We start from the raw sequence: 57671 nt of genomic DNA on the forward strand, positions 1-57671 counted from the left end.
ATTTACACTCGCTTTTTCAACTAAATTAAATGATTTTCTCTTAAAATATCACCAATATACGTATCCTCAAATTTCTTCACAAAGTGTTCAACCATTTTGCGTTCCACGAACGGCATATCCATTTCTGTTAATTTTTTCTTGTCAGATAAATAATAAACAGAGTTTGCTAAGACGCGCAAGTCGTATGCAGAAGCAAACACTTCTGGTACTCCGCGTTCAACCTCTAGCAATTGATATACAGCTTCCATCGCTGTCCGTACAGAATACTCTGTTGTAAACACCGTATCTCGTTCAGTATCTGCGAAGTTCCCAATGAAAGCAAGATTTTTAGAGCCGTTTGGTACAACTAATGGTCGATCGCCTGGTTCTCTTAACATAAAGTAAGAAGTGATAAACGGCATATACACCGGAATAGTGGTAGCCGATTCTTCTGAAATACGTTCAATTTCCCCTTCTGGGACCCCTAAATGATAAAGTAACTCTTGCGTAATTTCTTGGCCTGTACATTGTTCGATTGGTTTTTTAATATAATTTCCTGGTTTATTAGAAAGCAATCCATATACCCAAGTTATAGATTGTTGATCATTTTGTTCTTTGAAATGCGGTTGTCTATGCATAGCAAAACTCATCATCCAATTAGAGTCTTTGATAGTAATAATACCACCTGTGACAATTTTTCCTGTGCGTAATTTACGATGTGTTAACCGAGAAAGATACGGTTCAATATCGAAATTTTCCCACGTAATCGTTGCTGAGACAAACCAACTTTCATCTGGTAAATTTTCACAGAAAACTTCTGGGTGCCCAAATTCTGGGGATTGTTTTGCTAAGTTTTTCCAGAGATTCCAACTTCCCCCTAGTTCATGAGTAATTGGTGCTGGTGTATGATGATCTCCTTGCGTCGAACTTTCAGTAATTGAGCCATTCGTTACGAAGACTAAATCATTTTCAGTTAAAGGAATTTCTTTGGTTTTGCCCGCTTGTGTCAGCAATAATCGCCGAGCAACTTTAGTAGCTCCTTTGATGTCGACTTGGATATCATTGATCGTTGTTTCATATTGAAAGTCTACCCCTTGATTGGTTAAAAAGCTTAATAATGGTTTCACTAACGATTCGTATTGATTGTATTTGGTAAACTTCAAGGCTGTAAAGTCAGGCAAACCTTTGATGTGGTGGATAAAGCGCATGATGTAGCGGCGCATTTCAATGGCAGAGTGCCATTTTTCAAAAGCAAACATTGAACACCAATAGATCCAAAAGTTGGATTCAAAAAATTCTTCGCCGAAAACATCTTCAATTTTTTTGCCAATTAATTGATCTTCAGAAGTCATAAATAAATCAACGATTTCTTTTTGTGCTTTTTTGGATAAAGTAAATTGTCCATCATCTGAGACACGTTCGCCACGGTTATGAATAATGCGGCAATTTGAAGAATTCGGATCATCTAAATCTAAACGGTAAAACTCATCTAGGACAGAGGCATCTTCTACTTCTAATGATGGTACCGAACGAAATAGATCCCACAAACACTCGAAATGGTTTTCCATTTCGCGTCCGCCGCGAGTGACAAAGCCATCATGGGGAATAAATTTACCATCTAAAGAACCGCCAGACAGCGTGAGTTCTTCAAAAATGTGAATATTTTCGCCCTTCATTTGACCGTCACGAATTAAGAAAACAGCCGTTGCTAAACCTGCTAGGCCACCACCAACAATGTAGGCACTCTTGTCATCTACACCTTTTGGTTTTCTTGGTCGAGCAAATGCTTCATAATTTCCATTTGTGTATCTCATTCTCGTTTCCTCCTATCATTTGATACCCTCATCATACTGCTACCAAAAAAAATACCCAAAAGATAACCCTTTTTTTTAAGAAATTCTTTGACAAATAAAGAAAATTGTCTAATTTTTAAGCAAGTGAATAATCGTAGATGTTTCATGTGAAACAAAAAAGAACGAGAAGAAAAATGGCCACTTTTTCTTCTCGTTCTTTTTATGCTAATTCGTTTACCGTTTCTACTCCAAAAACAGCAACCCAATCTTCCTGAAAATCAGTTACTGCTTTTTGAATGGCGGGCATTGCCAAGCCTTGTGTCACGAGTTCTGGTGCGATAGTGACCGCTTGCGCCCCCATTTGACAGGCTTGGTTAATTTGTGCCACGTTTTTAAAACTAGCAGCTAAGATCTTACTCTTTGCGTTCGTCCGTTTAATTTCTGCAGCTAAATGCTCAATAACCTTTTGAGAATCAATTGTTAAATTCTCCATCCTATTATAATACGGCGCTAAATAATCTGCACCTGCCGCAATCGCTAGATAACCTTGAAATTCTGTATAAATAGCGGTTGCTGTTATCCGATAATTTGCCTGCTTTAGTTGTTTGATGGCTGCCAAGCCTGCTTCATTGACTGGGATTTTAATGAATGTTTCTTGGCCTAATTGTTGTACAATGGTTTGGGCATCTTCTAGCATCTCTTCTGTCGTTTGACCGACCACTTGGACGTGCAAACTCGCTTGTCCAATCGTTTTTTTTATTTCTTTCATCTGCGCAAAGAAGTCAATTTTTCCTGCTTGCTTAACAATACTAGGATTAGACGTTACGCCTGCCAGTGGTAAAATTTTCTGATACTTTCGAATAGCCTCAAGATTAATTGTATCTAGCATAAATTCCATCTTTTACGTTCCTCCCTTAAACGATAATTATAGAATAGTGATTGTTGTACCAACAGTTATTTCAGGAATAGCTTTTTCTTCAACATATAATGTACCTGGTAATTCAGGTGTTGTTGCGCCATCAAATTTAATAGTAATGTGACCCAATGTGTCTAAATTAGTTAATACTACCTCGCCTACAGCGGTAATCTGGTAAGTTTGTTCATCAATCACTAACGTTTGCTTGTCCGTAATCGCTTCTGTGACTGGCTGAACCTCAATGTTATAACAATAATCTGCTAAAGCATCTGGTGCATCTTTTCCAAATAAGATGACCATTTTTTCTTCTTTAAATAATTCGGCTTCTGATCCAATAGACTGAACCTTTGTTGTAAATACTGACATTTCCCATCCTCCAAAAAAATTTTTTAACTATACAATCCAAAACTTGCTAACCAAGCAACTAGTACTCGAGGGGCACCATTTAAGAAACGAGAATATAAAACAGAAGGAACCCCGACTTCAACGGTTTCAGCTTCAGCTTCTTCCAAGCCTAAGCCCACGGGAATAAAGTCGCACGCGTTTTGTGTATTAATAGCAAACAATGCTGGTAGAGCTAGTTGTGGCGGAATGTTGCCTTTTCCAATTTCCACACCAATTAACGTACCAATTACTTGGCTGATTACTGCTCCAGGACCTAATAAAGGAGAAAGAAACGGCAGAGAACAAATAAAACCAATAATTGTTAACCCCACAATGTTTCCTGCCAATGGCGCCATGATATTGGCAAAAAATTCACCAATTCCTGAACCTTGAATCACACCAATTAATAAAGAAACAAATGCCATAAACGGAATCACTGTGTTGATCATCGTTTGTACGCCTTCACGGGCTGATTGGTTGAATGTCGCTACAACTTTTCCTGCACCCATACCAATTTTCGCAACAAAACTTTGTTGTTCCGCTTTTTGTTCAGTAATTTTTTTACTTGTATCATATTTAAATTCTGTTTTTTTCGAGGTGGGCTTTTCTGTACCAGCAGCAGCTTCTTCTGATGTCAATGTAATCTGTTTCGGGCCTACAGCGGAAACATAAATTGTCTCATTAATGTATTGTGCTAAGGGACCACTTTTGCCAGTTGGAACAACGTTAATAGTAGGAATTCCTTTTTTAGGATAAATCCCGCAACGAAGAGTGCCTCCACAATCAATAATGGCTAATGCGATTTCATCATCTGGAATCGATGTCTTAAAACCATTGACCGCTTCCATTCCTGTCAATTCTACGATTTTATCAACGATTGCGGGTTTCTCGCCGCCACCTGTAATGTAAATAAATTTATGTTTTTCTTCTGTCGGTGTAATCACTAAGGGCCCACCATAACCGCCATTTCCTTTAACTACCTTAATACTATTGTACGTCATCTCACCTTGCTCCTTTCTAATCCACAGCAATCTCTACTGTTTTACTAAGGGTAATTCCTTGTTGTTTGCAAACATAAGCGGTAGTGAAATCGGTAACCCAACCGCCAATAAAATTCATTAATATCCCTACAAACATATAGCGAATCGCTAGGTCCATCGAATTTAGTCCTAACGTATCAATCCCTTGCGCAATCCCTAACCAAACGAACAATTCACCAGGATTAATATGAGGGAAAACCCCATTACTGGTATGACAAAATTGCGCTTGTGCAGCATAATAGCTAGGTTTATAGTATTCTGGTAAAAATCGAGCCATCGTAAAAGACATTGGATTGCCTAACATAAAAGCGGATAAAAAAGGCAGCACTAAATATCGCGTAACAGGATTTTTGGCAGAAAGTTTGGCTACTTTGGTTACTCTTTCTTCTCCTAGAAAAGCAATTAAAGTATTCATAGCTACCATTAACATCAAAACAACAGGTACGATGCCTGTCATCCAAGAAATAAATGTTTCTGCTCCTGTTTGGAAAAGGTGCATAAATCCTTCCGCAAATTTTGTAATATAAGACATTACTCGACACTTCCTTTCAATTTTGTTTGTACTTTATTTTTCCATAATTGCCATTGAATTTTGGCTCCATTAAGCGGCGTTAATGGTTGTGTTTCTTGATAATTGCCAAGCTCAACACGTAAGTAAATTTCTCGTGCATTTTCCATCGCTTGTTGGGTTAATTTATTTTCTTTTTGTACGAGTGGATGGTAATGATCCATATAATGAATATCCTCGTTCACGTACTGAGGTAAGGGATGAAATTTAGCTAGAACGGTGACACCTTGCATCTTTCTAGCGGCTAAGATTTTCCCTTGCGAATCCACAGCAAACAAGATAATCGTGCCTGCTTTTAACTTCCCTGCACGTCGACCAATCGCGACTTTCCCTAATTGTCGCAATTCTTGGTAGTTTTGATTAAAGTGTTTAATCTGTTTCATTCCCATAGCTATCTGAACGAAGTAAGCTGTTAAAAAAAGCGCTCCGAATACGTAGATAAAACTCATATGATAATCCCCTTCCTTTGCATCCACTCTTTAACCGCTAAAACATCTCGTTGCTTCCGTAACTCATTACGTAAACTTTCGTCTCCTGCGATTGTAAACAAGCGGTCATATAGTTGTAGTAACTCTGCTTCAACAGTGGCCGTCAGCTCTTCTGGAATACCCAACAGCAAAATAACATCAACTTTACCTTCTGGTGTAACCAGTGATTCTTCAAAAACCCCAATCGATAAAATAATCGTTGGTAAGGCTTGATTAATTGTATGGGGAAAGGCAATCCCCGATTCAAAAATAGTTGTTTGTTGATCTTCTCTAGTAAAAATTCGTTCGATAAATTGGGGATCTACTAATTTTTCTGCTTCTAAATCAGCAATCATTTTCTGGATATTCGCTCGGTAACCTTGAGTATTCTCTAATAATTGATAGGTCATATGAATATTTTGAGATTCCACGGAACGAATTTCTTTTGCTCTCTGCCACTCATTTCTGAGCCAAGTATCGTTAAATAAATTAGTTAAATGGATCATCGGTGTTTGTGGTCGAATATTTTTTAAGGGAATGGTTGTAAAAATAGCAAAATATTGATTCAATTCTCTTCTCTCTGCCTCTTCTTCAGAAAAATGGGCAATCTGGACATCTGGACCCAAAACTTTTTCCAATTGCCGCTGAATGATCAAGGCCGTTCCATGACCTGTACTGCAGATTACAGCGATTTCTTTTTTGGCTCCCGCTTCATAGTTCCCTCTCAATGCTAGTTCAAAATACAAAGCGAGATACCCAAATTCAACCGTCGGCACACAACGATTCAACAAACGGCCCAATTCTTGCAAGCCAATTTTGGCTAATTCATAGGCCAAAGGATATTGTCGTTCAATTTCTCCATAAAATAAATCGTGACATTCCACATGAAAAACGAGTCGATTCATCACGTTTCTTAAATGATCTTTCATTTCTGAAAACAAGAAGTCCTCATCAAATTCAACAACAACTGAATGATGAATTTTTTTCATCATTTTTTGAAAATAGTCAGCTAAGAGTCCTTCATCAGCCAATAAAGAATTACGAATATGGTTTGTGTTGATGTTAAAAGGAAAGCTGATAAAGGAACGTTCCCATTGGCTTAACGTTACATTATAGGTTATTTCCAAGTGATACATCAGTTCTTCAATCTGCTCGTTATGACGAACATAATCAACATATTCTGGTGGTAGTTCCGTAATGAGTTTTCCAGCTAAAACACGCTGCAAAACAATTGAAACCACTCTTCGTAAAAGAAAACTATCTTGTTTCGCTAGTCTTGTTTCTTTGATTATTTTTTGTATCATTTGTTTGGTAGTTTCATGAAGAAACTGTTCTTCAAAATATTCTTGGACGTAATTCACATGAAGTAAGCGTAAATCAAACTCTTTTCCTTCTAAATGAATGCCACGGTTTGGCGTGCCTACAACCGCAACCTGCCAAGGAGCAATCAGCTCTTTCATGCGCTTAATGTCTTTATTAACTGTGCCGCGACTAACGGCGAGTTCTTCGGATAAATCATAAGTTGAAATAAATTGATCTTCTTCTATTAATCGTTTGATAATGTAGGAAACACGCTTGCTTGAAGAATTAAAATCAGATTCCCTTTTTAGCCGTCCAGACAAAACCTCTTCAAAACCTTCAAAGTTATTGATTTCTAACTGAAAGAGATTTTCCTTCTGAATAATTTGGGCAATACCGATTAATTCATCATTCAATGTATCAATGTTTTTACGAACTGTTTGAGGACTTGCGGCTAATTTCTCTTGCAATTCCTGTAAGCTCATTCCTTTGTGATCAACTAGTAATTTTATTACTTGGTACCATCTATTTACTAGCGTCATTTAGTTTTCCCACCTCTATCCTCTTGTTTTACCTCCAGCTACGTTTGTGGTGATGCCTGTAATATAGCTTGAACGGTCTGATAAATAATAGCATACTAAGTCAGCGACTTCATGGAGTTTTCCGCTACGACCTAATGGAATCGTACTTGTTTTTGAATAACCTGCTCGCAATTGCTCAACAGAAATGTTTCGTGTATAAGCCAATGCTTCTTCGTATGCTAAAGTGCGCAAACCAGTTTCTTCCATAATGCCTGGCGCAATCCCCACGACACGGACGTTTGATTTTCCTAACTCTTTAGCCCATGAACGTGTATAACTGCTGACCGCTGCTTTCGTTGCAGCGTAGGCGCTTTGCCCTTCGGAGCCTTCTAATCCAGCTTCTGAAGACATATTAATAATGACACCTGCTTGTTTTTGTACAAGAATCCGGCCCACTGCTTGGCTCATTAGGTAGAGCCCTTTTTGATTGATGGCTACAATTTTATCGAATACCTCATCCGATAATTCATAAGGCCCATGAGGATGATTTTTATCCACCAATAGACGAGGAATATTGATGCCGGCATTGTTTACTAGGCCATCTACGGTTCCAAATTTTTCCACCACTTGAGCGACACCCGCTTCTACTTCTGCTCGAGAAGTTACATCGACTTTCACAAAGAGTAAATGCTCATGTTGCGTTTCTGATGCTGAAATATCAAAATTAGCGACATAGACCTCTTGTGCTAACAAGCTTTCAACAATGCTGCGACCAATACCAGATGAGCCTCCTGTAACAATCACTACTTTTCCTTTAATTCCTAACCAATCTGTCATTTGTTCCACTCCTATCATTTGTTTGCGCTTTCAGTATAGGTCAGTTTGTGAAATTATTTAAGACAGTCTTTTTTTGTAGTTTAGAAAAAAGAGTAGACTAATTCAAAACAAAAAAGCAGTTGCTTCTTCACAATCAATCATCCGTGAAGAAGCAACTGCTTCAAATTTTTATTATCCTTGCACTTTCGCGATTTTTCCTTGTTCGATGTAGACCATCAAAATGCTAATGTCAGCGGGGTTCACACCGCTGATACGGCTTGCTTGGGCAATCGTTTCTGGTTGGATTTTTTGTAGTTTTTGTTTTGCTTCTGTAGCCAAGCCATTAATCGCTTGGTAATCAATGTTTTCTGGAATGCGTTTTGCTTCCATGCGTTTTAGTTTCTCAACTTTTTCCATGGCTTTTTTAATGTAGCCTTCGTACTTGATTTGAATTTCTACTTGTTCAATCACTTTTGGATCAAGCGCCTCTTCAGGTGCGGGAATAAATTGAGCGACTTCTTGATAACTGATTTCTGGGCGTTTCAGAAAATCTCTAGCTAAAATACCGTCTTTTAAGCCAGCAGCGCCTTTGGTTTCCAAAAATGCTTGCACTTCTTTGGTTGGTTTAATCCGATGTTTGCCTAAGCGGGCAATTTCCGCTTCAACAGCCGCTTTTTTGACTAGATAGGCGGCATATTGTTCTTCTTTGACTAAGCCAATTTCATGACCCATTTCTGTTAAACGTAAGTCCGCATTGTCATGTCGTAAAATCAAACGATACTCCGCACGTGACGTTAATAAGCGATAAGGTTCGTTGGTACCTTTTGTAACTAAATCGTCAATCATGACGCCAATATAGCCGTCACTACGTTTTAAAACAAGAGGCTCTTTGCCTTGAATTTTCAATGCAGCATTAATTCCTGCCATCAAGCCTTGACCAGCAGCTTCTTCGTAGCCACTAGTTCCGTTCGTTTGACCTGCTGTATAAAGATTTTCAATGACCTTTGTTTCTAATGTTGGGCGTAATTGGTGAGGGACTACCACATCGTATTCAATGGCGTAACCTGTACGCATCATTTCTACTTTTTCTAATCCTTCAATAGAATGAAGCATTTCTGTTTGGACATCTTCTGGTAAAGAAGTAGATAAGCCTTGGACGTAAACTTCTTCGGTATTCAACCCTTCTGGTTCCAAGAACAATTGGTGTCTTGGTTTGTCTGCAAAACGAACAATTTTGTCCTCGATGGATGGGCAATACCGAGCGCCCACACCTTCAACAATCCCAGTAAACATTGGGGCGCGGTGTAGATTTTTTTGAATAATTTCATGCGTTGTTTCATTCGTATAAGTTAACCAACAAGGTTCTTGGTTTTGATTGTAGGCACTATCTGGCGTGCTGTAACTAAAGTGGTTGGGTTCTTTATCGCCTGGTTGTTCCTCTGTCACAGAATAATCAATCGTACTTGATTTTACTCGTGGCGGCGTTCCTGTTTTAAAGCGATCGATTTCTAAACCTAATTCTTTTAAATGATTGGCTAAACCAACGGAAGGTTGCGAATTGTTTGGTCCTGATGAATATTTTAATTCACCAATAATAATTTCGCCACGCAAGGCAGTACCGGCAGTAATCACCACTGCTTGACTACGGTATGCGGCACCTGTTGAAGTTACAACACCACGACAAACGCCATCTTCCACGATTAATTCTTCAACAATCCCTTGACGAAGGGTTAAATTTTCTTCTTTTTCAATGGTATGTTTCATTTCTGTCGCATAGGCATGTTTGTCGGCTTGCGCGCGCAACGCACGCACTGCTGGACCTTTACCAGTATTTAGCATCCGCATTTGGATGTAGGTTTTATCAATGTTTTTACCCATTTCGCCGCCTAATGCATCGATTTCTCGGACAACGACTCCTTTGGCAGGTCCACCAACAGAAGGGTTACATGGCATAAAAGCAACCATATCTAAATTAATCGTTAAAAGTAACGTTTTAACGCCCATTCGTGCGGCTGCTAAGGCTGCTTCAGAGCCAGCATGTCCAGCACCGACGACAATAACATCATATGATTCTGCTTGATATTGATTCATAAAAAATTCCTCTCTTGTCTTATTTTCCTAAACAAAATTGACTAAATAACTGTGTAATTAATTCATCTTGGACACTATCGCCGACGATTTCCCCTAAATAATCCCAACAACGGGTCATATCAATTTGAACTAAATCGACTGGCATACCTGCTTCGATGCCGTTAATCACTTCTTGTAACGAAAGCGCTGCTTGATCCAGCAAAGCAATATGACGTGTATTAGAAATATAGGTAGCATCTTTTTCGCCTGTTTGGCCGCCAAAGAAAAGATCAGCAATTTTCGCTTCTAACTGGTCTAAGCCTGTGTTTGACAACACCGAAACGGATAAAATTTCTTCTGCAGGGACTAATTCTTGTAATTCGTTAGGATCCAGTTTTGTCGGTAAGTCCATTTTATTTAAAAGAATAACGCGTTTTAAGCCTTTCGTTGCTTCCAACAGTTGACGATCTTCCTCTGTCAATTTTTCGCTTTGATTTAAGACTAACAAAATTAAATCCGAATCTGCTAACGCTTTGCGGCTACGTTCGACACCAATTCGTTCCACAATGTCTTCTGTTTCGCGAATCCCCGCTGTATCAATTAATTTTAAAGGAACGCCGCGAACGTTAACGTATTCTTCAATGACATCACGTGTCGTTCCAGCAATATCTGTAACGATAGCTTTTTCTTCTCGTAACAGATGGTTTAACAAACTGGATTTCCCGACATTTGGTCGGCCAATAATTGCTGTACTTAGACCTTCTCGCAAAATTTTTCCTTGTTTAGCGGTCGTTAATAATTGTTGAATCTGTGCTTTCACAAATTCGGCTTTTTCTAAAAGTAATTTCGTGGTTAATTCTTCGACATCATCATACTCTGGATAATCGATATTAACTTCTACTTGCGCTAAAGTATTTAAAATTTCTTGTCTTAATGAACGAATTAACGCCGACAAGTTACCATCCAATTGGTTCAATGCAACATTCATCGCTTTATCTGTTTTAGCACGGATTAAGTCCATCACTGCTTCTGCTTGTGAAAGATCCATTCGGCCATTTAGAAAAGCACGTTTTGTAAATTCCCCAGGTTCGGCCATTCGTGCGCCTTCACGTAACAGTAATTGCAGTAGTTGGTTCACCACGACAATGCCGCCATGACAGTTAATTTCTACCACGTCTTCTCGTGTAAATGTTTTCGGTGCCCGCATCACAGAAAGCATGACTTCATCAATCAATTGATCGTTTTGCGGATCAACAATATGACCATAATGAATCGTGTGCGTGGGGACTTTAGCTAAATCTTTAGTGCCTGACCGATAAACTTTGTTTGCAATAGCAACTGCTTGCTCGCCACTTAAACGAACAATACTAATCGCACCTTCACCTGGCGGCGTAGAAATCGCCGCAATTGTATCAAATTCCATTGTAGCTGATTGCATAATTAGCTTCCTTTCTTCATAACAACAAAAAAAGCGCCCACTCCTCCTGCATTAAAAAATTCAGGTTGGATTTAGCACTTTCACTGCTTGTTCCTTCGATTTTCTGAAAATAGAATAGCACAATTTATTCTATTTGGCAATTTTTCTTCATTAAATGGAACGAGAAAACGTATCATTGAGTGGGGAATTCTCAACAATACGTTTTCTCATCTATAGGAATTAAAGGAGAGAGCTAGTTTTTACGTTTGCGTTTGATGATGATTCCCATGCTCGCAAGGAATGCGACAAAGGCGCCAAACAAACTTGTTGTCACGGCTGAGGACTCTTTTTCACCTGTACTAGGTAAGTAGCCTGTTTTCCCGTGATTTCCAGTGCCATAACTGATGGTACTTAGTTTCGGATTGTAGCCACTACCATTTGTACTGAGGCCATTGCCTAGTGAACCTAAGCCAGAACCTGTTGTCCCTAAACCAGAACCTCCATTTGGATTTGAACCTGTGTTTGAACCATTCCCATTATTCCCACCAGCTGCGCCATTGTTTCCTGTGTTGCCGCCTGTATTGCCGTTATTTCCGCCAGTGTTACCATTGCCTCCTCCAGGATTCGTTGGATCGGCTGGTGTCATGAAGGTTGTAGCCTTACTGTAATGTCCTGCGCCATCTGTAGCTGTCGCAAGTAAACTTTGTTGAGCAGTCGCTTGTCCCGCTGTTAATTGGATAGCGAAGTTGCCTTCAGCATCGGTGGCACCTACAGCAATTACACTTCTTAATAGTCGGTTACTAATTTGAATGATTCGGTTTGGTTCAGCTGTTCCTTTGATAAGGTAGCCGGCTTTAGACGTTCCTAAAACTGAAGAAACAGTTGGTGCCGCAATTTTAATTTCTGGTTCTCCCGTAATATCGGCTGGCGTCATAAATGTGGTTTTAGGACTCACATTTCCTTGTGTATCTGTGGTTAGTGCGGTTAACGTTTCTTTTTCTGTTGCTAACCCTGCTGCAATATGAACGGAGAAGGTGCCTCCAGTAGTTGTACTGCCACTTGCCAATAATTTTTCACTGCTATTGTAAAATTGAACCGTGACATTTGGATCAGCAGTTCCAGTGACTGTATAGCCATTGGCTTTGTTTCCTTCAACCTTCGTAATAGTTGGCGCCGCTAAAACAACATCCGCTGGAATAACGGCTGTAGCTGGTTGACTTTCATTACCAGCGCCATCTTTGCTAATAATCGTAATCGTTTCTCCTGGTGTCACTACGCCAGCTGGTAGAGTCACCGTATATTGGCCGGTTTCGTTAGCAGTTGTAGCAGCAATGATGGTTCCGTCTGCGTCACGGACATCAATAGTGGTTTTGGGCTCCGCCGTTCCAGTGATTTCGTAACCTTTACTAGAATTTCCGGTAATAGAATCAATGGTTGGTGTGGCTAAGTCGGCTGGTGTAGTTGCTGTAGCTGGCTGACTTTCTTTTCCTGTTGCATTTTTCGCTACGACAGTTATTGTTTCGTTAGCTGAGGCCTTCCCTGGCTCTAAAGTCACTGTGTATTTGCCATCAGTTCCAGTAGTTGCCATGCCAAGGACTGTGCCATCGGCGTCACGCACCTCAACTGTTGTACCAACTTCTGCTGCTCCTACTACTTGATAGCCTTTTGTCGTGCTACCAGTAATTTTGTCAACAGTAGGTGTCGCGACTGGTGCATCTGGATCAGCAGGTGTTTTGAAAGCAGTCGGATTACTTTCTTTCCCAGCAGCATCTTTCGCAATGGCAGTTAAGGCTTCGTTAGCTGTTGCTGTGCCCGTCGGAAGAGTGATTGTAAAGGCGCCAGCACCATCAGTCGTTCCCGTAGCAATAACTAAACCTGCTTCATTGTGAATCTCAATGGTGATATTTGGCTCTGCCGTGCCGGTTACTTGATACCCAGTGGCAGTTGTTCCTGTAACAGTCGTCACAGTTGGCGCTGCCACGGTTGCATCTTCAGGAACCGTCACTTCCGTTGGTTGACTTTCATTGCCGTCACCGTCTTTTCCAACAACTGTTAATGTATCACCAGGATTAGCGGCTCCCGCTGGAAGGTCCACAGTAAAGTTTCCTTGATCATCCGTTGTCGTTGTACCAATAATTGTTCCATCTGGGTTCCGTACTTCAATGGTGGTATTAGGGTCCGCCGTCCCAGTGATTTCATAACCAGTTGTTGAATCTCCAGTAATGTCACCAATTGTTGGTGTGGTAACATCAGCGGGTGTCATAGCTGTAGTTGGTTGACTCTCAAGTCCAGTATCATTTTTAGCAACTACATTCACTGTTTGTTTAGCTGTTGCTTTTCCTGAAGCTAACGTCACAGTATATTGGCCAGTCGGTCCAGTTGTTGCGGTGCCTAAAACTGTTCCGTCTGTTGCACGAACTTCAATGGTGGTGCCAAGTTCAGCGGTACCTGTCACTTGATATCCTTGTGTTGTATTCCCAGTTACTTTGTCGACACTTGGCGGTGCCACTACTTCATCTGCTGGTGTTTGGAAGGTTGTCGGTGTACTTGTATTGCCAGCAGGATCTTTGGCTAACGCTGTCAATGTTTCATTCGCATTTGCCGTCCCAGCTGGAAGATTCACGGCAAAGGAACCAGTCCCATCGGCAGTCCCTGTTGCAATCACGTTCCCATCTGCATCACGAATTTCGATGGTAGCATTCGGATCAGCGGTGCCTGTCACCTGATAACCAGCAACTGAATTACCTGTTACTCCTGTTACAGTTGGTGCTGTAACCGTGGCATCAGCAGGAACAAGGACTTCAGTCGGTTGACTTTCATTTCCCGCGTTATCCTTTCCAATCACTGTTAACGTATCCCCAGGATTGGTCGTTCCCGTTGGTAGCGTGACAGTAAAATCACCATTCGCATCAGAGGTACCTGTACCAATGACTGCCCCAGCTGGATCACGAACTTCGATTGTTGTGTTAGGGTCTGCTGTTCCTGTAATTTCATAACCCGAACCAGAGTTGCCTGTGATGTTATCAACTGTTGGTGCAGTGACATCAGCTGGTGTTGTCGCCGTTGCTGGTTGACTTTCCGTGCCACTAGCGTTTTTCGCTACAACGCTCAGCGTTTGATTTGCTGTTGCTTTTCCTGGAGCTAAAGTCACTGTATATTTTCCATCAGTTCCAGTTGTTGCAGTACCAAGGACCGTGCCAGCTGCATCGCGAACCTCAACGGTGGTGCCAACTTCAGCAGTCCCTTTGACCTCATAGCCTTTTGTTGTACTACCTGTTACAGTCTCAACAATTGGCGTCGCCACGGGCGTATTAGGATCCGCTGGCGTTTGGAACGTTGTTGGCGTACTTTCTGTACCGCTAGCGTTTTTCGCTACAGCGGTTAACGTTTCATTGGCGCCTGCTTCACCTGCGGGAACAGTAACTGTAAATGCCCCTGTCCCATCGGCGCTCCCTGTGCCTATTACGGTGCCTCCTGCATTTCGAATTTCAACCGTGGCATTGGCATCGGCAGTTCCTTTAACCTCGTAACCTGCCGTTGAATTACCTGTCACTCCTGTAATTGTTGGTGCGGTTACGGTTGCTTCATCCGCTGGCGTTTGGAACGTTGTTGGCGTACTTTCTGTACCGCTGGCGTTTTTCGCTACGGCGGTTAATGTTTCATTGGCGCCTGCTTCACCTGCGGGAATGGTAACTGTAAACGCTCCTGTCCCATCAGCGGTACCTGTGCCTATTACGGTGCCTCCTGCATTTCGGATTTCAACCGTGGCATTGGCATCGGCAGTTCCTTTAACCTCGTAACCTGCCGTTGAATTACCTGTCACTCCTGTAATTGTTGGTGCGGTTACGGTTGTCTCATCCGCTGGCGTTTGGAACGTTGTTGGCGTACTTTCTGTACCGCTGGCGTTTTTCGCTACGGCGGTTAATGTTTCATTGGCGCCTGCTTCACCTGCGGGAATGGTAACTGTAAACGCTCCTGTCCCATCAGCGGTACCTGTGCCTATTACGGTGCCTCCTGCATTTCGGATTTCAACCGTGGCATTGGCATCGGCAGTTCCTTTAACTTCGTAACCTGCTGTTGAATTGCCTGTTACTCCTGTTACGGTAGGTGCGGTTACTTCACTAGTAGTACCTGCAGCAAAATAAATGTTGGATACACCGTCTGCTGTTGCTAATAAATTAACGTCTAAAAGATCTGTTTGAACGACTGTTCCTACAAAACGAGCATCTAAATTATTGGATAAATTTTGAGGTGTTGAAACGGTAGTTGGTAAAGTAACCGTAGTTGCGCCTAGTAAAGAAGCATCCACTAACTCATTCACACCTGAACCACCAACCGCTAATAAAGGCAAAGCACCTGAAACAGCCACGTTTACCGTGCCTTTGACAGGAAGCAAGGCTGCGTTTATGGCTGTAGCGACAAGATTACTTGGGATACTGGTTCCTTTTGCCTCCAAAGCTTGAACTGCCGCATTCAAATCTTGTAAGATGTTTGAAACATTTTGGGCTAAAACTAACCCTAAACCATCACTAATCGGTGCACTAATGTATGAGCCGTCAGCTGCTAACGTTTCCGGAGCTGTAAATGAAGCAGCACCTAAGTTTTCAATGTTATTAACTAATTCCAATTGACGATTCACTTCCGTCAAATCAATATCAACACCAGTTAAATTCCCTAACGCTCCACTGGTAATTTGAGTAATGACATTGGTTAAATCATTGGCTGCATTCAAAACGGCAGTCAAAAAAGTAACTTTTGAAAGATCAATCGTAACGTTGGTATTGATTGCTGCGCTGCCTGCTGCAGCTACATTTCCTCTTAACTCAGGAGGAACCACTAACACCGCTTGTTTTTGTCCACTAAACACAGCGGAAGCATCTGCTAAAGCGCCACCAGAAACCGTGAAATTAACTGGTTGATTTTGGTTTGCGGCTGTCCAACGATTACTCGTTGAAGTACCACTGTCATTATTTGACGTAACATTTGATAATAGTTCGATATCCAAGACCGCTGCTGATGCACTGATTGTGCCAGAGGTAACAGCTATACTTACAGGGATTGCTAATGAAGTAAATAATAAACCACTTGATATTGCTAAATTAAGCATCTTGCGTTTTGTCCATTTTTTATGCTGACTTTTCCGATTAAAATCCTCAACAATTTTCTTTTTCATCTGATCGTCCCTCTTTTCTTTAAAATAAACGATAAATACCAATATCATTAGCTTCCCCTAGTTGTTCATCTCCCCCTTTAGCGATTTAAATGGATTTAACACCTGCAGTTTAGTACATTTCCTCAGCTTTTCAAAATATAATGCTGTGAATTTTTATATAAAAATTCATTTGATAACAAGCATCCTGGATATGTTAAAAAACTCACTAATTCATTAGTGAGTTATTATACAATGAGAGGAAAATGAGGAAGTTTATACGTTTCTCCCCAATCATTAAAGATAAATAAATTATTTTATTATAACTTATCGTTTGATAAATCGATAATTAAATAACGGAAAATTTTTTTATTTTTTTGAGAAATTCCACTATTATTTTTTCTGCTTCTTTGACTGTTTTTATCAATTTTATGGCTGTAAGTCATAAAAACTTTACATCAAAAAAATGACTCTAATCTATAACAATTTTTTCTATTTTTAAGATTTTTTTTATGAATTTTTTTATATTAAAAAAATTTCATAAAAAAAGGCGACAGCCGTTTTTGAACGAATGCCGCCTTTTAGATAAACAAAAACCTGATTCTAAAAGAATCAGGTTTAGGAAAAGCAAATCAAGATTCGCTTCAACTGTTTATCATCGTATTTGTATACTCTGATAAGAATGATTTCGTAATAAAATATACTGTGTTTCGTGGTATTTGTCAATCGCTTTCTTGAATTCTCTTGAGACCTTTCCATAAGCATATAAGGTCAAAATAACTGACCAAATCAGCGTTGTAACTATCTTTTTAATTAAGGGGTCAGCCAATTTAATTTCATTAGTTTATCTAAAAACACCACCAAAATTAAAGCATCTGCACTGCCACCAATACTCCAATTTTTTTCTTTGAATAAGTGATTCAATCTTTCTAAACAAAGGGTTCCCCGTAACGTTTGTGTCCCCCCTAAAGCAAAATATTCCTGGATTAACGGTTGATATATTTCAAAAATTTGGACATTTTGACTTCGTTTAATCAAATTCGTATCCTCAACATAGAGCGATAAATAAAGGAGCGTATCAATGAGTTTTTGTTGTTGTGTGCCTTGATGTTTTTGATAATAAGGCACTCCCTGTTCAAAGACAGCGGGATAACCTTGTTGCGCCTCTCCACGGATTCCAGTCAAGCCATGCTGAACAAATAGTCGTTCACCCCAAGTTAGTTTTTCTAGCTCATTCGTAGCGAGGTTTTCAAAGTCAGCCAATAAGTCTTGCGTCATTGTTTGAAGCGTTTGTTGAAACAATTGTAAGGTGCAAGGGGTCTCCCAAATCATTAGACGACCACAGATAGCTAAAAAAATACCTAGAGAAAAAATTGCTCCTTTATGTGTATTGATACCTTCTGTTGCCTCAAACATCGCTCGTTCTGCTTCTAAACCAACTTGTCGAATCGTGCGAAATGTTGCCTCAATCGGCAAATGACGTAGCTCTGTCCCAGCTTGAACGAAGGTTTCAAAATAAGGAGTCAAAACCACACTACTTTCTAAAAAAGTGAAAACATCCATATCTTGATGGGCGCCTGCATCGACTGGATCCACCAAGCCTGGTTTATTTAAACAGGTCACTTCATAGAGTAGTGCCAATTGTGCTTGCTGCGCTAATTTACTCCTTGCTTGCTTTGTCATTGCCTTTTACGTCCCTTCTTCTGCCGTGGCCTTTTCTTGTTTTATATAGTCTAGTACAGCATTAAAAACCGTGTCAACTACGCCGCCATCAAATACATTAGGTATGAATTTTTCTGCTGTGGGTTCTGAAATCATAGCGGCCAAGCTTCGTGCTACTGTCATTTGCAAACCGACATCGACTTTTCTGCCTTTCGCTGCCAATAACCCTTTAAAAAGACCTGGAAAAGCTAAAATGTTGTTCACTTGATTCGGATATTTGGAAGAACCAGTTGCTAATAAACGGACACCATTGGCTTGGGCGAGGGCTGGTTCAATTTCTGGTTTAGGATTTGCTAAAGCAAAGATAATTGGGTCTTGGTTCATTGATTTAATCAGGGCTGGCGTTAGCACATCCGCTTCTGATAAGCCTAAAAAAACATCCTGATTGACGACAGCGGTGGCTAAATCTTTGTTTTCTACTGATGGTTTTATTACCTGTCGAAGCAAAGCACGTTGGTAAGGATTCAATGTCGGGTCTTCTTCTCTTAAAACACCTTGGCGATCTACTAAGGTGAGATGCGTAATCCCCGCTTGAATACATAACTTAGCGGTCGCTACACCAGAAGCACCAACTCCGTTAATCACCACACGTAATTCATTTAAAGGTTTTCCTTTAATTTTAGCTGCGTTAATTAGCCCAGCTAAAACGACGATGGCTGTTCCTTCTTGGTCATCATGATACACAGGAATGTTCAAACGTTGTTGAAGTTTTTCTTCAATTTCAAAACATTTTGGTGCAGAAATATCTTCTAAGTGGATTCCTGCAAAACTATTTTGTAAATTTTCAATTGTTTGAACCATCTCGTCCACTGATTTTTGTTCCAGTGCTAAAGGAATAGCATCGACCCCCGCCAAATTTTTATAAAGTAAAGCTTTGCCTTCAACAATTGGCAAGCCCGCTTGCGTGCCCATATTGCCGAGACCCAGAACAGCTGACCCATCTGTAATAACCGCAATTAACTTACCACTAATGGTCCACTCGCGCGCTAATTCATGATTTTGAGCAATCATTAAACTCAATTCTGCGACACCAGGTGTATACATTTTGGCTAAATCATGATGGTTTAATACCGCTTCTGTTGCTTCAAGACTTAGCACACCAATATTTTTTTGATGAATTGCTAGAACTTCTTCTAACACATTGTCACTTCCTTTCACGGGCTGCCTTTTTTCTATTTGATGAAGCAAGGGTTTGAACAACCGTTATCGTCGCTCAAACCCTTGCTTCTTTATACATTTGCGGAGCACTTGCCCGTTCTATTCTGGCAAGTCAAGTTTGACTGTCACTTTCTGTAACGGTACATCGTAAAAAGGATCTTCACGACGTCCTAAAAAGTCTTTTCCTTGTTGCGGGAACATCGCATATAATAGGACATCCTCTTCAGATTTTGCGTATTGTTGGATTTCCTTTTCTAAACTATGCAACTCTGGTTTCAATAAATCCGCTGGTCGACAAGTGATTACCTCTTCATCCCCAATGATTTTTTGCTTAATCTCTTCTGCGATAGGTGCTGGTGATTTGCCATATTCTCCGCGCACATAATCTTTGATTTCATTCGGTATTAAGGAATATCTTTCCCCAGAAATCACATTCATTAAGGCTTGTGTTCCGACCATTTGTGAAAGCGGCGTAACTAGTGGTGGATACCCTAGATCTGCTCTTACTTTAGGTACTTCAGCTAAAACTTCTTCATATTTGTCTTGTAAGCCTTGCTCCGTTAATTGACTTAATAAGTTTGATAACATACCACCAGGTACTTGATAAATCAAGGTTTTCGGTTCCGTATCTTTAACTTTAGGGTTTAAAATGCCTTCACTTCTAAAGCGATCACGAATCGGATTGAAATAGTCAGCAATCTCTGTTACTTTTTCCATATTTAAACCTGTTTCAAAGCCTAAATCTTCTAACGCAATGGCTACAGATTCTGTGGCTGGTTGACTCGTACCGCCAGCGAAAGAAGAGATAGCTGTATCGATGATATCCGCACCTGCTTCAGCAACTTTTAAATAGGTCATCTCAGAAATACCACTAGTCGCATGCGTATGCACCTCTAAAGGTAAATCAATGGCATCTTTCATTTTGCTCACTAATTCAAAACCAGTTTGTGGCGTCAAAACGCCTGCCATGTCCTTAATACAAATGGAATCCGCTCCTGTTTGACTTAATTCTTTGGCTAATTTTACAAAGTAATCGATGGTATGAATTTCACTCGTGGTATAAGAGATCGCTGCTTGACAGTGTCCGCCAGCTTCTTTTGTTGTTTGAATTGCTGTTTGTAAATTACGGACATCATTCAAGGCATCGAAAATACGAATAATATCAATCCCATTTTCAACTGATTTTTCGACAAAGGCCCGCACCACATCATCAGCGTAATGACGATATCCTAGTAAATTTTGTCCTCGTAATAACATTTGAAGTTTGGTATTTTTAACTTCTTTGCGAATTTGGCGAAGACGTTCCCAAGGATCCTCGTTTAAATAGCGGACACAGGAATCAAACGTTGCCCCGCCCCACATTTCTAATGCATGAAATCCTGCCTCGTCCATTGTTTTAATAATCGGCAGCATATCTGAGGTTGGCATCCGTGTTGCAATTAAACTTTGTTGTCCATCCCGTAGCACCGTTTCTGTAAAACGAATTTTTTTACTCACTTGGCTGCTCCTTTCGTGTCAAAATTATTTCTGTTATTTTTTCTTGCATTGCTTCAAGACTGTGACGTCGATTCCGTCCACAGACTTTCGCCTCTTCTTGGCAAACAAAACAGCGCCGTGGTGGCAAGCCTAAATCTCCTCGATGAAGGCTTTTTAGTTCCTCATTTCCCCATAAAACATCTAGGTCCACTAAACGACCATAAGGATGTGTTTCTTCAATTTTGACCATTCTTTGTTTTAATTCTTGTGGGGCTAACGAAACCGCCAAATAATATTCAGGACCTGTTTTTTCATTCCGGTAAAAATTAACAATCGGTACTTGATCCAGCAATTGTTGCTCGACTTCGTCAATTACTTCTAAAAAAACAGCCGTTAAGGTGGGCGAATTTTTTACTTCTCCAGGAATATTCATTGTGGCAGATAAGAGACTAGCTTCTGGTGCTGTTTCTAACAACTCCTTCTGTGTAGCAGCTCTTTGTTCGCGAGCATCCAACATCTCTAAAAGTGTTACTTTTTCCCCATTAAACATTGCGTACCACATCAATTAGACTACCATCTCGGTATTCAATTAACGCAACGACTTTGTCTCCATATTTAATTGGTTCCGGGGTGCCAACAATGTTGTAGGCTTTGTCTTTCAACTCTTCTAACGTAAACTGAGGAACATCTAAGGTTTTAAAACAATCAATTAAGTCTGTTCTTTTTGGATTGATTGCAATGCCGACTTCTGTTACTACGACATCGACACTCGTACCTGGTGTAACGACTGTATTTACTTGCTCAACGATTGTTGGAATCCGTCCACGCACAAGTGGTGCAATTACTAGACTCATTTTACAAGCCATACTTGTATCGGAATGTCCGCCAGAAGCACCACGGATGACACCATCTGAACCAGTAATGACATTTACATTAAAATCTGTGTCCACTTCTAGAGCAGATAAAATAGCTGTGTCTAATTGATTAATAACCGCCCCTTTGCTAAGCGGTGAAGCATACATATTGGCATCAATTTCATAATGATTGGCATTTTCCCCTAAAGAAATAGCTGATGGATGATCAAAGTCTTGGACGTCAATAATTTTTTCTACTAAGCCTTCTTCCAAAAGTTCCACCATTGCATTCGTAATTCCGCCTAAAGCGAAACTTGCTTTAATGCCATCTTTAAGCATTTGTTCTCTCATGAACCGCGTAACTGCTAGTGAAGAGCCACCTGTTCCTGTTTGGAATGAGAAGCCTTCTTTGTAGTAAGGAGAATGTGTAATTATTTTTGCGGCATATTCAGCAATCAATAATTCTTTAGGATTCTTTGTAAAACGTGTCGCGCCTTTGGCAATTCCATCTGGATCACCAATTGCATCAATTTCTACTACATAATCAACATCTGTTTGTGGAATACTAATAGGGGTATTAGGATATGGTACTAATGTGTCAGTAATGATGACCACTTGATCCGCATATTTTGCATCGACCATCGCATATCCAAGAGAACCACAGGTAGCTTTTCCTTTGGTTCCATTCGCATTTCCATAAGCGTCTGAGCTTGGTGCACCTAAGAAAGCTACATCAATATGGATATCGCCTGCTGCTACTGCCCGTGCCCGGCCACCATGTGAACGAATCACCACAGGATTTTCCATGATACCTGCTGAAATAGCGGCTCCTACTTTATCTCTCAAACCTGAAGAAGTAATGTTGGTGACTACTCCATTTTTAATGTGTTCGATCAAAGGTTCATGAACATTTGCAATTGAACTAGGTGCAATCGAAATGTTTTTCAACCCCATGGCGGCAATCTCGGCTAAAACTAAATTCATCACATAGTCTCCTTCACGGAAATGGTGATGGAAAGAGATGGTCATGCCATCTTTTAAACCTGTTTTTTCAATTGCTTCACGAATACTTCCTAAAAGCTTTGTCTCCCGAGGTTTCACTGGTTTAATTGCTCGGCTCGCTTCTTGATAAGCATCAATGTGTGCTAATTCTCCTTCATAAATGCCGTATTGCTCTGCATAAGATTGAGGAATGTCTTTGCCTACTTTATTTACTACCATGTCTATATTTCCTCCTCGGTAATTAATTTAGCCGCCAATGCTAACGCAATGACCCGTTCAGCTCGTTCAACAATTGGTTTATCAACCATTTTTCCATTTACGGAGATAACACCGGAACCTTTTGCTTCGGCTTCCCGAATGCCCCAGATTACTTCCTTAGCATTCTGGATTTCTTTTTCTGTTGGCGCATAAATAGTATTAACCAATGGGATTTGACGAGGGTTAATCACCGATTTCCCATCGAAACCTAGCTGTTTAATCAAACGAACTTCGGCTTCAAAGCCTTCCGTATTGTCTACATCTGAATAGACCGTATCAATAGCCGCAATCCCAGCTGCTCGAGCGGCATGTAAAATCATGCTACGAGCAAAGAATAGTTCTTGGCCATCTGGATGGCGGCGTGTTTTCATATTGGTAACATAGTCTTCGGCGCCTAACGCGATGCCAATCAAGCGAGTTGAACTTTTGGCAATCGCGGGCGCATTTAGAACACCTTCAGCCGATTCGATAGCAGCCATCATTTTCGTTGTTCCTACGGGAATGTCATTTTGCTGTTCTACTTCTGTAATGACTGCCTCGACATCAATGATATCTTGGGCTGTTTCTGTTTTTGGTAAACGAATCACATCGACACCAGCTAAGACCATTGCTTCAATATCTTCTGCACCACCGGCATCTAAAGCATTGATCCGAACAACAATTTCAATATTGCCATAATCGAAAGTTTTCAAAGCAGAATGGACTAAAACACGGGCAGAGTCTTTTTCTTTTAATGAAACTGCATCTTCTAAATCAAACATGATTGAATCTGCCCCATACAAAGGTGCATCTCTTAGCATTGCTGCGTTCGCTCCAGGGACAAACATCATTGTTCTTCTTAAACGTTCCATGAGTCCAACTCCTTCCAATCATATGTTTCTTTTTCAGCGCCTCGATGTAAAACTGTAATCATCCGAGCTTTGATCGTACAATCTAATGCCCCTTTATCAATCGCCTTGACCGCAACGCCTTGGACATCTAAATGTTCCAAAGTTGTCGTAATCACCTGACGAATTTGATTGCCAAATTGTTTTTCGACACTACTTTCTAATTCAATGGTATTTTCTGTTGATTCAATGGGTTGGACGGTAATCATAATATCACTTGATTCTACTGTTCCTGCAGTAGCATTTTTGATAATCTTCACTTTCTTCACCTCATTAGTTTCTTGTGTTCTACTAAGTATTGATAACTTGTTGCTGGTAAAAACTTCTTGAGTGTCTCTTTGTCGCCTTCAGCCATCGCTTTGCGAACTTTCGTCGCACTAATCAGCTCTCCATCACTCGCTAATCGCGGGACAATGGTTAGCGTTATCGTTTGTCCGAAAACTTGTTGCATTGCTTGATTGTAGACAGCGGTCACTTCTGAATAAGGCTCTTCTCCCACATAACGTTGTTGAATTTCAAGTATTGGCGCAATTCTTTCTTTAAATAACGTTGCATCAAGCGTTGCTTGAATTGCAGCTACCTCTAATGGCGCTTTTTCTTTCAAAAAATAGGTAGGAAAAGTCGCAGACGAAACTAAGTAATCTTCTGTAGATAGGACTGTCACATTGGGTAAATGGGCTACCCCTTTTTGCACCATTGCGAAACGTGCTTCTTTTGAAAACAGCGATTTATCTTCAGATAAAACAAACACATAAACGTGCGGACTTTCTTTGGCTGCTTTTTCGACTAAGTACTGATGGCCTTTCGTAAAAGGATTTGCATTCATGACAATGCTACTGGCTGGCCCTGCTTTTTTATGCTGTGTCAGGTAACCAAGATAATCGGCAAAATCTGGTTTGCCTTGCTCCATAAATAGCACCTCTTGATTCGCAACCACTTTTTGAAAGCCTAGCGACTGAAAAATTTGTTCATTTTTTGGTTTTGTATACAAAAAACTGTGTAATTGGTTTTCTTCTCTCAGTTTTTCAAGTAGATGAACCACCAATTGGGTTAACAAATTTTCAGATTGATATTTTTTACAAACGGCCACGCACTTAATCGTTTTGCCTGAAAGCGAGCCAGAGGCGATTAATGCTGTGTCATCATATATGCCAACGGTGTAATCAAGTGCTTCTGTCGTTTGCAATGCGGCTTTTTCCATTAATTCGCGCCAAGCTTGATAAGCTTTTTTATCTTTTTGCAACCAGATTCTTTTCATTGTATATACGCTGCTCACAGCAATAACCTCCTTTATTTTTTAATTGGAAATAATTTTGTTAGTAATTTAGACGCTAGATAAATGATAAATAAAACAACGAAAACGCCGCCCCAACCAAAACCTAACAGTTCAAAAGCAATTTTTAAATCTTCCATGTTAACAGACATGTATTCGTTCTCCTTTCCGTCCTATGTTAAAAAGGCTAATAGTAAGCCACCAGCAATTACAGAAGCGATTTGTCCTGAAACGTTGGCACCAGCAGCATGCATTAAAATAAAGTTTTGTGGGTCTTCATCCGTAGCCATTTTTTGAATAACCCGACTAGACATTGGGAAAGCGGAAATACCCGCAGCACCAATCATTGGATTGATTTTTTCTTTTCTAAATAAATTCAAGAATTTAGCAAAAAGCACGCCGCCGACTGAGTCCATAATAAAAGCGACTAACCCTAAGCCAATAACCATCAATGTATCGACTTTTAAGAACTCTGCATAGTTCATGCTAACGGAAATAGATAGTCCTAGCAAGATACTAATAATATTCACCAATTCATTTTGAGCTGTAATGGATAAACGATCCAAAACGCCACATTCTCTTAATAAGTTCCCAAACATTAAGAAACCAACTAATGGTAATGACACCGGCGCAATTAACCCTGCGACAATCGTAATAACAACCGGGAAAAGAATTTTCGCTGTTTGAGAAACTTCACCAGCCCGATAAGTCATACGGATCCGACGTTCGGCTTTCGTCGTCACTGCTTTAATCGCTACTGGTTGAATAATCGGAACTAACGCCATGTAGGAGTAAGCGGCAACCATTATGGCCCCCATGTATTTTGAATGTAAGGTATTTGCTACGAAAATAGACGTTGGACCATCAGCGGCACCAATAATCCCAATCGAAGCAGCATCGTTTAAATCAAAACCTAATAAAACAGCCATAATAACTGTAAAGAAAATCCCAAACTGTGCAGCGGCACCAAACATCAACATAAATGGATTTTGTAACAATGGACCGAAATCAATCATTGCCCCAATCCCAATAAATAATAATAACGGGAATAACTCTGTTTTTATTCCAAAATCAAAAAGAACATTAAACGGACCTGGCTCGCCGCCAGCGCTCAATACGCCGGAATTAGGAAAGTTCACTAAAATCGTTCCTAAACCCATCGGCACTAAAAGTGTTGGTTCATACTCTTTTTTTATTCCTAAATACATTAATAGTCCACCAATCAGCATCATCACAATGCGTCCTGGTTCTTGGCCCATTCCTATAACACCTTGAATCAGTGTCTCCACACAAATCACTTCCTCTTCTTAAATTAATTCTAGTTAATTGTTATTAATGGTTCCCCTGGGTTCACAATTTGGCCTTGGGTAACATGAATTCCTGTTACCGTACCTGCTTTTCCTGCAACGATTTCATTTTCCATCTTCATTGCTTCTAAAATTAACAATGGTTGGTTCTCGGACACCGTATCACCAACATTGACTAATACTTTTAACACAGTTCCTGGCATTGGCGCAGGCATTGCATCTGCTCCTGCTGGGGCGGCTGGCTGTGCTGCTGGCGCTGGGGCTGGGGCTGGGGCTTCTTCAACAGCAGGGGCTGGTGTTTCTGTCGTAGCAACTGGCGCTGTTGGTTGTGGCGCAACAGGTGCTGGTTGTGGGACGCCACCGATTTCTTCCATCTCGACTAAATATTCTTTCCCATCAATTGAAATTTTAAATTTGCGTAACATAATGATCCTCCTCAAGGTTTTGTTTTGAAATTCTTTTGACAACTAGCTGAGACTCTTCTGAAAGCTCTGCAGCTATACTGGCTGCAATAATGGCAACTTCTTTTGCTTCTGGATTTCGTTTTGCGATTTTTTTGATAACAAAACGACTTTCTGGAAACTCTCCTGCTGCGATGGCAGTGGCCACAATACTTACCAATTGATATTCTTTTGGCTCAGCAGGAATATATGCTGGTATATCTATCCATCGCTTTTCCAAGTTATCCGCTTCACGTTGGATAACGCTTTCATTAATCTCGGTATCCTGCGTGTGTTGCTCTTTCTTGAATAAGGACTTAAATAGGCCCATATTGTCTCTCCTTTCACTAATTCTTGGTATACGTTCATTATAGAAAAAACCATTAAAAAACCTAGTGAAAACACTAGCTCAGATTGTTCTTTTATTGTTTATTTTGTGAAAAAAACTCTGTAAACATTGATATATAAGCATTTATCAGCCGTTAAGATTCTATTAATATTATATTAAGTTATTAATAAGAATTTGATTGTTGAATTGTTTTTTTGATGTTCTTTTTGTTTTAGGCTATTTATTCTCTGCGAAAGTTTGTATATTCTCACACTATAGACAAACACAAAAAATATTTTTTGTTGTAAACCAGAATACTGTGAAACATTTCTCATGGCTATTCTTTTTTATTAACACCGGTTGTTAACGCTTACAAAAAAGTTCTAAAAAAGAAAGGAAGAAAAACATGTTACTCACTATTTTAGCTTATGGTATGATTATCATCTTTATGTATGTAATCATGAAAAAGAAATTGTCACCGTTTACATCTTTAGTAATTATTCCTCTTATTTTTACTTTGATTGCAATTGCAACTGGAGTAGCGAGTCCGCCACCTGGTGCTGACGGTGTTGTCCCTGAAGTCAACATTGGGAATTTCGTCTTAGATGGGATTTCAACTACTTCAAAAACTGGTATTATGTTATTATTTGCCATTCTTTACTTCTCTATTATGTTGGATGCTGGTTTGTTTGACCCAATCACTAAAAAAATGATTTACTTTGCTAAAGGCGATCCAATGAAAGTCTTGATGGCCACTGCGGTAGTTGCTGCTGCTGTTTCCTTAAACGGAGATGGAACAACCACGACCTTGATTTGCTGTTCTGCGTTTATTCCCATCTACAAAAAACTTAATATGAAATTGATGAATTTAGGTGTGCTTGTTATCTTACAAAACACCATTATGAACTTATTACCTTGGGGCGGTCCAACAGCTCGTGCCATGGCCGTACTAGAAGTTGATGCCGACATTCTTTCTTATCTAGCACCTGGTATGATTTTATCTGTATTGTATGTTATCTTCTTTGTTGCTTATCGCATGGGGAAAAAAGAACGTGCTCGCTTAGGCGTGACAACGCTTACTGATAAAGAATTGGAAGAAATGACTATTGTTAACGATCCAGAATTATTAGAAATTCGTCGTCCAAAGAATTTTGCGTTCAATGGTATTTTAACGATTGTCTTAATCGGTTGGTTAGTCCTAAGTTCATTCGTTGGTCAATTAGGTTTGCCTTCGTGGATTGAAATGCCACCGTTATTATTATTCCTAGTTGGTACTTGTATCGCTTTAATGATTAACTATCCAAAATTAAAAGATCAAAGCAGCCGCATCAGTGCAAATGCTGGTGATGCTGTGCAAGTAGTTATCTTAGTTTTTGCTGCTGGCGTCTTCATGGGCTTATTCCAAGGTTCTGGTATGGCCAATGCCTTAGCAAATAGCTTTGTTAATATTATTCCAAAACAATTAGCCGGCGCTTGGGGCTTAGTGATTGCGTTCATTTCAGCACCAGGAACATTCTTTATTTCAAACGATGGTTTCTATTTCGGTGTATTACCAGTCCTAGCAGAAGCTGGACGTTCTTATGGATTTGACAATATGTCTATGGCTTTAGCTTCCTTAATGGGGCAAGCGTTCCACTTATTAAGTCCATTAGTGGCATTTATTTACTTGCTATTACGTTTAACTGGTTTAGATATGGGCCAATGGCAAAAAGAATCAGCAAAATATGCCTTAGGAATTTTCGTTATTTTCGTTGTTACAATTGTTGCTTTAGGTCACATGCCTTTATTTATTCCACAAAATTAAACGTCGTCGCTGAAACCGTAGGAGTGCCTTTTCTCCTCGGTTTTCTTTTCATTTTGTCTTTTCTTGCGTTATATTTTCATTTTTAATATTATATTTATTATCTATAAAAATAACCTATAGGGAGGTGCCTCATATGAATCCAACAGTTGAAGCAGTAAAACGGAACTTAGATTTAACCAGCAGTAAACCTCTAAAAATTTGTACCTACGAAGCCTTTAAAAAAACCATTATTTTAGGGGATATTCCTGCGGGTGAACGGATTAACGAAAAAGAATTTTCCGAGCAATTAAACATTAGTCGGACGCCCATTCGCTTTGCTTTACAAGAATTGGTCAAAGAACAATTGGTGGAACATATACCTATGGTGGGTATCGTGGTTAAAGGGATTAGTATGAAAGATGCTTATGAAATTTATGATATTCGTAAATCTTTGGACACTTTAGCAACCATTAAAGCCATGGAACTCATGACACCAGAAGATTTTGATGAATTGGAAGCCTTACTTCTCGAAGGAGAACAATACAATAAAAATAACCAAGTAGATGACTTACTACAGAACTTTTCAGATTTTAATTCCTTTATTTATACTAAGAGTCAGATGCTACGTTTAAAAAAAATTGTGACTGATCTCCATGCTTACTTAATCTATTTCAGAGATATTGCAATTCGTGCCTCAGAACGTCGTAGTATTGCCCTAGAAGAACATTGGTTAATTTTCCGCGGAATGAAAACAAAGAATATTGACCAGATTACACTTTTAACCCATGAACATCTAAATCGTTCGCTTCAATTTATTTTGAAAGAAATGGAACGTCGGCAAATTGAATAAGCAAAAAAGACCCGCAGTCGCTCGTGCAACTGCGGGCCTTTTTTCATTTTTTTTGTACGCAACCATCTGGCGTAAAGGTATAACCAATGCCCCAAACGGTCCGAAGGTAACAAGGTTCTTTCGGGTTTTCTTCTAATTTACTTCGTAAACGATTAATAAAAACCATAATCGTATTCGCATCGACATCCCCAGTACCCCAAACACTGCTGTAAATTTGTTCTTTAGAGAATACTTGCTCGGGATTCTCCAGAAAAAATTGAATTAATTGAACTTCTTTCGAAGACAATGAAATAGGTAAATCCTTTTTAAATAGTTGATAACGACCATAATCAAAACGGAAATCGCCTACCTGTAGCTCTTCTTTTTTATAAACATTCAATTGTTTTCGAATCATTCGAGCTCGATTCAACGAAGCAATCACCTGAGCCTTAAAAACATTCAAGGAAAAAGGTTTCGTTATATAACTATCCACGCCCATTTCCAAGGCTGCAATGATATCCTCTTCTTCTTTTTTGCTACTAAAAAAGATAATTGGCACTAGTGGATATTTCTCTCTAATCATTTGGACTAAGTAGTAACCATCGCTGTCATGTTCCAAGTTATCATCTAAAATGAACAAATCAAAGGTAACTCTGGACACGATATCTTTTGTTTTTTCAATTGATTCACTTTGGTAAATAAGAATACCTGTTGATTGTAATGCTTTCCAAATCAAGCGACGAACTGCTGCATCATCATCTACAACCAGTATTTTCTCCGTACGCATACCTGTTGCTCCCCCTACGTCTCTTTACAAAACTTTTTCATTTGAATTTACTACTGAAGTAATTACTGATTATCATAACATAAAAAAAGAAACGGAGACGGCTAAAAAATCATTTAACAAAGAAACGTTGGCAACTATTCAGTCCCTGCTGAGAGTTGCCAACGTTTCTTTGTTTGTTTAAAAATACTTCTTAACTGGTTCAACCACTAAATACCGATAAGGTTCATCCCCTTCAGAATGGGTTTTGATTTGCTCATCTTTACTTAGCGTGTGATGAATTTGTTTTCTTTCAAAAGCCGGCATTGGTTCCAAGAAGACTGGCCGCCCAGTGCGTTTGGCTTTTTCCGCGGTGCGTTTCGCTAAACGTTCCAAAATTTCATGACGTTTTTCACGATAATTTCCGACATTCACAACAATCGATAGCTTATTGCTTGCAATGCGGTGAATAAAGACTTGCGCTAAATACTGTAACGCATTTAACACTTTTCCGTGTTTTCCAATTAAGATACCTTGTTTTTCTGTTTCTAAATGGAAGATAATATTGCCATTCTCGCGCGCTATGCGAACCATGGCAGGGGCGTTCAGTTCATTTGAAATATTCGTTAAATACATCGCTAATTCAGTAATAGCAGCTTCGTCTTCCAGATTTTCTAAAGAATGTGTTGATTCCTCTGAGAGACTAGGAATTGCTTCGGTTAATTCCTCAACTGCTTCTTCCACTGCTGTTGCTTCATCGGCAACAACAATATCTTCCACTGTTTCTTCGACCGCTTCTGTGACTTGCTCACTAATCGTTGGTTCCATTGAAATTTGGGCAAGTTTTTTTCCTAGACCTAAAAATCCTTTTTTTCCTTCGTCTAACACATCAATTGTAACATCCTCTTTGGTTAAACCAAGTGCTTGTAAGCCTTTCTGCGTTGCTTCTTCGATTGTATTTCCTTCATAAATCGGCATCTGAACGACCTCCTTTATTTTTTCTTCCCTTTTTTCTTAGGACTTTTTGCTCGTTCAAGCGCTCGCTCCCGTGCTTTGGCTTGACGTGCTGCTTCCTCCCGCTCTTTACGGATTTTGAATGGATTGTTTAATAACAATGTTTGCCCTGTTTGGAAGGCATTTGAGACCACCCAGTAAAGAGATAAACTGCTGGCTAATGAAATCCCCATAAAGAAGATCATCGCTGGCATAACGTAATTCATAATTTTCAGTGAGGCATTTGTTTCTAGTTGGCTCATACTTGAAAGATACGTACTAGCAAACGTAAAGACAGCCGCTAAAATCGGTAAAATTAAATACGGATCCGGCTTATCGAGGCTTAACCACAAGAACGTTCCTTCTTTTAACTCAGGCACGCGTGAAATGGCTTGATACAAAGCCATCATGATTGGTAGTTGAACCAACAGTGGTAAACAGCCAATGTAAGGATTCACATTATTCTCTGCATACAAACGTTGCTGTTCTTCTCGGAATAAGCGTTGTGTTTCAGGATCTTTTGAAGAATATTTTTGTTGCAAGGCCTTTAATTGCGGTTGCAACTCTTGTGTTTTACGCATACTCTTCGTTTGGAAATGCATCAACGGCAATAAAATAATCCGGATGACTAACGTAAATAGGATAATCCCAATTCCGACACTGCCGCCTAATGATAGGAACTTAATCGCTTGGGCAAAATAATAAACAATGTATCGATCCCAAATTCCTGTACTACTTTCACTTACGGGCGCGGTTCCGCAGGCGGATAAAACAAAGACTAAGGTCACTAACCCAGCCATTAATAATAAGCGCTTATACTTCTTCACTACTCAATTCCCTCTCTTACATCTAATATTTTAGCTAAATTTAACACATGTGTTAAATTAGCTTTCACTTCTTCAGACGATAACTTTTCCAATCCTGGACGTGCAATCACGATAAAATCAATTTCTGGAGAGATACGGTCTTTTAATTGAAATAAACTCGCGCGGATTTTCCGCTTCACAGCATTCCTTGTGACCGCGTTTCCAATTTTCTTCCCAACAGAAATCCCCACTCGAAAATGGGCTTGTTGTGGTTTCTCTAAAACGTACACCACGAAACGACGATTTGCACAAGATTGTTTTTTATTAAACACCTGTTGAAATTCTTTTTCTTTCTTGACACGGTAGGACTTTTTCATCGGCATCCCTTTGTTTCTATATTTTTTTACTTCTTAATAATAATAGCATATTTCCGCTCTTTTTTAGTAGCCTTTTCTATAGAATCCTGCTTTCTTTTATTGAAAACAGAAAAAGAACCCTTAGTTATCTTCACATCTTCCAAAAAATTATGGAGATAACTAAGGGTTCTTAGAAATTGACTGTTTAAAAGACCAGACCATCATTAAGCAGAAATAACTTTTCTACCTTTACGACGACGGCTTGCTAATACGCGACGGCCATTTTTAGTGCTCATACGTTTACGGAATCCGTGAACTTTTTGGCGTTTACGTTTGTTTGGTTGATACGTTCTTTTCATGCAATTACACCTCCTGAAATTGTAACTATCCATCAATATATAGACATACTTTGATAGTATAACGAGTAATAGGGTCTTTTGTCAATAAAATTTAAGAAATATTTCCTGAGAAAGATTCGTTTCAATTATCCACAAATTAAATTTTCCTGTGAGTAGCTTGTGGATAGTTTTCCACATTTTTTTCTGTTCACAGCCATTTTTCCACTAGTTTTACACAAAAAAACAGCCTGTTAAAAAGTTTTGCACAGGTGTTTTTTTAGCTGTTGATAAGTTATTGAAACATGATTGTGTCAAGCTTAATTATTCTCAACTTTTTGTGGATAACTCATTCAACAACCACTTTCTTCCGCAAGTGTCGACACCCTGTGGAAAACTTTTTTCACCCTTGTGTACTTTTTTTCCACATTGAACAATTGCTTGTGGAAAAAGTTTTAAAAAAATGCTAAAATCGACTATGCTCATTCTTTTAAGTTATCCACATTTTTTAGATAACCAAAATTTAAACATATAGGAGGTCACTGTATGCCCGACGTGGAAAGTTTTTGGCATAGCCTTGAAGAAGCCTATCAAGCGATTTTGTCGGCGCCAAGTTTTGATGCTTGGATTAAAACCACACGCCCTTTGAAATTAGACAACAATCAATTGTGGCTAGAAGTCCCTTCTGCAGTTCATCGTGATTACTGGGAAAAAAATCTTTCGGCAAAAATTGTCGAAACTGGATTTAAATTGACCGGTGCAGAAGTGATGCCCCATTTTGTTGTTGCCGATGAAAAAGACGCAGCACTGGCACAAGAACTCGAAGAACCTGCCGAAGAAGAAGTTGTTTTTAGTGAACAAAGTAAAAAAGCGATGCTTAATCCTAAGTACACTTTCGACACCTTCGTTATTGGTAAAGGAAACCAAATGGCGCACGCTGCAGCGCTTGTTGTTGCCGAGGATCCGGGTTCGATTTACAATCCCCTTTTCTTCTATGGTGGTGTAGGGTTAGGGAAAACCCATTTGATGCATGCCATTGGTCATCAAATGTTAGTGAATCAACCAGATGCCAAAGTCAAATATGTTAGTAGCGAAACGTTTACGAATGAATTTATCAACTCAATTCAAACAAAGACATCCGAACAATTTCGGAAAGAATATCGCAATGTTGACTTATTATTAGTCGATGATATTCAATTTTTGGCGGAAAAAGAAGCAACATTGGAAGAATTTTTCCATACCTTCAACGATCTTTACAATGAAAATAAACAAATTGTTTTAACAAGTGATCGCCCGCCGAATGATATTCCAAAATTACCTGAACGATTAGTTTCTCGCTTTGCTTGGGGTTTGTCTGTTGATATCACCCCGCCTGATTTAGAAACACGGATTGCAATTTTGCGCAAAAAAGCAGATGCCGAGCGTTTAGAAATTCCGGATGATACACTAAGTTATATCGCTGGTCAAATTGATTCCAACATCCGTGAATTAGAGGGTGCTTTGGTCCGCGTTCAAGCCTTTGCAACTATTAATGGAGAAGATATTACCACTAGTTTAGCGGCGGACGCCTTGAAATCTCTAAAATCAGTTGGTAGTAAAAATCAATTGTCCATTTTACAAATTCAAGAAGAAGTATCCAAATATTATCATGTGCCTCTTAAAGATTTAAAAGGGAAAAAACGGGTGAAAACAATTGTGGTTCCTCGTCAAATCTCAATGTATCTTGCTAGAGAAATGACCGACAATTCCTTGCCAAAAATTGGTGCCGAATTTGGCGGCAAAGATCATACAACGGTGATTCATGCGCACGAAAAGATTCAGCAATTATTGGAAAAAGATCCAGCGATTCAAAAAGAAGTCAGTGAAATTAAAAATTTATTGAACTCTTAGGATGTGGAAAACTAAACAAAAAAGAACAAAGTTATCCACAACTTATACACAAGTGGATAACTTAGTAAAATCAATGCTCTTTTGACTTTTCCACAGAATCAACATGCCCTATTACTTTTATTATTTACTTATATATAATATACAAAACAGTGGCGTACAAAATTAGAACGTATTGAAAATACTTAAAAAGGAGTTTACATTATGAAATTAACGGTCAAACGAAGTGTCTTTTTACAAGAATTACAAACTGTTCAACGAGCAATTTCTTCTAAAACAACGATTCCAATCTTAACAGGTGTTAAAATTGTGTTATCAGAAGATGGCTTATCACTTACTGGGAGTAACGCGGATATTTCAATTGAAAGTTTTTTAAGTAAAGATGATGAAAAAGCTCAAATGACCATTGAACGCACAGGTAGCATCGTTTTACAATCTCGTTTCTTTGGCGAAATTATTCGTAAATTACCAGAAGATATGTTCACAATGGAAGTTCTAGATAACAATCAAGTTGCAATTACTTCAGGAAAAGCTGATTTTACGGTTAATGGATTAGATGCTGATAATTATCCGCACTTACCAGTAATTGATACTCAAAACCAAATGAAATTACCTGTTCATTTATTGACAAAAATTATTAGTGAAACAGGTTTTGCTGTATCGATGCACGAAAGTCGTCCAATTTTAACTGGGGTCCACTTTATTTTAGAAAATCAAAAATTACTTGCCGTTGCGACAGATTCACATCGTTTAAGTCAACGTGTGATCCCGACAGAACAAGCAGTAGAAGACTTTAACATTGTAATTCCAGGAAAAAGTTTAACTGAACTTTCTCGTTCATTAACCAATGAAGAAGAAATGGTTGAAATCAGCATTATGGAAAACCAAGTGCTATTTAAAACAGAAACAATGTACTTCTATTCTCGTTTGTTAGAAGGAAATTATCCTGATACCAACCGTTTAATTCCAACTAGCCATAACACGCAAATTGAATTTTATGTACCAGAATTGCTTTCAGCAATCGAACGTGCCTCTTTACTTTCTCATGAAGGACGTAACAATATTGTTCGCCTTTCAATTTCACCAGATTCTGTTGTTTTATATGGAAATTCACCTGAAATTGGAAAAGTCGAAGAAGCGTTAAACTATGAAAATGTTTCTGGTGAAGCGTTGGATATTTCTTTCAACCCAGATTATATGAAAGATGCGTTGCGAGCGTTTGGCGATATGAATATTACCGTGAAATTCCTTTCCCCAATTCGTCCGTTTACATTGGAGCCAACCGAAACAGAACTAGATTTCATTCAACTAATTACACCGGTTCGTACAAATTAATCATGTTTAAAAAAGACCTTCGGAAAATCACTATGATCGCCGAAGGTTCTTTTTTGTCGTCTGTTTAAAGCCGATAAACGCTGATAGATAAGCTTTTTAAAACTATAATAGCTTTTACGCTAATATTATTGTGAATGTTTGAACTATCGTTTGACGAATAAATTCTGCCTTTTTTTTCGTGGATAAAGAAAAAAGCCCTTTAATTTTTCGTTTAAGGGCTGTTCATTTTTTTATGAATATTTACTAGTGAAAGAAGTTTACGTTGCTTAAAACGACGCTCAGACCTCTACAAGCTACTTTTCTTCATTGCGCGCCCTCTTCGTTTGTCTTTGAGTTACCCCTAATTGTTTTTTAGTTAAACGATACTCGTCATTTCTGCCAAATCAGGCCCCTTTTTTCTCAAGAAAATATCAATTTCCGTTTTAAAATGCTTTTTAAGAGTTTTTTTATCCTAATAATATTTTCGGTCATTTAGAATTAAAATTGCTTAGAATGAAAATTAGACAGATAAATTTGTTTTCTCTTATGAAAAAGGGTATAATATATATGAGAACGTATTAGAAAAAAGAGGGATGCACATTGAAAAAAACGTTTGTTTTAGCAACTGAGTATATAACGCTTGGTCAGTTTCTTAAAGAAATCAACGTCATTGGTAGTGGCGGCCAAGCCAAATGGTATTTGGCAGACAATAGCGTGTTTGTTGATGGCGAGTTGGAAAATCGTCGCGGACGGAAACTTTATGCGGGCATGATGATTGAGATACCTGAAGAAGGTACTTTTTTTATGGTGAAAAACGGAAACGAGTCCGACGATGCGGCTGAATGAGCTGACACTTCAGCATTATCGTAATTATGAAACAGTCAGCTTAGATTTTCCAAAAACGTTAAATCTTTTTTTAGGCGAAAACGCCCAAGGAAAAACCAACTTGTTAGAAAGCATTTATGTTCTAGCAATGACACGAAGTCATCGAACCAGCAATGAAAAAGAATTAATTGGCTGGGAACAAGCAGCAGCTAAAATTAGTGGCGTGGTTGAAAAAAAAACAGGCACCGTGCCGTTGGAAATTTTAATTTCCAACAAAGGACGTAAAACAAAGGTTAACCACATTGAGCAAAAAAGGCTCAGTGCGTACATTGGGCAATTGAATGTTATTTTATTTGCCCCAGAAGATTTATCTTTGGTGAAAGGCTCACCTCAAGTCCGCCGGAAATTTATTGACATGGAACTCGGACAAGTGAGTCCTATTTATCTTTATGATCTTGTCCAATATCAGTCTGTTTTAAAGCAACGGAACCAATACCTAAAACAACTAGCTGAAAAGAAACAAACAGATACTGTTTATCTGGATATTTTGACAGAACAGCTAGCTGAATTTGGCGGGAAAGTTCTATACGCTCGGTTAGGTTTTCTTAAAAAATTAGAACACTGGGCAAACTTACTCCATCAAAAAATTAGTCATGGACGCGAAACGCTCACCATTGACTACGCATCAAGCATCCCAATTGACAACACGGATCTTTCCTTAGAAGCACTTCAAAATCAATTGCTCCAACAATTAATGAACAATCGTAAGCGTGAATTGTTTAAAGCGAATACTTTTTTAGGCCCTCATCGTGACGATTTGCTATTTATTGTCAATGGTCAAAATGTTCAAACGTATGGCTCACAAGGCCAACAACGAACGACAGCTTTAAGTATTAAATTGGCAGAGATTGATTTGATGCATTCAGAAACAGGAGAATATCCTGTGTTATTACTAGATGATGTCATGAGTGAATTAGATAATGAACGTCAAATTCACTTGTTAGAAACGATTGAAGGCAAAGTTCAAACGTTCTTAACGACAACTAGTTTAGATCACATAAAAGACAAGCTAACAGTTGAACCAGATATTTTTTATGTTCAACAAGGCAAGATAGAAAGGAATTCAGCGACATGACAGAAGAAGAAAAAAACATGAGAGAACGTGCGCAAGAATATGACGCTAGTCAGATTCAAGTTTTGGAGGGCTTAGAAGCTGTCCGGAAACGTCCTGGTATGTACATAGGTTCTACTAGTGGCGAAGGGTTACACCACTTAGTATGGGAAATCGTTGACAACTCTATCGACGAAGCCTTAGCAGGATTTGCTAAATCAATTCAAGTAATTATCGAACCAGACGATAGTATTACTGTTATCGATGATGGTCGTGGAATTCCAGTCGGGATTCAAGCCAAAACAGGTCGCCCAGCTGTGGAAACAGTGTTTACAGTGCTACATGCCGGCGGGAAATTTGGCGGTGGCGGCTATAAAGTATCAGGTGGCTTGCACGGTGTTGGTTCCTCTGTTGTTAATGCTTTATCGACCAGTTTAGATGTTCGTGTTTATAAAGATGGCAAAGTGTACTACCAAGAATATCGTCGTGGTGCGGTTGTTGATGACCTAAAAGTTATCGAAGAAACGGATCGTCACGGAACCACTGTTCACTTTATTCCAGATCCTGAAATTTTTACAGAAACAACCGTTTATGATTTTGATAAATTAGCAACACGGGTTCGTGAATTAGCCTTTTTAAATCGAGGCTTACACATTTCAATTGAAGACCGTCGTGAAGGACAAGAAGATAAAAAAGAGTATCACTATGAAGGCGGGATTAAGAGTTATGTTGAGCATTTAAATGCCAATAAAGACGTTATTTTCCCAGAGCCAATCTTCATTGAAGGAGAGCAACAAGATATTACAGTGGAAGTGTCAATGCAGTATACAGATGGCTACCACTCAAATATTTTAAGTTTTGCCAACAATATTCATACTTATGAAGGCGGAACGCATGAATCTGGTTTTAAAACTTCTTTAACACGTGTGATTAATGACTATGCACGTAAACAAAAATTGATGAAAGAAAACGATGAAAAATTAACTGGGGAAGATGTTCGTGAAGGCTTAACCGCAGTGGTTTCCATCAAACATCCCGATCCTCAATTTGAAGGACAAACGAAAACGAAATTAGGGAACTCAGAAGTACGGACCGTTACGGATCGTCTATTCTCAGAATACTTTACAAAATTTTTAATGGAAAATCCAACAGTCGGCAAACAAATTGTCGAAAAAGGCATGTTGGCTTCAAAAGCTCGTTTAGCCGCTAAAAGAGCCCGTGAAGTCACCCGTCGTAAAGGCGCGTTAGAAATTAGCAACTTGCCAGGGAAGCTGGCTGATTGCTCAAGTAAAGATCCGGAAAAATGCGAATTATTTATCGTCGAAGGAGACTCGGCCGGCGGTTCAGCAAAACAAGGACGTAGCCGTGAATTCCAAGCCATTTTACCAATTCGTGGGAAAATCTTGAATGTCGAGAAAGCCAGCATGGATAAAATTTTAGCCAATGAAGAAATTCGGTCATTATTTACAGCTATGGGAACAGGCTTCGGCGAAGATTTCGATGTTTCTAAAGCACGTTATCACAAACTAGTGATTATGACCGATGCCGATGTCGATGGTGCGCATATTCGAACGTTGTTATTAACCTTGTTCTATCGCTTCATGCGTCCAATTGTTGAAGCTGGTTATGTGTATATTGCCCAACCACCACTATATGGTGTGAAACAAGGGAAAAACATCACCTACGTTCAACCGGGCAAACATGCTGAAGAGGAACTAGCAAAAGTGTTAGAAGAATTACCTGCTTCACCAAAACCAAGTGTTCAACGTTACAAAGGTTTGGGTGAAATGGATGATCACCAACTTTGGGAAACAACAATGGACCCAGAAAAACGATTAATGGCGCGAGTGAGTGTCGATGATGCCATTGAAGCTGACCAAATTTTTGAAATGCTAATGGGCGATCGTGTGGAACCACGTCGTGCGTTTATCGAAGAAAATGCCCATTACGTGAAAAACTTGGATATTTAATGTGTCGCAACGTTGTAAGAGACGCTAGAACATATATTTAGAGGGGAAAAAATTCATGAGTGAAGAAATTAAAGAAAACATTCAAGACGTCAATCTGACCAGCGAAATGAAAGAATCTTTCATTGACTACGCAATGAGTGTTATCGTAGCCCGCGCGTTACCTGACGTTCGTGACGGTTTAAAACCTGTTCATCGCCGAATCTTATATGGAATGAACGAATTAGGGGTAACCCCTGATAAACCACACAAAAAATCAGCCCGGATTGTTGGGGATGTTATGGGTAAATATCACCCCCATGGGGACAGTGCGATTTACGAATCAATGGTGCGGATGGCACAACCTTTTAGTTATCGGGCTATGTTAGTTGACGGCCACGGAAACTTCGGTTCTGTCGATGGTGACGGCGCTGCCGCTATGCGTTATACCGAAGCACGTATGAGTAAAATTGCTTTAGAAATGCTACGAGATATTAACAAAAATACAGTCGATTTCCAAGGAAACTATGATGATTCAGAACAAGAACCAGTAGTTTTACCTGCTCGTTTTCCAAACTTACTAGTTAACGGAACAACGGGGATTGCGGTGGGGATGGCAACAAATATTCCACCACACAATTTAAGTGAAGTGATTGATGCAACAAGTTTATTGATGGACAATCCTGATGTAACGACGAATGAATTGATGGAAGTGTTACCTGGACCAGATTTTCCAACAGGCGGTTTAGTGATGGGGAAATCAGGGATTCGCCGAGCATATGAAACGGGGAAAGGTTCGATTACAGTTCGTGCAAAAGTTGAATTGACTGAAATGCCGAATGGAAAAGAACGTATTTTAGTAACTGAATTGCCTTATATGGTGAATAAAGCCAAATTAATCGAACGAATTTCTGAATTACACAGAGATAAACGAATTGAAGGAATTACCGATTTGCGGGATGAATCTTCTCGTGAAGGCATGCGGATTGTCATCGATGTTCGTCGAGATGTGAGTGCCTCTGTTGTGTTAAACAACTTGTACAAAATGACTGCTTTACAAACATCTTTTGGTTTTAACATGTTAGCCATCGAAAAAGGCGTACCGAAAATTTTAAGCTTGAAACGTATTTTAGAAAACTACGTCGAGCACCAAAAAGAAGTCATTACTCGCCGGACGATTTTTGACAAAAACAAAGCAGAAGCACGGGCGCATATTTTAGAAGGTCTACGAATTGCCTTAGATCATATCGATGAAATCATTGCCATTATCCGTGGGTCACAATCAGATGACGAAGCAAAAGCAACGTTAATTGAACGCTTTGAATTTTCAGATCGTCAAGCGCAAGCGATTTTAGATATGCGTTTACGCCGTTTAACAGGCTTAGAACGCGACAAAATTGAAAATGAATATCAAGAGCTATTGAAATTCATTGCGGACTTAGAGGACATTTTAGCCCGCCCAGAACGCGTCATTGAAATCATTAAAACAGAGTTAAATGACGTTCGCACAAAATTTGGTGATGCACGACGCACAGAATTATTAGTAGGTGAAGTCCTAAGTCTTGAAGATGAAGATTTAATCGAAGAAGAAGAAGTCGTGATTACGTTAACCAATAACGGCTACATTAAGCGGATGGCAAACTCCGAATTCCGGGCGCAACGCCGTGGCGGACGTGGTGTCCAAGGTATGGGCGTTCACGATGATGATTTCGTGAAAAATTTAGTTTCTTGTTCAACACACGACACGTTATTATTCTTTACGAACACTGGGAAAGTTTACCGAGCAAAAGGTTACGAAATCCCTGAATACGGTAGAACAGCAAAAGGAATTCCAGTGATTAACTTACTGGGAATTGATTCTGCAGAAAAAATTCAAGCGATTATTTCTGTTGAGGGCAAAGCGGAAGCAGGTAAATACTTGTTCTTCACAACCTTAAAAGGAACCGTCAAACGGACAGCCGTAACAGCCTTTTCTAATATCCGTAGTAATGGATTAATCGCCATTAGCTTAAAAGAAGATGATGAGTTAGTTAACGTAGTAACGACTAATGGCAATCAGAAGATGATTATCGGAACACATGCAGGATACTCTGTCACATTTGATGAAAATACTGTACGTGATATGGGCCGGACAGCATCAGGCGTTCGGGGAATCCGTCTCCGCGAAAATGATTATGTGGTCGGCGCAGCGATTCTGGATGAAAATAAAGAAGTCCTAGTCATTACTGAAAATGGTTATGGTAAGCGTACAAAAGCTTCTGAATATCCAGTTAAAGGACGTGGCGGTAAAGGGATTAAGACAGCAAATATCACTGAGAAAAATGGTCCATTAGCTGGTTTAACCACGGTCAATGGGGATGAAGATATCTTATTGATTACGAACAAAGGCGTCATTATCCGCTTTAACGTTGATTCTGTTTCTCAAACAGGACGCGCAACATTAGGGGTTCGTTTAATGAGAATGGAAGATGGTGCCAAAGTGGTAACAATGGCTGTTGTAGAACCAGAAGAAGTGGAAGAAGAAATCGTTGAAGTTGTAGAAACAACAGAAAACGAAACAACATCAGAAACAGAAGAATAACATAAAAAAGTTTCGCCAGTTGGCGAAACTTTTTTATTGGGGCTTTTCAAAACTATTTCTTGCTTTTGTCCATCAATTAGCATATAATTAGAGATTGTGAACTACCTTTTTAGGTATGTTCTCCTTGCTCTTAGCCAACTAAGAGCCTTGAAGTCCATAGGGAGGTGAAAATCAATGAGTCAAGATACGAAGTACGAAATCATGTACATTATTCGTCCGAACATTGATGAAGAAGCAAAAACTGCTTTAGTAGAACGTTTCGACACAATCTTAAAAGATAACGGAGCAGAAGTTATCGAATCTAAAGATTGGGAAAAACGCCGCTTAGCATATGAAATGAACGGATTCCGTGAAGGCATCTATCATATCGTTAATGTTACTTCTCCATCAACAGCTGGCGCAATCAACGAGTTTGATCGTTTAGCAAAAATCAATGACGATATTATCCGTCATATGATCGTGAAGGTAGAAGCATAATTTGTTTCACATGAAACATTTATTGACGAAAGGAGATGTTTTGAATGATTAATAACGTTGTATTAGTCGGAAGATTGACAAAAGATCCTGACTTACGTTACACCGCTAGTGGTTCAGCTGTTGCGACCTTTACACTTGCTGTAAACCGTAACTTTACGAATCAAAATGGTGACCGTGAAGCAGACTTTATCAACTGTGTGATTTGGCGTAAACCCGCAGAAACAATGGCTAATTATGCCCGTAAAGGTACATTATTAGGTGTTGTCGGAAGAATTCAAACTCGTAACTACGAGAACCAACAAGGTCAACGTGTCTACGTAACTGAAGTGGTTTGTGAAAACTTCCAATTGTTAGAATCTCGTTCTGCTTCAGAACAAAGAGGAACTGGCGGCGGTAGCTTTAATAACAACGAAAATGGTTATCAATCACAAAATCGTAGCTTTGGTAATAACAATGCCGGTTCTGGATTTAATAACAACAACAATAGTTTCAATCCATCATCTTCTCAGTCGCAAAACAATAACGGTATGCCTGATTTCAATAAAGATTCTGATCCATTTGGTGGCTCAGGTTCATCTATCGACATTTCAGATGATGATTTACCATTCTAAACGAATTTGATAGGAGGGAACAAGAATGGCACAACAAAGAAGAGGCGGACGTAAACGTCGGAAAGTCGACTATATCGCAGCAAACCACATCGAATACATCGACTATAAAGATACTGAATTGTTAAAACGATTCATTTCAGAACGTGGCAAAATTTTACCACGTCGTGTTACAGGTACTGGCGCTAAAAACCAACGTAAATTAACGATTGCTATTAAACGCGCACGTATCATGGGATTATTACCATTCGTTAGTGACGAACAATAATTTTATGACAATTTCCAGAACCAAAGAGCTTGCTCTTTGGTTCTTTTTTATCTTGACTAGTGTTTCACGTGAAACATAACAAGGTTCGCAGAATGAAGTGTTTTGTGATAAAATAAGGGATGAAATAACTAGTGAATCACCAGAGCAATACGCTCGTTGGAACAAGTCGCCTCAAAGGTCTGCAGAAAGATTGGAGGCAAAAAAATGCAAAAGAAGAGAATTCAAAAAAACGGTTTCTTAATTGTTGTGGGTCTTCTCTTAGTAGAATTTCTCCTCTATTTCTTACTAACAAATAAATGGCTGCTATTGGCGGTAATTATCGCATTAGATATCTTTCTCTTAGTGGTTATTCGGCTGTTGATTAGAGATGTAGAAATTACGAACGTAGAAAAGATTCAAGAAGCAAGTTCCATTGCTGAACAATCGTTGGATTATGTTGTGAATGAAGTACCTGTGGGGATTATTACGTATAACGGGGAAACACGCGCGGTAGAATGGCTTAATCCTTATGCTGCTTCTATTTTTAATAAAGACAATCAGCTAACGTTAACCGCTAGCCAAGTGACGTCCTATTTAGAATTAGCAGAACGAAACCAAGATATTTTTACGATTGACGAAAATACCTATCGCTTTAGCGTCAATAAAGAACAACATACAATTACTTTTGAAGATATCACTAAAGAAAGTAATTTGTATCAAGAAAAAGTCGAAATGCAAACGGCTATTGGCATTGTGTCTGTCGATAATTATGATGATGTCACCGATACAATGGATGAGAAAGAAATTTCTTATTTGAATAGTTTCATTACGACGATGGTTTCTGATTGGATGGACCAATACAAAGTTTTTTATAAGCGAATCAACGCAGAACGTTATTTTTTCATTGCCCAATGGGAAGATATTCAAAAAATGATGGACGAAAAATTTTCTATTTTGGATACGATCCGTAAGGAATCAGCTAACCATGAAGTAGCCATTACGTTAAGCATGGGGATTGCTTATGGGGGGCCAACCTTAGATCAAACCGGGACCACGGCTCAAACAAACCTAGATACAGCTTTAGTACGTGGCGGCGATCAAGTGGTTGTAAAAGAAGCCAAAGATGAAGCGAAGCCGTTATTTTTTGGTGGAAAAACGGCAGTAACGACGAAACGTTCCCAAGTACGTTCTCGCGCAATGAGCATGGCAATTAAGGGAATTATTGCGGAATCTGCTGACATCTATATTATGGGCCATCGTTATCCAGATATGGATGCGTTAGGTTCAGCATTTGGTGTTGCTCGTTTAGCTTCGTTTAATAATCGAAAAGCGTGGATTGTTTTAGACGAAAATGAAATCATTCCCGATGTCAAAAGAGTGTTAGAGGCGATTAAAGAGTACCCAGAATTAGAAGAGCGCATTATTAGTCCTAAAGAGGCCATGAAGCGCAAGAAAGAAAGTAGCTTATTAGTTATGGTAGATTACCATAAACCGTCTCTATCGATCTCACAAGAGCTCTATGAGCGTTTTGATAAAGTAGTAATCATTGATCACCATCGACGAGGAGACGAATTTCCAGCAAAACCCTTGCTTTCTTATATTGAATCTTCTGCCTCTTCTGCTTCAGAATTAGTCACAGAATTGATCGAATACCAAAGTAATAGCGCAAATAAACTGCAGGCCTTTGAAGCAACCATGATGTTGGCGGGAATTGTGGTTGATACGAAAAGTTTCAATACACGAACGACGGCGCGAACATTTGATGTGGCTAGTTATTTACGAACTTGTGGAGCAGACTCATCTTTAGTACAATATCTATTAAGTTCTGATCTTACAAGCTATCTGGAAATGAACAACTTAATCTCTAAAAGCGAATATGTCACAAAAGATACCGTCGTTGTTGCCGGGAGTGAAGACAAAGAATATGATAGTGTCACAGCTGCCAAAACAGCGGACACGTTACTTTCTATGGCAGGGATTAATGCAGCATTTGTCATTACCAAGCGGACGGATCAACAGATTGGCATTAGTGCTCGGAGTAATGGTTCAATTAATGTCCAAATTATTATGGAAAATTTAGGTGGTGGCGGTCACTTTACTAATGCGGCAGTACAATTATCAAACGTAACAGTAGCAGAAGTAAAAGAGCAACTACTTGATGTAATTCGTCAAAATATTAATGAAATGTATGAACAGGAGTGAAGGAAATGAAAGTCATTTTTTTACAAGACGTTAAAGGAAAAGGAAAAAAAGGGGACGTAAAAGAAGTGCCAACTGGTTACGCCCAAAACTTTTTAATTAAAAATGGTTATGCGAAAGAAGCCAATAAAGGGAGCATGAGTGCATTAGCGGGTCAAAAGAAAGCCCAAGAAAAACATGAAGCAGAAGTTTTAGCACAAGCAAAAGAAATGCAAGCCTTTTTAGAAGATGAAAAGACTGTTGTAGAGATCAAGGCAAAAGCTGGAGAAGATAGCCGTTTATTTGGCTCAATTCCTTCAAAACAAATTGCAGAAGCCTTAAACAAACAATACAATGTAAAATTGGATAAACGCAAAATCGAATTAGCCAACCCAATTCGTTCTCTAGGTTACACTAACGTACCAGTCAAACTACATCATGAAGTTACAGCGAAAATTAAGGTTCATGTCGTAGCGGAATAATACAATCGATAAAAAAGAAGCCGATTTCTCCGGCTTCTTTTTTATGTAAAATAAATTACTAGAATTATTTTTATAATGTTTAAAAATAAAATACACAACACTTTAAATTAATAAAAATATTATATTTTTATTAATTGTATATTTTTTAAAATTGGAAAGTGAACTAAAAATAGAGAAATCAGCAGAGAAAAAATGTACTTTTTTTAATGAAATTGTGTTAAAATGGATAGACTAAATGAACCAGAAAGTAAGACATCGTGGGAGAGAACAAAATGAATGAATTATTGCAAGATAGGGTACCGCCACAAAATATTGAAGCGGAACAAGCCGTTTTAGGTTCTATTTTCTTAGATGCAGATGTGCTAATAGAAGCGATGGAATATGTGGAACCTAAAGATTTCTATCGTCGTAGTCATCAGTTGATTTTCCAAACGATGATGACCTTGAGCGACCGAAATGAAGCGATTGATGTGGTAACAATCAAAGATCGCCTAGAACAAGAGAATTTGTTAGAAGATGTTGGTGGACTAAGTTATCTGTCAGATTTAGCTTTAGCTGTGCCGACAGCTGCCAATGTCATTTATTATGCAAAAATTGTTGAACAAAAATCGTTGTTGCGCAACTTAATCCAAACCGCTACAGAGATTGTAACTAAAGGCTTTGAGCAAGGTGAAGATGTTGAATCTATTTTGGATGATGCAGAACGAAGCATTTTAGAAGTCTCCGAAAAGCGGAATCGTAGTGGCTTTTTATCAATTTCAGATGTTCTAAATACAACTATTGCGAATATTGACCAATTATACCAAAATGATGAAGAGATTACTGGTTTACCTACAGGCTATCAAGCATTGGATAAAATGACTGCCGGCTTGCAAGCGGAAGAGCTAATTATTTTAGCGGCCCGTCCAGCGGTAGGGAAAACCGCTTTTGCATTAAATATTGCTCAAAATGTCGGCACCAAAACAGATAAAGCTGTCGCTATTTTTAGTTTAGAAATGGGGGCAGAATCATTAGTGAACCGGATGCTTTGTGCAGAAGGATCCATTGAGGCCAGCCATTTAAGAACAGGGCAATTATCTGAAGAAGAATGGCAAAACTTAATTATTGCGATGGGTAGTTTGTCCCGTGCGAATATCTATATTGATGACACACCAGGGATTAAAATTACCGAAATTCGTGCGAAATGTCGTAAATTAGCACAAGAAAAAGGCAACTTAGGTCTAATTTTGATCGACTACCTACAATTGATTGAAGGAACTGGAAAAGAGAACCGCCAACAGGAGGTTTCTGATATTTCACGTCAATTAAAAAAATTAGCGAAAGAATTAAAAGTCCCGGTTATCGCTTTGTCACAGCTTTCTCGTGGCGTGGAACAACGTCAAGATAAACGTCCTGTGTTAAGTGATATTCGTGAGTCAGGTTCCATTGAGCAAGATGCCGATATCGTTGCCTTTCTTTATCGTGATGATTACTATGATCGTGGTGAAGGAGAAGACGGCGATCATGAGCCACCAGAAGTTGACAATGTTGTAGAAGTCATCATTGAGAAAAACCGTAGTGGTGCGCGTGGAACGGTCGAATTACTTTTCATTAAAGAATATAATAAATTTTCTTCGCTTTCGCCGAGGACAGAATTTTAAAAAACGAACTCATTTTTTGAGTTCGTTTTTTTGCTTATTAAGGGATTAAAATCAGAGAGTAAAACACGAACAATATTCGTATATTTTATTGTTTTACAAAAACATAACTAAAAATGTTCGTATTTTTGACAGAAACGCTTTTGATTGTGAAAGAATATTCGATTTTTACCCTTGAAAGGGACTGGTTTTACTGGTACAATGATTCAGGACAAAAAAATTATGAACGAGGTGTTCGAATGTCATCAGTAGTAGTTGTTGGAACGCAATGGGGCGACGAAGGTAAAGGAAAAATTACAGACTTTCTAAGTGAAAACGCAGAAGTGATCGCTCGTTACCAAGGCGGAGATAACGCCGGACATACCATTAAATTCGACGGCGTAACGTATAAATTACATTTAATTCCTTCAGGGATTTTCTATAAAGAAAAAATTAGTGTAATTGGTAACGGCGTAGTTGTGAATCCAAAATCTTTAGTAAAAGAATTAGCTTATTTAAAAGAAAATAATGTTGCCACTGATAATTTACGTATTTCAGATCGTGCCCATGTCATCTTGCCGTATCATATTAAATTGGATCAATTGCAAGAAGATGCGAAAGGTGAAAACAAGATTGGGACAACGATTAAAGGAATTGGCCCAGCCTACATGGATAAAGCAGCACGGGTGGGAATCCGTATCGCTGATTTATTGGATAAAGAAATTTTTGCGGAACGTTTGCAAATTAACTTAGAAGAAAAAAATCGTCAATTCGTTAAAATGTTTGATAGCGAAGCCATTGAATTTGATGATATTTTTGAAGAATACTATGAATACGGACAACAAATTAAACAATATGTTACAGATACTTCGGTTATTTTAAATGATGCATTAGATGCTGGAAAACGGGTTTTATTTGAAGGGGCACAAGGTGTCATGTTGGATATCGATCAAGGAACCTATCCATTTGTTACTTCCTCTAATCCAGTAGCTGGTGGCGTAACTATCGGTAGTGGCGTTGGTCCATCAAAAATTAATAAAGTGGTTGGTGTCTGCAAAGCGTACACTTCACGTGTTGGTGACGGCCCATTCCCAACAGAATTATTTGATGAAACAGGAGAAACCATTCGTCGTGTCGGTAAAGAATACGGAACAACAACAGGACGTCCGCGTCGTGTCGGTTGGTTTGATTCAGTAGTTATGCGTCATTCAAAACGTGTATCAGGGATTACAAACTTGTCATTAAACTCGATTGACGTGTTAAGTGGTTTAGAAACGGTGAAAATTTGTACAGCTTATGAACTTGATGGTGAATTAATTTATCATTATCCAGCAAGCTTGAAAGAATTAAGCCGCTGTAAACCAGTTTATGAAGAATTACCAGGTTGGTCTGAAGATATCACCGGTTGCAAAACTTTAGCCGATTTACCAGCTAATGCTCGTAACTATGTGCATCGGATTTCAGAATTAGTTGGTGTGCGCATTTCAACATTCTCTGTAGGTCCAGACCGTAACCAAACGAACGTTTTAGAAAGCGTTTGGGCACAAATTTAAGCAGATTTTTAAGGGAACGTAAAGGATGGCTTATGCCAGTTCAGCCTTTACGTTCTTTTTTAATTTTATATAAAAATGAAAAACTATGGTAAAATAAAAGAAAACATGAAGGGGGCAATTGTCCGTGAATTATCAATTAGTGACAGATTCTTGTTGTGACTTGCCGTATACATACTTAAAAGAAAACCAAGTACCTTTTATTAGCATGAATATTCAAATTGACGGGAAAGAATATCGCGATGATTTAGGCGAAACGTTTGATTATCAGAACTTCTTAACGGCCATTAAAAATGGAAGTATGCCCACTACCTCTCAAGTTAATGTAGGACGCTACAATGAATTTTTCCGTCCTTTTGTGGAGCAAGGGTTACCGGTAATTTATTTAGCTTTTTCATCTGGGTTAAGTGGCTCTTATCAAAGTGCGTTGCAATCAGTAGAGATGTTAAAAGAAGAGTACGATAATGTAGAAATTCATATTATTGATACAAAAGCAGCTAGCTTAGGTCAAGGGATGCTAGTCCGAGAAGCCATTCGATTACAAACAGATGGTCATTCATTAGGAGAAGTTGTTGCCTATCTTGAAGAGCAAAAAATGAAACTTCACTCGTGGGTAACGGTAGATGATTTAAAACATTTAGAACGTGGCGGACGGATTTCTAAAACAGCGGCTGCACTTGGTGGCTTAATGAACATTAAACCAATTATTCGCGTGGATGCGGCAGGCAAACTAGCATCCGTTGGTAAAACTCGTGGACGAAACAAGTCCTTGCAAAAGATTGCGCAAGAAACGATTCAAGGCATTGTAGAGCCAATGAAACAAACACTATTGATTGCATATGCAGGAACGAAAGATGACGCGGAAAAAGTCAAAGAATTAATTGAAAAAGAAATAGAAGTTAATGAGATACTGATTTATCCTCTAGGACCCACCATTACTAGTCATACTGGAATAGGTTGTATTGCTGTGTTTTCTTTTGGTGAAAAAAGAAAATAAAAAATAGAGAAGTCATTTTTTAATGACTTCTCTATTTTTTTAATAGTCTGAACTGAATAAAACGTCCATTTGTTTTTGAATTTCTGGGTTTTCCAAGAATTCATCATAGGTTGTTTCTGCCCGATCAATGACCCCTTTATCAGAAACAGCAATAATTCGGTTTGCTAATGTTTGGATAAATTGGTGGTCATGTGAAGCAAAAAGAATTGAACCAGTGAAAGCCATCAACCCATCATTTAACGCAGTGATTGATTCTAAGTCTAAGTGGTTCGTTGGATCATCTAAAACTAAGACATTGGCTTTGGAAAGCATTAATTTTGAAAGCATGACACGCACTTTTTCGCCTCCGGAAAGAACATTGACTGGTTTTAGTACCTCTTCACCAGAGAATAACATCCGACCTAAGAAACTACGTAAGAACGTATTGTCATCTTCTTCTTTACCAGCAAATTGACGTAACCAATCTAAAATAGTTAATGGCTCTTCAAAGTCTTTGCTGTTGTCTTTTGGTAAATAAGCTTGGCTAGTTGTAACGCCCCAACGAACAGAACCTGTATCGGGAGTAATTTCGCCCATAATCACTTTGAATAACGTAGTCGTTGTAATATCTGAGTCAGCGATGAATGCCACTTTATCATCTTTTGTTAAGTTGAACGAGATATTATCTAAGATTTTTTTGCCATCAATCGTTACAGAGACATTTTCAACTTGTAATAAGTCATTGCCGATTTCACGTTCTGGTGTAAAACCAACGAATGGATAACGACGAGAGGAAGGTTGAATGTCATCTAAGGTAATTTTATCTAACATTTTTTTACGAGACGTTGCTTGTTTTGATTTTGAGGCATTGGCGCTAAAACGAGCGATAAAGTCTTGTAATTCTTTGATTTGTTCTTCTTTTTTGGCATTAGATTGTGCTTGCAATTTTGTCGCTAGTTGGCTTGATTCCAACCAGAAATCATAGTTACCAACGTAAAGTTTGATTTTACTAAAGTCTAAATCTGCCATGTGAGTGCAGACTTTGTTTAGGAAATGACGGTCATGGGAAACCACGATAACGGTATTTTCAAAGTTGATTAAAAATTCTTCTAACCAATTGATTGAGCGGGTGTCTAAACCATTTGTCGGCTCGTCTAATAGTAAGACATCTGGTTTACCAAAAAGAGATTGAGCTAATAATACTTTGACTTTTTGACCAGCTGTTAATTCGCTCATTTTTTGATCATGTAATTCTTCTGGAATGTTTAGCCCTTGGAGTAAAACAGCTGCTTCAGGTTCTGCTTCCCAACCGTCAAGTTCAGCAAATTCGCCTTCTAGTTCTGCGGCACGAATCCCATCTTCATCTGAAAAATCTTCTTTCATATAGATAGCATCTTTTTCTTTCATTACTTCGTAAAGACGTTTATGTCCCATAATTACAGTTTCTAAAACAGTGTAGTCTTCGTAGTCAAAGTGATTTTGTTTCAGCGTTGCTAGTCGCTCATTAGGACCCATTGAAACCACGCCAGTTGTCGGTTGAATCTCACCTGATAAAATTTTAAGAAACGTTGATTTTCCTGCACCGTTTGCGCCGATTAAGCCGTAACAGTTGCCAGGAGTAAATTTAATATTCACTTCTTCAAAAAGTTTACGATCTGGAAATTGTAAACTTACATCATTAACAGTAATCAATTGTTTTCCTCGCTTTTAATATATTCTTGAACCTCTCTGCATTATATCGGCTACAGAACCTTTTTTCAAGGAGTTTCAATCTTTTTACAGAAACGAATAAAAAGGTGGGTTTTTTATAGAAAAAAGGCGCTTTTTTAAAATGTTTCATGTGAAACAGAATTTTTTTTCATGAAAGGGTTTTTAGTGTATTTTTTTAATGATACACTGTATCATGTAAATTAATTAGTGTATCGATTAAAGGAGCCATCAAAAATGAAGCGGATTGAAAAAATCTATCAATATGTTAAAGAGCAAACGAAGAATTTAACACCAATGACCTTAACAAGTGATGCGGGAGTCACAACACAAGAAATTTCAGAACGTTTAAACATTCAGAGGACCAATGCTAGTAAAGATTTGAATCAACTCGTTCGTGAAGGGCGCTTGAAAAAATTATCTGGTCGTCCAGTAAAATATGTCGCGCAGGTGGCGTTTCAGCATCGACCATTAACCAAGCCAGTTAAAAGTTATCGGGAAAAATCAATGGATCACTCCACAAAAACTTTTATCGAACCATTGGTTGAACCAGTAGTCACGACCAGCAAAACCCCAGAAGTTGAAGATATTTTCAAAAAAATTATCGGTTCAGCTGGAAGCATGAAAACGCCGGTGGAACAAGCCAAAGCAGCGATTTTATATCCGCCAAAAGGCTTGAATTGTTTAATTACTGGACCAACAGGTTCTGGGAAAACTTATTTTGCTCATGCCATGTTTCAATTTGCGAAGCTGAACCAAATTGTGGCCAAAGAAAAAGAGTTTGTGGTGTTTAACTGTGCAGACTATGCGCATAATCCAGAACTTTTGATGTCGCATTTATTTGGGTATGTAGAAGGGGCCTTCACAGGCGCTACGAAAGCGAAAGAAGGGATTATTGATGAAGCAGATGGCAGCATTCTGTTTTTAGATGAAGTACATCGGTTACCACCCGAAGGACAAGAAATGATTTTTTATTTTATGGATCACGGCGTGTACGCGCGTTTAGGTGAAACAGTGAAATCACATCATGCGGATGTTCGGATTATTTGTGCTACGACGGAGAATCCTACTTCTTCTTTATTGAATACTTTTGTGCGACGCATTCCGATTATCATTCAATTACCGAACTTCAGTGACCGTCCTGCGAAAGAAAAAATTGACCTCCTAAAAGTGATGGTTTCAATGGAAGCAGCGCGGATTCAACGGCGAATCTCTTTGTCAGAAGATGTGGTCAAAGCGTTAATCGGAAGTGTTTCTTATGGAAATGTCGGTCAGCTAAAATCGAATGTGCAACTTGTGACTGCGCGAGGGTTCCTTAATCAGATGGAACAAGAGGAATTAATGATTACGATGGACGAATTAACGGACAATATTAAAGAAGGCATTATGCAACTTGCCAGTAATCGAGAAGTATTGTCGGAGTTATCGAAATATCTGGAACCGCAATTAGTGGTATCACCAAATGAATCTTTAGTAGCTATTCAGTCAGATGCCTATGAATTGCCTTACAATCTATATGAGATTATTGGAGATAAAGCGGCTCTCTTAAAAGCAGACGGCTTGGACCAAGAACTAATTAATAATTTTATTACAACGGATATCAATGTTCATTTAAAATCTTTCTACAAAGATTATGGGTTCACCTTTGATACAGAAAATAAATTGGCCGAAATTGTTGACCAACGAATTATTGATGTCACTAAGAAAATTTATAATTTTGCAGCGAAGCGGTTGTCGTATTCGTTTCAACCCAACTTTATTTATGCAATGAGTTTACACATTAGTTCTTTCTTGAAACGCATCCAATTAGGCAAAGATCCTAAGCATCCTTTAAATGAAAGTATTCGAAATATGGTTTTAGATTATCCAACAGAGTTTGAAATAGCGAAAGAAATTAAAAATATTATTGAAAGTAGTTATCAGATGGAGATTCCTGAATCTGAAAGTTACTATTTAGCTGTTTTGCTCATTTCTTTAAGAGAAAATCCTGAGGCTGGCCGGATTGGCATTGTCGTGGCTGCGCACGGAAATAGTACCGCTAGCAGTATGGTACAAGTGGTTTCTCAATTGTTAAATGTTGATAATTTGAAGGCTGTGGATATGCCGTTAGATATGCCACCGAAAGAAGCTTTGCGTAAAATCGTTGAAGCAGTTGGTGAAGTGAATGAAGAAAATGGCGTACTATTATTAGTGGATATGGGTTCATTAAGTACGTTTTCAGAAGAAATTGTACGCCAGACAGGCATTGATGTGCGGACAGTAGACATGGTGACCACGCCAATTGTACTTGAAGCGGCCCGCAAAACCGCATTAATTGATACGCAATTGGAAACACTTCACGAGTCTTTAAAAAACTTTCATGGCTATGCCGATATTCGCCAAAGTGAAACGAAACAAATCATTGAAAATTGGAAAACAAGAGCAATTATTGCTATCTGTGCTTCTGGAGAAGGAACTGCGCGCCGAATGAAAGAGCTTATTGAGGAAGCTGTCTTGCCACAAATAGACTGGCATTTAGAAGTGATTCCTTTGTCCATTGTAAATATGAAAGAAGTCTTGCCTAAAATTCAAGAAGACTATGAAATTATTGCGACAACTGGGATTACCAATCCCAAAATTGGAGTTCCTTATATTTCCATGGAAAATTTCTTTTCCGGTGAAGCAGAAAAAATTATTCAGCAATTACTAGCAGAGCGGAAAGAAGAAGTAATGAATAAGCCGTTGGACGAAGCGGCAGCAAAAGAAATTTGTCTCAAATATATGGAGCAAAGTTTCACTTTTATTAATGGAAAAAAAATCATTGATCTGTTGTGGTCATTCGCTAAAAATATCCAAACCCAATTAGCGATGCCAGAAGAGTACACATTTTACATCAATTTGATTATGCACACATCAGGCATGTTGGAGCGTATTTTACGGAATGATATACTGACGGTTTCAGAAAAGGAACTTGGTCAATTGGTTCAAGAGCCAATTTATCCAGTGATTGTGGCCTCAATTGAGACTATGGAAGAAGCTCTTAATATGGATGTTCCAGCAGAAGAAATTTATTTTATCGCACAGTTAGTCAAAAATGCCCAGTGTATCGAAGATAAAATCACCGAAATTGATACACTAGATTAATACAGAAAAATCGATACACTATTTATTAGTGTATCGATTTTTTGATTTTCTTAAAAAAACCTATAATTTTCTAGGTTTCGAACCGATACACTAAAGTTGGCACGAAACTTGCTTATAATAAGGTGTCCCTTTTTACCTAAAATTTTTAAGTAAAAAGACAAAGGTCCTAACCTTTAAAAATGAATTTAAAGGAGCATTCCCGATGGTAATGGATATTCGTTTAGCTCGAATTGATGATCGATTAATTCATGGCCAAGTAGCAACTGTTTGGGCAAAATTGACGAACATTAATCGCATTTTAGTGGTTAGTGATTCCGTTGCTCATGACAATTTGAGAAAAGCCTTGTTGGTCCAAGCTGCTCCACCTGGTGTCAAAGTAAATGTCATCACTGTTCAAAAAATGATTGATGTTTACCCTGATCCTCGTTTTGATTCGTTTCGAGCCATGTTGTTATTCACTAATCCTTTGGACGTGAAACGAGTGGTCGAAGGCGGTGTACAACTAACTTCTGTGAATATTGGCGGAATGAGTTTCAGCACAGGCAAGCGAATGATTACGAATGCAGTCGCAGTGGATGCCAACGATTTAAAAGCATTTCTGTTTTTAAATGAACAAGGTATTGAATTGGAAATTCGAAAAGTCGCAGCAGACAGCCAAGTGAATTTGATGGATTTACTGAAAAAAGAGCGTAGCAAAGAAAATAACGCCAGCTGACGTTTATTTTTACAGACGAAAGACATTGAAAGGATGTGGTGGCCTAGGACCAACATCATTGCTTCATGAACTGTATTGATAAAGGCAAGTGCTGATGTTGAAAAAAATCAAGAACTATTGAAATTTTTTCATTTATTTTTGTCAGAATCTGATTTATCTGATTTTTTTCAAAAAGTGAAAGCGTTTAGCAGTACAACCATGAAAAAAAACATCAATTATACAGGAGGTATAAAAATGGTAGGAATTATCCTAGCAAGTCACGGTGAATTTGCTGAAGGGATCTTGCAATCTGGTGCAATGATCTTTGGCGAACAAGAAAATGTAAAAGCAGTTACGTTAATGCCTAGCGAAGGTCCCGATGATGTAAAAGCAAAAATGCAAGAAGCCATTGCATCGTTTGACAATCAAGACGAAGTACTATTTTTAGTTGACCTATGGGGAGGAACACCATTTAACCAAGCGAACTCATTGTTAGAAGATCATAAAGACAAATGGGCAATCGTTGCAGGTATGAATTTACCAATGGTTATTGAAGCATATGCTTCTCGTTTCTCTATGGAATCAGCACAAGAAATTGCGACACACATTCTTGAAACAGCAAAAGATGGTGTCAAAGTTAAACCAGAAGAGTTACAACCAGCAGAAGCACCAAAAGCTGCTGCGACAGAAGATGCACAGCCAAAAGGTTCGTTACCACCAGGTACAGTTGTTGGCGATGGCAAAATTAAATTCGTGCTAGCACGTATTGATTCACGTTTATTACATGGTCAAGTAGCAACAGCTTGGACAAAAGCAACACAACCAAACAGAATTATTGTTGTTTCTGATGCCGTTGCAAAAGATGACTTACGTAAGAAATTAATCGAACAAGCAGCTCCTCCAGGAGTAAAAGCCAATGTTATTCCAATCAGTAAAATGATTGAAGTAGCGAAAGATCCACGTTTTGGCAATACAAAAGCATTATTATTATTTGAAAATCCTGAAGACGTCTTAAAAGTGGTTGAAGGCGGCGTAGAAATCCCAGAAGTAAACGTTGGTTCAATGGCTCACTCTGTTGGAAAAGTCGTTGTAAGCAAAGTATTATCAATGGGTCAAGAAGACGTTGATACGTTTGATGAATTAAAAGCCAAAGGCATCAAATTTGATGTGCGTAAAGTGCCAAATGATTCAAAAGCGAATATGGACGAAATTTTGAAAAAAGCAAAAAATGAGTTAGCAAACGCGTAACTCGCCAAATACAAATCAAAATAGGAGGCTTATCATGTCTGTTATATCAATTATTTTAGTTTTACTCGTTGCCTTTCTAGCTGGTATGGAAGGGATTTTGGATGAGTTCCAA

General features: G+C 38.9%; 49 protein-coding genes (1 of these 49 running past the window's edge). 20 read left to right on the forward strand and 29 right to left on the reverse strand.

Annotated features, from left to right (window positions below; translation table 11 throughout):
- Positions 1-20 precede the first annotated feature (20 nt).
- The 23 genes from AB3I72_RS06015 to AB3I72_RS06125 form a co-directional block, all read right to left on the reverse strand.
- The gene (locus AB3I72_RS06015) at positions 21-1793 is read right to left on the reverse strand and encodes an oleate hydratase (protein WP_368023707.1); all 1773 of its coding nucleotides are present in this window, start codon (positions 1791-1793) and stop codon (positions 21-23) included.
- A gap of 199 nt (positions 1794-1992) precedes the next feature.
- On the reverse strand, positions 1993-2670 hold the full coding sequence (locus AB3I72_RS06020; RefSeq protein WP_002355980.1) for a fructose-6-phosphate aldolase: 678 nt from the start codon (positions 2668-2670) through the stop codon (positions 1993-1995).
- 27 nt (positions 2671-2697) lie between these two features.
- Positions 2698-3054, reverse strand: a complete 357-nt coding sequence (locus AB3I72_RS06025; protein ID WP_061100811.1) for a PTS glucitol/sorbitol transporter subunit IIA — start codon at positions 3052-3054, stop codon at positions 2698-2700.
- Between the two features lie 23 nt (positions 3055-3077).
- Positions 3078-4073 carry a PTS glucitol/sorbitol transporter subunit IIB gene (locus AB3I72_RS06030; RefSeq protein WP_061100810.1) on the reverse strand — a complete coding sequence of 332 codons (996 nt, stop codon included), beginning with the start codon at positions 4071-4073 and terminating at the stop codon, positions 3078-3080.
- 16 nt (positions 4074-4089) lie between these two features.
- A complete protein-coding gene (locus tag AB3I72_RS06035) occupies positions 4090-4644 on the reverse strand; it encodes a PTS glucitol/sorbitol transporter subunit IIC (RefSeq protein WP_002355983.1) in 555 nt (184 codons plus the stop codon).
- Positions 4644-5129 carry a transcriptional regulator GutM gene (locus AB3I72_RS06040; protein WP_002355985.1) on the reverse strand — a complete coding sequence of 162 codons (486 nt, stop codon included), beginning with the start codon at positions 5127-5129 and terminating at the stop codon, positions 4644-4646. The genes AB3I72_RS06035 and AB3I72_RS06040 overlap by 1 nt, the downstream gene beginning before the upstream one ends.
- A complete protein-coding gene (locus AB3I72_RS06045) occupies positions 5126-6988 on the reverse strand; it encodes a transcription antiterminator (protein WP_368023708.1) in 1863 nt (620 codons plus the stop codon). Before AB3I72_RS06045 ends, AB3I72_RS06040 begins: the two co-directional genes overlap by 4 nt.
- A 15-nt stretch (positions 6989-7003) precedes the next feature.
- On the reverse strand, positions 7004-7804 hold the full coding sequence (locus tag AB3I72_RS06050) for an SDR family oxidoreductase (protein ID WP_002355987.1): 801 nt from the start codon (positions 7802-7804) through the stop codon (positions 7004-7006).
- Positions 7805-7975: 171 nt separating this feature from the next.
- Positions 7976-9874, reverse strand: a complete 1899-nt coding sequence (gene mnmG / locus AB3I72_RS06055) for a tRNA uridine-5-carboxymethylaminomethyl(34) synthesis enzyme MnmG (protein WP_002355988.1) — start codon at positions 9872-9874, stop codon at positions 7976-7978.
- A 19-nt stretch (positions 9875-9893) separates the two neighbouring features.
- Entirely contained in the window at positions 9894-11291 is a 1398-nt protein-coding gene (mnmE, locus tag AB3I72_RS06060) for a tRNA uridine-5-carboxymethylaminomethyl(34) synthesis GTPase MnmE (RefSeq protein ID WP_002367535.1), read from the reverse strand.
- Positions 11292-11523: 232 nt separating this feature from the next.
- Positions 11524-16491 (reverse strand): Ig-like domain-containing protein, encoded by a 4968-nt coding sequence (locus AB3I72_RS06065; RefSeq protein WP_368023709.1) that lies wholly within the window; start codon positions 16489-16491, stop codon positions 11524-11526.
- Positions 16492-17232: 741 nt separating this feature from the next.
- Positions 17233-18102 carry a triphosphoribosyl-dephospho-CoA synthase CitG gene (gene citG, locus AB3I72_RS06070; RefSeq protein ID WP_002370585.1) on the reverse strand — a complete coding sequence of 290 codons (870 nt, stop codon included), beginning with the start codon at positions 18100-18102 and terminating at the stop codon, positions 17233-17235.
- A 6-nt stretch (positions 18103-18108) separates the two neighbouring features.
- On the reverse strand, positions 18109-19281 hold the full coding sequence (locus AB3I72_RS06075; RefSeq protein WP_002363552.1) for an NADP-dependent malic enzyme: 1173 nt from the start codon (positions 19279-19281) through the stop codon (positions 18109-18111).
- Between the two features lie 117 nt (positions 19282-19398).
- Complete coding sequence (locus tag AB3I72_RS06080; protein ID WP_002355994.1) at positions 19399-20796, reverse strand: oxaloacetate decarboxylase subunit alpha; 1398 nt, start codon at positions 20794-20796, stop codon at positions 19399-19401.
- A complete protein-coding gene (gene citX, locus AB3I72_RS06085) occupies positions 20789-21325 on the reverse strand; it encodes a citrate lyase holo-[acyl-carrier protein] synthase (protein ID WP_002383528.1) in 537 nt (178 codons plus the stop codon). Before citX ends, AB3I72_RS06080 begins: the two co-directional genes overlap by 8 nt.
- Complete coding sequence (gene citF, locus AB3I72_RS06090; protein ID WP_002355996.1) at positions 21318-22850, reverse strand: citrate lyase subunit alpha; 1533 nt, start codon at positions 22848-22850, stop codon at positions 21318-21320. The genes citX and citF overlap by 8 nt, the downstream gene beginning before the upstream one ends.
- Positions 22851-22852: 2 nt before the next feature.
- A complete protein-coding gene (citE, locus tag AB3I72_RS06095; protein WP_002355998.1) occupies positions 22853-23740 on the reverse strand; it encodes a citrate (pro-3S)-lyase subunit beta in 888 nt (295 codons plus the stop codon).
- Positions 23728-24036, reverse strand: a complete 309-nt coding sequence (gene citD / locus AB3I72_RS06100) for a citrate lyase acyl carrier protein (protein WP_002355999.1) — start codon at positions 24034-24036, stop codon at positions 23728-23730. The genes citE and citD overlap by 13 nt, the downstream gene beginning before the upstream one ends.
- Before the next feature lie 5 nt (positions 24037-24041).
- Entirely contained in the window at positions 24042-25034 is a 993-nt protein-coding gene (gene citC, locus AB3I72_RS06105; protein ID WP_016633044.1) for a [citrate (pro-3S)-lyase] ligase, read from the reverse strand.
- A 32-nt stretch (positions 25035-25066) separates the two neighbouring features.
- Positions 25067-25201, reverse strand: a complete 135-nt coding sequence (locus AB3I72_RS06110) for an OadG-related small transporter subunit (protein WP_002356001.1) — start codon at positions 25199-25201, stop codon at positions 25067-25069.
- Between the two features lie 21 nt (positions 25202-25222).
- Positions 25223-26338 (reverse strand): sodium ion-translocating decarboxylase subunit beta, encoded by a 1116-nt coding sequence (locus tag AB3I72_RS06115; protein ID WP_002383526.1) that lies wholly within the window; start codon positions 26336-26338, stop codon positions 25223-25225.
- A gap of 29 nt (positions 26339-26367) precedes the next feature.
- Positions 26368-26781 (reverse strand): acetyl-CoA carboxylase biotin carboxyl carrier protein subunit, encoded by a 414-nt coding sequence (locus AB3I72_RS06120; protein WP_086281532.1) that lies wholly within the window; start codon positions 26779-26781, stop codon positions 26368-26370.
- Positions 26765-27127 carry a hypothetical protein gene (locus AB3I72_RS06125; RefSeq protein WP_002356004.1) on the reverse strand — a complete coding sequence of 121 codons (363 nt, stop codon included), beginning with the start codon at positions 27125-27127 and terminating at the stop codon, positions 26765-26767. Before AB3I72_RS06125 ends, AB3I72_RS06120 begins: the two co-directional genes overlap by 17 nt.
- Before the next feature lie 403 nt (positions 27128-27530).
- Here AB3I72_RS06125 and AB3I72_RS06130 point away from each other — a divergent pair, with 403 nt between their 5' ends.
- Positions 27531-28928: a CitMHS family transporter gene (locus AB3I72_RS06130; RefSeq protein WP_002356005.1), complete on the forward strand. Its 1398-nt coding sequence runs from the start codon at positions 27531-27533 to the stop codon at positions 28926-28928.
- A gap of 133 nt (positions 28929-29061) precedes the next feature.
- The gene (locus AB3I72_RS06135) at positions 29062-29757 is read left to right on the forward strand and encodes a GntR family transcriptional regulator (protein ID WP_002356006.1); all 696 of its coding nucleotides are present in this window, start codon (positions 29062-29064) and stop codon (positions 29755-29757) included.
- Between the two features lie 43 nt (positions 29758-29800).
- On the opposite strand, the gene AB3I72_RS06140 is transcribed toward AB3I72_RS06135, so the two are convergent.
- From AB3I72_RS06140 to rpmH, 5 genes are all read right to left on the reverse strand, one after another.
- Positions 29801-30523 (reverse strand): response regulator transcription factor, encoded by a 723-nt coding sequence (locus AB3I72_RS06140; protein ID WP_002363545.1) that lies wholly within the window; start codon positions 30521-30523, stop codon positions 29801-29803.
- Between the two features lie 177 nt (positions 30524-30700).
- Positions 30701-31477 (reverse strand): RNA-binding cell elongation regulator Jag/EloR, encoded by a 777-nt coding sequence (gene jag, locus AB3I72_RS06145; protein WP_002361456.1) that lies wholly within the window; start codon positions 31475-31477, stop codon positions 30701-30703.
- A gap of 14 nt (positions 31478-31491) precedes the next feature.
- Positions 31492-32319 (reverse strand): YidC/Oxa1 family membrane protein insertase, encoded by an 828-nt coding sequence (locus AB3I72_RS06150; protein WP_002356010.1) that lies wholly within the window; start codon positions 32317-32319, stop codon positions 31492-31494.
- Positions 32319-32675, reverse strand: a complete 357-nt coding sequence (gene rnpA / locus AB3I72_RS06155; RefSeq protein WP_002356011.1) for a ribonuclease P protein component — start codon at positions 32673-32675, stop codon at positions 32319-32321. The genes AB3I72_RS06150 and rnpA overlap by 1 nt, the downstream gene beginning before the upstream one ends.
- A gap of 203 nt (positions 32676-32878) precedes the next feature.
- Entirely contained in the window at positions 32879-33013 is a 135-nt protein-coding gene (gene rpmH, locus AB3I72_RS06160) for a 50S ribosomal protein L34 (RefSeq protein WP_002356012.1), read from the reverse strand.
- A gap of 522 nt (positions 33014-33535) precedes the next feature.
- Here rpmH and dnaA point away from each other — a divergent pair.
- From dnaA to AB3I72_RS06230, 14 genes are all read left to right on the forward strand, one after another.
- Positions 33536-34879, forward strand: a complete 1344-nt coding sequence (gene dnaA, locus AB3I72_RS06165; RefSeq protein WP_002356013.1) for a chromosomal replication initiator protein DnaA — start codon at positions 33536-33538, stop codon at positions 34877-34879.
- Between the two features lie 201 nt (positions 34880-35080).
- Positions 35081-36211: a DNA polymerase III subunit beta gene (gene dnaN / locus AB3I72_RS06170; RefSeq protein WP_002356014.1), complete on the forward strand. Its 1131-nt coding sequence runs from the start codon at positions 35081-35083 to the stop codon at positions 36209-36211.
- A gap of 579 nt (positions 36212-36790) precedes the next feature.
- A complete protein-coding gene (yaaA, locus tag AB3I72_RS06175; RefSeq protein WP_002356015.1) occupies positions 36791-37036 on the forward strand; it encodes a S4 domain-containing protein YaaA in 246 nt (81 codons plus the stop codon).
- Positions 37023-38150, forward strand: coding sequence for a DNA replication/repair protein RecF (gene recF / locus AB3I72_RS06180; protein WP_002356016.1), 1128 nt, complete (start codon positions 37023-37025; stop codon positions 38148-38150). The genes yaaA and recF overlap by 14 nt, the downstream gene beginning before the upstream one ends.
- Positions 38147-40096, forward strand: coding sequence for a DNA topoisomerase (ATP-hydrolyzing) subunit B (gene gyrB, locus AB3I72_RS06185; protein ID WP_002359210.1), 1950 nt, complete (start codon positions 38147-38149; stop codon positions 40094-40096). The genes recF and gyrB overlap by 4 nt, the downstream gene beginning before the upstream one ends.
- A 55-nt stretch (positions 40097-40151) precedes the next feature.
- Positions 40152-42653, forward strand: a complete 2502-nt coding sequence (gyrA, locus tag AB3I72_RS06190; RefSeq protein ID WP_002361457.1) for a DNA gyrase subunit A — start codon at positions 40152-40154, stop codon at positions 42651-42653.
- 174 nt (positions 42654-42827) lie between these two features.
- Positions 42828-43130, forward strand: a complete 303-nt coding sequence (rpsF, locus tag AB3I72_RS06195; protein ID WP_002356019.1) for a 30S ribosomal protein S6 — start codon at positions 42828-42830, stop codon at positions 43128-43130.
- Between the two features lie 44 nt (positions 43131-43174).
- Positions 43175-43741: a single-stranded DNA-binding protein gene (gene ssb, locus AB3I72_RS06200; RefSeq protein WP_368023711.1), complete on the forward strand. Its 567-nt coding sequence runs from the start codon at positions 43175-43177 to the stop codon at positions 43739-43741.
- A gap of 25 nt (positions 43742-43766) precedes the next feature.
- On the forward strand, positions 43767-44006 hold the full coding sequence (gene rpsR / locus AB3I72_RS06205) for a 30S ribosomal protein S18 (RefSeq protein ID WP_002356021.1): 240 nt from the start codon (positions 43767-43769) through the stop codon (positions 44004-44006).
- Between the two features lie 156 nt (positions 44007-44162).
- Positions 44163-46187: a DHH family phosphoesterase gene (locus tag AB3I72_RS06210; RefSeq protein ID WP_002363542.1), complete on the forward strand. Its 2025-nt coding sequence runs from the start codon at positions 44163-44165 to the stop codon at positions 46185-46187.
- A 5-nt stretch (positions 46188-46192) separates the two neighbouring features.
- On the forward strand, positions 46193-46645 hold the full coding sequence (gene rplI / locus AB3I72_RS06215; RefSeq protein ID WP_002356023.1) for a 50S ribosomal protein L9: 453 nt from the start codon (positions 46193-46195) through the stop codon (positions 46643-46645).
- Positions 46646-46917: 272 nt separating this feature from the next.
- The gene (gene dnaB, locus AB3I72_RS06220; RefSeq protein ID WP_002381331.1) at positions 46918-48285 is read left to right on the forward strand and encodes a replicative DNA helicase; all 1368 of its coding nucleotides are present in this window, start codon (positions 46918-46920) and stop codon (positions 48283-48285) included.
- A gap of 236 nt (positions 48286-48521) precedes the next feature.
- Positions 48522-49814, forward strand: a complete 1293-nt coding sequence (locus AB3I72_RS06225) for an adenylosuccinate synthase (protein ID WP_002359213.1) — start codon at positions 48522-48524, stop codon at positions 49812-49814.
- 124 nt (positions 49815-49938) lie between these two features.
- Positions 49939-50808 carry a DegV family protein gene (locus AB3I72_RS06230; RefSeq protein WP_002359214.1) on the forward strand — a complete coding sequence of 290 codons (870 nt, stop codon included), beginning with the start codon at positions 49939-49941 and terminating at the stop codon, positions 50806-50808.
- A 39-nt stretch (positions 50809-50847) separates the two neighbouring features.
- On the opposite strand, the gene AB3I72_RS06235 is transcribed toward AB3I72_RS06230, so the two are convergent.
- Positions 50848-52479 (reverse strand): ABC-F family ATP-binding cassette domain-containing protein, encoded by a 1632-nt coding sequence (locus AB3I72_RS06235; RefSeq protein ID WP_002359215.1) that lies wholly within the window; start codon positions 52477-52479, stop codon positions 50848-50850.
- A gap of 252 nt (positions 52480-52731) precedes the next feature.
- Here AB3I72_RS06235 and AB3I72_RS06240 point away from each other — a divergent pair, with 252 nt between their 5' ends.
- The 4 genes from AB3I72_RS06240 to AB3I72_RS06255 all read left to right on the forward strand — a co-directional run.
- The gene (locus tag AB3I72_RS06240) at positions 52732-55617 is read left to right on the forward strand and encodes a sigma 54-interacting transcriptional regulator (protein ID WP_368023712.1); all 2886 of its coding nucleotides are present in this window, start codon (positions 52732-52734) and stop codon (positions 55615-55617) included.
- A 202-nt stretch (positions 55618-55819) separates the two neighbouring features.
- Positions 55820-56332, forward strand: coding sequence for a mannose/fructose/sorbose PTS transporter subunit IIB (locus AB3I72_RS06245; protein ID WP_002385473.1), 513 nt, complete (start codon positions 55820-55822; stop codon positions 56330-56332).
- 234 nt (positions 56333-56566) lie between these two features.
- Positions 56567-57559, forward strand: a complete 993-nt coding sequence (locus AB3I72_RS06250) for a mannose/fructose/sorbose PTS transporter subunit IIA (protein ID WP_002356030.1) — start codon at positions 56567-56569, stop codon at positions 57557-57559.
- 34 nt (positions 57560-57593) lie between these two features.
- A protein-coding gene (locus tag AB3I72_RS06255) for a PTS mannose/fructose/sorbose transporter subunit IIC (protein WP_002356031.1) crosses the window boundary here: on the forward strand, positions 57594-57671 show its 5' end (the start). 726 nt of this gene lie beyond the right edge of the window; the window shows 78 of its 804 coding nt (coding positions 1-78); its start codon is at positions 57594-57596; the stop codon falls past the right edge of the window.

The organism is Enterococcus sp. GC34, assembly GCF_040886645.1.
Lineage (GTDB): Bacteria > Bacillota > Bacilli > Lactobacillales > Enterococcaceae > Enterococcus > Enterococcus faecalis.

What these genes read in the sequence shown, in the direction of transcription:
- AB3I72_RS06140 (WP_002363545.1), bottom strand. Translation starts at nt 30,523, where the DNA reads ATGCGTACGGAGAAAATACTGGTTGTAGATGATGATGCAGCAGTTCGT.
- AB3I72_RS06120 (WP_086281532.1), bottom strand. Translation starts at nt 26,781, where the DNA reads ATGTTACGCAAATTTAAAATTTCAATTGATGGGAAAGAATATTTAGTC.
- mnmG (WP_002355988.1), bottom strand. Translation starts at nt 9,874, where the DNA reads ATGAATCAATATCAAGCAGAATCATATGATGTTATTGTCGTCGGTGCT.
- AB3I72_RS06035 (WP_002355983.1), bottom strand. Translation starts at nt 4,644, where the DNA reads ATGTCTTATATTACAAAATTTGCGGAAGGATTTATGCACCTTTTCCAA.
- dnaN (WP_002356014.1), top strand. Translation starts at nt 35,081, where the DNA reads ATGAAATTAACGGTCAAACGAAGTGTCTTTTTACAAGAATTACAAACT.
- recF (WP_002356016.1), top strand. Translation starts at nt 37,023, where the DNA reads ATGCGGCTGAATGAGCTGACACTTCAGCATTATCGTAATTATGAAACA.
- AB3I72_RS06050 (WP_002355987.1), bottom strand. Translation starts at nt 7,804, where the DNA reads ATGACAGATTGGTTAGGAATTAAAGGAAAAGTAGTGATTGTTACAGGA.
- gyrB (WP_002359210.1), top strand. Translation starts at nt 38,147, where the DNA reads ATGACAGAAGAAGAAAAAAACATGAGAGAACGTGCGCAAGAATATGAC.
- AB3I72_RS06240 (WP_368023712.1), top strand. Translation starts at nt 52,732, where the DNA reads ATGAAGCGGATTGAAAAAATCTATCAATATGTTAAAGAGCAAACGAAG.
- gyrA (WP_002361457.1), top strand. Translation starts at nt 40,152, where the DNA reads ATGAGTGAAGAAATTAAAGAAAACATTCAAGACGTCAATCTGACCAGC.
- dnaA (WP_002356013.1), top strand. Translation starts at nt 33,536, where the DNA reads ATGCCCGACGTGGAAAGTTTTTGGCATAGCCTTGAAGAAGCCTATCAA.
- rnpA (WP_002356011.1), bottom strand. Translation starts at nt 32,675, where the DNA reads ATGAAAAAGTCCTACCGTGTCAAGAAAGAAAAAGAATTTCAACAGGTG.
- AB3I72_RS06225 (WP_002359213.1), top strand. Translation starts at nt 48,522, where the DNA reads ATGTCATCAGTAGTAGTTGTTGGAACGCAATGGGGCGACGAAGGTAAA.
- AB3I72_RS06045 (WP_368023708.1), bottom strand. Translation starts at nt 6,988, where the DNA reads ATGACGCTAGTAAATAGATGGTACCAAGTAATAAAATTACTAGTTGAT.
- citG (WP_002370585.1), bottom strand. Translation starts at nt 18,102, where the DNA reads ATGACAAAGCAAGCAAGGAGTAAATTAGCGCAGCAAGCACAATTGGCA.
- AB3I72_RS06125 (WP_002356004.1), bottom strand. Translation starts at nt 27,127, where the DNA reads ATGGGCCTATTTAAGTCCTTATTCAAGAAAGAGCAACACACGCAGGAT.
- rplI (WP_002356023.1), top strand. Translation starts at nt 46,193, where the DNA reads ATGAAAGTCATTTTTTTACAAGACGTTAAAGGAAAAGGAAAAAAAGGG.
- AB3I72_RS06015 (WP_368023707.1), bottom strand. Translation starts at nt 1,793, where the DNA reads ATGAGATACACAAATGGAAATTATGAAGCATTTGCTCGACCAAGAAAA.
- rpsR (WP_002356021.1), top strand. Translation starts at nt 43,767, where the DNA reads ATGGCACAACAAAGAAGAGGCGGACGTAAACGTCGGAAAGTCGACTAT.
- AB3I72_RS06040 (WP_002355985.1), bottom strand. Translation starts at nt 5,129, where the DNA reads ATGAGTTTTATCTACGTATTCGGAGCGCTTTTTTTAACAGCTTACTTC.
- AB3I72_RS06250 (WP_002356030.1), top strand. Translation starts at nt 56,567, where the DNA reads ATGGTAGGAATTATCCTAGCAAGTCACGGTGAATTTGCTGAAGGGATC.
- AB3I72_RS06135 (WP_002356006.1), top strand. Translation starts at nt 29,062, where the DNA reads ATGAATCCAACAGTTGAAGCAGTAAAACGGAACTTAGATTTAACCAGC.
- AB3I72_RS06110 (WP_002356001.1), bottom strand. Translation starts at nt 25,201, where the DNA reads ATGTCTGTTAACATGGAAGATTTAAAAATTGCTTTTGAACTGTTAGGT.
- AB3I72_RS06245 (WP_002385473.1), top strand. Translation starts at nt 55,820, where the DNA reads ATGGTAATGGATATTCGTTTAGCTCGAATTGATGATCGATTAATTCAT.
- rpmH (WP_002356012.1), bottom strand. Translation starts at nt 33,013, where the DNA reads ATGAAAAGAACGTATCAACCAAACAAACGTAAACGCCAAAAAGTTCAC.
- dnaB (WP_002381331.1), top strand. Translation starts at nt 46,918, where the DNA reads ATGAATGAATTATTGCAAGATAGGGTACCGCCACAAAATATTGAAGCG.
- citE (WP_002355998.1), bottom strand. Translation starts at nt 23,740, where the DNA reads ATGGAACGTTTAAGAAGAACAATGATGTTTGTCCCTGGAGCGAACGCA.
- citC (WP_016633044.1), bottom strand. Translation starts at nt 25,034, where the DNA reads ATGAAAAGAATCTGGTTGCAAAAAGATAAAAAAGCTTATCAAGCTTGG.
- jag (WP_002361456.1), bottom strand. Translation starts at nt 31,477, where the DNA reads ATGCCGATTTATGAAGGAAATACAATCGAAGAAGCAACGCAGAAAGGC.
- AB3I72_RS06065 (WP_368023709.1), bottom strand. Translation starts at nt 16,491, where the DNA reads ATGATATTGGTATTTATCGTTTATTTTAAAGAAAAGAGGGACGATCAG.
- ssb (WP_368023711.1), top strand. Translation starts at nt 43,175, where the DNA reads ATGATTAATAACGTTGTATTAGTCGGAAGATTGACAAAAGATCCTGAC.
- AB3I72_RS06130 (WP_002356005.1), top strand. Translation starts at nt 27,531, where the DNA reads ATGTTACTCACTATTTTAGCTTATGGTATGATTATCATCTTTATGTAT.
- rpsF (WP_002356019.1), top strand. Translation starts at nt 42,828, where the DNA reads ATGAGTCAAGATACGAAGTACGAAATCATGTACATTATTCGTCCGAAC.
- AB3I72_RS06020 (WP_002355980.1), bottom strand. Translation starts at nt 2,670, where the DNA reads ATGGAATTTATGCTAGATACAATTAATCTTGAGGCTATTCGAAAGTAT.
- mnmE (WP_002367535.1), bottom strand. Translation starts at nt 11,291, where the DNA reads ATGCAATCAGCTACAATGGAATTTGATACAATTGCGGCGATTTCTACG.
- AB3I72_RS06030 (WP_061100810.1), bottom strand. Translation starts at nt 4,073, where the DNA reads ATGACGTACAATAGTATTAAGGTAGTTAAAGGAAATGGCGGTTATGGT.
- AB3I72_RS06025 (WP_061100811.1), bottom strand. Translation starts at nt 3,054, where the DNA reads ATGTCAGTATTTACAACAAAGGTTCAGTCTATTGGATCAGAAGCCGAA.
- citX (WP_002383528.1), bottom strand. Translation starts at nt 21,325, where the DNA reads ATGTTTAATGGGGAAAAAGTAACACTTTTAGAGATGTTGGATGCTCGC.
- citF (WP_002355996.1), bottom strand. Translation starts at nt 22,850, where the DNA reads ATGGTAGTAAATAAAGTAGGCAAAGACATTCCTCAATCTTATGCAGAG.